Annotated in this window: 39 protein-coding genes (2 of these 39 running past the window's edge); 26 read left to right on the top strand and 13 right to left on the bottom strand. The window is 37.5% G+C overall.

From position 1 onward, the window contains the following. The 3 genes in view from ALPR1_RS10730 to ALPR1_RS10740 are tightly spaced (at most 12 nt apart) and all read left to right on the top strand, a layout consistent with a single transcriptional unit that may run on beyond the window. A protein-coding gene (locus ALPR1_RS10730) for a transglutaminase family protein (protein ID WP_008200621.1) crosses the window boundary here: on the top strand, window positions 1–2882 show its 3' portion. Its footprint begins 475 nt before the window's first position; 2882 of the gene's 3357 nt are visible here — the last part of the coding sequence; its start codon lies beyond the left edge, outside the window; its stop codon occupies window positions 2880–2882. Window positions 2883–2894: 12 nt separating this feature from the next. Next, window positions 2895–5459 (top strand): circularly permuted type 2 ATP-grasp protein, encoded by a 2565-nt coding sequence (locus tag ALPR1_RS10735; protein ID WP_202795636.1) that lies wholly within the window; start codon window positions 2895–2897, stop codon window positions 5457–5459. Beyond that, on the top strand, window positions 5456–6352 hold the full coding sequence (locus ALPR1_RS10740; protein WP_008200623.1) for a transglutaminase family protein: 897 nt from the start codon (window positions 5456–5458) through the stop codon (window positions 6350–6352). The genes ALPR1_RS10735 and ALPR1_RS10740 overlap by 4 nt, the downstream gene beginning before the upstream one ends. On the opposite strand, the gene ALPR1_RS10745 is transcribed toward ALPR1_RS10740, so the two are convergent. Beyond that, window positions 6349–7647, bottom strand: coding sequence for a DUF3472 domain-containing protein (locus tag ALPR1_RS10745; protein ID WP_008200625.1), 1299 nt, complete (start codon window positions 7645–7647; stop codon window positions 6349–6351). The genes ALPR1_RS10740 and ALPR1_RS10745 overlap by 4 nt on opposite strands. A gap of 160 nt (window positions 7648–7807) precedes the next feature. Here ALPR1_RS10745 and ALPR1_RS10750 point away from each other — a divergent pair, with 160 nt between their 5' ends. The 3 genes from ALPR1_RS10750 (at window position 7808) to ALPR1_RS10760 (ending at window position 12954) form a co-directional block, all read left to right on the top strand. After that, window positions 7808–9796: an FG-GAP repeat domain-containing protein gene (locus tag ALPR1_RS10750; protein ID WP_153231798.1), complete on the top strand. Its 1989-nt coding sequence runs from the start codon at window positions 7808–7810 to the stop codon at window positions 9794–9796. A gap of 216 nt (window positions 9797–10012) precedes the next feature. Next, the gene (locus tag ALPR1_RS10755) at window positions 10013–11158 is read left to right on the top strand and encodes a hypothetical protein (RefSeq protein ID WP_153231799.1); all 1146 of its coding nucleotides are present in this window, start codon (window positions 10013–10015) and stop codon (window positions 11156–11158) included. A gap of 5 nt (window positions 11159–11163) precedes the next feature. Beyond that, on the top strand, window positions 11164–12954 hold the full coding sequence (locus ALPR1_RS10760; protein WP_008200631.1) for a Kelch repeat-containing protein: 1791 nt from the start codon (window positions 11164–11166) through the stop codon (window positions 12952–12954). A gap of 30 nt (window positions 12955–12984) precedes the next feature. Here the strand turns inward: ALPR1_RS10760 and ALPR1_RS10765 are convergent, their stop codons facing one another. Next, entirely contained in the window at window positions 12985–13461 is a 477-nt protein-coding gene (locus tag ALPR1_RS10765; protein ID WP_008200633.1) for a hypothetical protein, read from the bottom strand. Window positions 13462–13760: 299 nt separating this feature from the next. Between ALPR1_RS10765 and ALPR1_RS10770 the strand changes: the two genes are divergently transcribed. Further along, complete coding sequence (locus tag ALPR1_RS10770) at window positions 13761–15419, top strand: amidase (protein WP_008200634.1); 1659 nt, start codon at window positions 13761–13763, stop codon at window positions 15417–15419. Window positions 15420–15425: 6 nt separating this feature from the next. On the opposite strand, the gene ALPR1_RS10775 is transcribed toward ALPR1_RS10770, so the two are convergent. Both ALPR1_RS10775 and ALPR1_RS10780 read right to left on the bottom strand, forming a co-directional pair. Beyond that, window positions 15426–15944, bottom strand: a complete 519-nt coding sequence (locus tag ALPR1_RS10775) for a hypothetical protein (protein WP_008200637.1) — start codon at window positions 15942–15944, stop codon at window positions 15426–15428. Window positions 15945–15950: 6 nt separating this feature from the next. Further along, window positions 15951–17213 carry a sulfite oxidase gene (locus ALPR1_RS10780; RefSeq protein ID WP_008200638.1) on the bottom strand — a complete coding sequence of 421 codons (1263 nt, stop codon included), beginning with the start codon at window positions 17211–17213 and terminating at the stop codon, window positions 15951–15953. 310 nt (window positions 17214–17523) lie between these two features. Between ALPR1_RS10780 and ALPR1_RS10785 the strand changes: the two genes are divergently transcribed. Then, the gene (locus tag ALPR1_RS10785) at window positions 17524–19947 is read left to right on the top strand and encodes an ABC transporter permease (protein ID WP_083796153.1); all 2424 of its coding nucleotides are present in this window, start codon (window positions 17524–17526) and stop codon (window positions 19945–19947) included. 103 nt (window positions 19948–20050) lie between these two features. On the opposite strand, the gene ALPR1_RS10790 is transcribed toward ALPR1_RS10785, so the two are convergent. The 4 genes from ALPR1_RS10790 to ALPR1_RS10805 form a co-directional block, all read right to left on the bottom strand. Continuing rightward, window positions 20051–20929, bottom strand: coding sequence for an aldose 1-epimerase family protein (locus ALPR1_RS10790; RefSeq protein WP_008200642.1), 879 nt, complete (start codon window positions 20927–20929; stop codon window positions 20051–20053). Between the two features lie 90 nt (window positions 20930–21019). Next, window positions 21020–21796, bottom strand: a complete 777-nt coding sequence (locus ALPR1_RS10795; RefSeq protein WP_008200643.1) for a hypothetical protein — start codon at window positions 21794–21796, stop codon at window positions 21020–21022. Between the two features lie 62 nt (window positions 21797–21858). Next, on the bottom strand, window positions 21859–22443 hold the full coding sequence (locus ALPR1_RS10800; protein ID WP_008200645.1) for a hypothetical protein: 585 nt from the start codon (window positions 22441–22443) through the stop codon (window positions 21859–21861). Further along, the gene (locus ALPR1_RS10805; protein ID WP_040302762.1) at window positions 22440–23660 is read right to left on the bottom strand and encodes a hypothetical protein; all 1221 of its coding nucleotides are present in this window, start codon (window positions 23658–23660) and stop codon (window positions 22440–22442) included. Before ALPR1_RS10805 ends, ALPR1_RS10800 begins: the two co-directional genes overlap by 4 nt. Before the next feature lie 312 nt (window positions 23661–23972). On the opposite strand from ALPR1_RS10805, the gene ALPR1_RS10810 reads away from it, so the two are divergent. From ALPR1_RS10810 to tnpA, 11 genes are all read left to right on the top strand, one after another. Beyond that, entirely contained in the window at window positions 23973–25061 is a 1089-nt protein-coding gene (locus tag ALPR1_RS10810) for a hypothetical protein (RefSeq protein ID WP_008200650.1), read from the top strand. A gap of 99 nt (window positions 25062–25160) precedes the next feature. After that, window positions 25161–26180, top strand: a complete 1020-nt coding sequence (locus ALPR1_RS10815; protein WP_008200652.1) for an aldo/keto reductase — start codon at window positions 25161–25163, stop codon at window positions 26178–26180. Window positions 26181–26648: 468 nt separating this feature from the next. Next, window positions 26649–28400 (top strand): hypothetical protein, encoded by a 1752-nt coding sequence (locus tag ALPR1_RS10820; protein WP_008200654.1) that lies wholly within the window; start codon window positions 26649–26651, stop codon window positions 28398–28400. A 5-nt stretch (window positions 28401–28405) separates the two neighbouring features. Further along, window positions 28406–31114 (top strand): hypothetical protein, encoded by a 2709-nt coding sequence (locus ALPR1_RS10825; protein WP_008200655.1) that lies wholly within the window; start codon window positions 28406–28408, stop codon window positions 31112–31114. 6 nt (window positions 31115–31120) lie between these two features. Then, window positions 31121–31753, top strand: coding sequence for a hypothetical protein (locus ALPR1_RS10830; protein ID WP_008200658.1), 633 nt, complete (start codon window positions 31121–31123; stop codon window positions 31751–31753). Window positions 31754–32070: 317 nt separating this feature from the next. Beyond that, complete coding sequence (locus tag ALPR1_RS10835) at window positions 32071–32472, top strand: PadR family transcriptional regulator (protein ID WP_008200660.1); 402 nt, start codon at window positions 32071–32073, stop codon at window positions 32470–32472. 1 nt (window position 32473) lies between these two features. Further along, window positions 32474–35098, top strand: a complete 2625-nt coding sequence (locus tag ALPR1_RS10840; protein ID WP_050776390.1) for an ABC transporter permease — start codon at window positions 32474–32476, stop codon at window positions 35096–35098. 1184 nt (window positions 35099–36282) lie between these two features. Next, window positions 36283–37317: an LLM class flavin-dependent oxidoreductase gene (locus ALPR1_RS10845; RefSeq protein ID WP_008200664.1), complete on the top strand. Its 1035-nt coding sequence runs from the start codon at window positions 36283–36285 to the stop codon at window positions 37315–37317. A 213-nt stretch (window positions 37318–37530) separates the two neighbouring features. Next, a complete protein-coding gene (locus ALPR1_RS10850) occupies window positions 37531–37776 on the top strand; it encodes a hypothetical protein (RefSeq protein WP_153231800.1) in 246 nt (81 codons plus the stop codon). Window positions 37777–37784: 8 nt separating this feature from the next. After that, window positions 37785–38687 (top strand): NAD-dependent epimerase/dehydratase family protein, encoded by a 903-nt coding sequence (locus tag ALPR1_RS10855; protein ID WP_008200668.1) that lies wholly within the window; start codon window positions 37785–37787, stop codon window positions 38685–38687. 718 nt (window positions 38688–39405) lie between these two features. Beyond that, entirely contained in the window at window positions 39406–39846 is a 441-nt protein-coding gene (tnpA, locus tag ALPR1_RS10865; RefSeq protein ID WP_008200673.1) for an IS200/IS605 family transposase, read from the top strand. Between the two features lie 651 nt (window positions 39847–40497). Here tnpA and ALPR1_RS10870 read toward each other — a convergent pair. After that, window positions 40498–40773 (bottom strand): DUF4235 domain-containing protein, encoded by a 276-nt coding sequence (locus ALPR1_RS10870; RefSeq protein ID WP_008200674.1) that lies wholly within the window; start codon window positions 40771–40773, stop codon window positions 40498–40500. 537 nt (window positions 40774–41310) lie between these two features. Between ALPR1_RS10870 and ALPR1_RS10875 the strand changes: the two genes are divergently transcribed. After that, window positions 41311–42294 (top strand): fasciclin domain-containing protein, encoded by a 984-nt coding sequence (locus ALPR1_RS10875; RefSeq protein ID WP_008200675.1) that lies wholly within the window; start codon window positions 41311–41313, stop codon window positions 42292–42294. 268 nt (window positions 42295–42562) lie between these two features. On the opposite strand, the gene ALPR1_RS10880 is transcribed toward ALPR1_RS10875, so the two are convergent. Next, the gene (locus ALPR1_RS10880; RefSeq protein WP_008200676.1) at window positions 42563–42868 is read right to left on the bottom strand and encodes a hypothetical protein; all 306 of its coding nucleotides are present in this window, start codon (window positions 42866–42868) and stop codon (window positions 42563–42565) included. Window positions 42869–42960: 92 nt separating this feature from the next. After that, window positions 42961–46113 (bottom strand): DUF3427 domain-containing protein, encoded by a 3153-nt coding sequence (locus ALPR1_RS10885; RefSeq protein WP_008200677.1) that lies wholly within the window; start codon window positions 46111–46113, stop codon window positions 42961–42963. Window positions 46114–46276: 163 nt separating this feature from the next. On the opposite strand from ALPR1_RS10885, the gene ALPR1_RS10890 reads away from it, so the two are divergent. Both ALPR1_RS10890 and ALPR1_RS10895 read left to right on the top strand, forming a co-directional pair. Beyond that, window positions 46277–47227, top strand: coding sequence for an HNH endonuclease (locus ALPR1_RS10890; protein ID WP_008200678.1), 951 nt, complete (start codon window positions 46277–46279; stop codon window positions 47225–47227). 135 nt (window positions 47228–47362) lie between these two features. After that, window positions 47363–48220: a phospholipase D-like domain-containing protein gene (locus tag ALPR1_RS10895; protein ID WP_008200679.1), complete on the top strand. Its 858-nt coding sequence runs from the start codon at window positions 47363–47365 to the stop codon at window positions 48218–48220. An 83-nt stretch (window positions 48221–48303) separates the two neighbouring features. Here the strand turns inward: ALPR1_RS10895 and smc are convergent, their stop codons facing one another. After that, window positions 48304–51843 carry a chromosome segregation protein SMC gene (smc, locus tag ALPR1_RS10900; RefSeq protein ID WP_008200680.1) on the bottom strand — a complete coding sequence of 1180 codons (3540 nt, stop codon included), beginning with the start codon at window positions 51841–51843 and terminating at the stop codon, window positions 48304–48306. 707 nt (window positions 51844–52550) lie between these two features. Here smc and ALPR1_RS10905 point away from each other — a divergent pair. Further along, window positions 52551–53030 carry a hypothetical protein gene (locus tag ALPR1_RS10905; RefSeq protein ID WP_008200681.1) on the top strand — a complete coding sequence of 160 codons (480 nt, stop codon included), beginning with the start codon at window positions 52551–52553 and terminating at the stop codon, window positions 53028–53030. 12 nt (window positions 53031–53042) lie between these two features. Here ALPR1_RS10905 and ALPR1_RS10910 read toward each other — a convergent pair whose 3' ends face one another. Continuing rightward, window positions 53043–54626, bottom strand: coding sequence for a hypothetical protein (locus ALPR1_RS10910; protein ID WP_008200682.1), 1584 nt, complete (start codon window positions 54624–54626; stop codon window positions 53043–53045). 749 nt (window positions 54627–55375) lie between these two features. On the opposite strand from ALPR1_RS10910, the gene ALPR1_RS10915 reads away from it, so the two are divergent. From ALPR1_RS10915 to ALPR1_RS10925, 3 genes are all read left to right on the top strand, one after another. Further along, window positions 55376–55774 carry an endonuclease domain-containing protein gene (locus tag ALPR1_RS10915; RefSeq protein ID WP_008200683.1) on the top strand — a complete coding sequence of 133 codons (399 nt, stop codon included), beginning with the start codon at window positions 55376–55378 and terminating at the stop codon, window positions 55772–55774. Between the two features lie 674 nt (window positions 55775–56448). Beyond that, the gene (locus ALPR1_RS10920; RefSeq protein WP_008200685.1) at window positions 56449–57360 is read left to right on the top strand and encodes a helix-turn-helix transcriptional regulator; all 912 of its coding nucleotides are present in this window, start codon (window positions 56449–56451) and stop codon (window positions 57358–57360) included. Between the two features lie 89 nt (window positions 57361–57449). Continuing rightward, window positions 57450–57671, top strand: the 5' end (the start) of a protein-coding gene (locus ALPR1_RS10925) for a S8 family peptidase (protein WP_008200687.1). The gene runs 1344 nt beyond the window's last position; 222 of the gene's 1566 nt are visible here — the first part of the coding sequence; its start codon is at window positions 57450–57452; its stop codon lies beyond the right edge, outside the window.

The following is a 57671-nucleotide window of genomic DNA, read 5'->3' on the forward strand; positions in this document are numbered from 1 at the left end:
TGAAATACAATGTAAGGATGGAGCCTGGAGTCCAAAGCTGCGAGGAAAGTTTGACGAAAGGTTCTGGTTCATGCAGGGACTTTGCCTGGTTAATGGTGCTAGTTCTTCGACACGTGGGTCTAGCAGCTCGTTTTGCCTCTGGGTATTTGGTTCAACTTAAATCAGACGAAAAATCTTTAGATGGACCTTCCGGACCAGAGGAAGATTTTACGGATCTGCATGCTTGGACTGAAGTGTTTATTCCTGGTGCAGGCTGGATAGGTCTTGACTCAACTTCGGGGCTTTTTGCCGGTGAAGGTCATATTCCATTAGCTTGTACTCCAAGCCCACAAGATGCTGCCCCTATTTCCGGAATGGCGGAGCCCGCTGAAACAACTTTTGAATTCGAAAATGAGGTGACACGAATAGTGGAAAAGCCTCGGGTTACTAAACCATATTCAGATGAGCAATGGCAAAAGATTCTGGATGTAGGAGATAAAGTTGATGCAGACCTAGAAGCCAACGATGTGAAATTGACGATGGGAGGTGAGCCTACATTTGTATCCGTCGATAATCAAGATGCTCCAGAATGGAATTCTGATGCCGATGGAGAACATAAAAGAAGTCTTTCAAATACACTTTTTCATAAACTGAAAGGCGAATTTGGTACAGGTGCATTGATGCAATATGGTCAGGGGAAATGGTATCCTGGAGAACCTTTGCCTAGATGGAAATTAGCTTGCTTCTGGAGAAAAGATGGCATTCCTATGTGGCATAATGATGCTTTAATGGCTGATTTATCAAAAGACTATAAACATTCGGCAAAAGATGCAGAGGCATTTATGACCGAGCTCACCACTCATTTAAATGTAGATCAAAAAAATATTACTCCTCTTTATGAGGATCCTATATATTTCATCTGGCAAGAGAGCAAAATTCCAGTTAATGTAGACCCAAAAGATTTTGATTTAAAATCTCCTCTGGAAAGGCAAAAACTTGCACAGTTATTAACTGAGGGATTGGATAAGCCAATTGGTTTTTCAGTGCCCTTAGAATGGGAATATGTGGAAGACAGATGGCAAAGTTGTTATTGGAAATTCAGAAGGAATGACCTATTTCTAGTTCCTGGAAATTCACCTGCCGGTTTGCGATTACCATTGGATTCTATTGAGCATACACCGACCGAAGAGGAACCTATACTTCCAGAAAGAGATCTTTTTGCTGATGTGGATGCATTGCCAGATTTGAGTCATGAAGAATTTAAGACTAAACCTCCTTTAAATTCTAAGAGGATATTTAAAACTGCCTTGGTGGTTGAAGCCAGGGAAGGAAAGTTATTTGTGTTTTTTCCTCCAGTGTCTACGATGGAGCAATACCTTGATTTAGTTCAGGCAGTCGAGAGAACAGCTGAGAAATTGAAGACACCTATCTTGATAGAAGGTTATGACCCACCATCGGATAAGCGTATAGAAAAAATGATGATTACGCCAGACCCAGGTGTAATCGAAGTAAATATCCAACCAGCAAAAACTTGGAAAGAAATCCTTAATAATTATGGGATACTTTATGAAAAGGCCAGGGAGACCAGGCTCATTAGTGAAAAATTTAATGTGGATGGAAAACACACTGGCACAGGTGGTGGAAACCACATAACACTAGGTGGTGTCACACCAGATCAAAGCCCAATATTACGAAGGCCCGATATCTTAAAAAGTTTTATAACGTATTGGCAACACCACCCATCTTTATCCTATCTGTTTTCTACTCAGTTCATTGGACCAACCAGTCAGGCACCCAGAGTGGATGAAGGAAGAGATGATATATTGTATGAGCTGGAGTTAGCCTTCCAACAAGTGCCTTTGGGAAAAGAGGATGAAATTCCTTATTGGATGGTGGATCGAATCTTTAGAAATTTATTAGTTGACATAACTGGTAATACACATCGTGCGGAATTTTGTATAGATAAGTTATATTCGCCGGATTCTAGCAGCGGAAGGCTGGGGATTTTGGAGTTTAGAGGTTTTGATATGCCACCTCATTTTAGAATGAGCATGGTTCAATTGCTTCTAATTCGAGGACTGATGAGTTGGTTTTGGAAAGAACCTTATGATCATAAGCTAGTGAGATGGGGAACATCTCTTCATGATAAATTCCTACTGCCTCATCACTGTCAGAAAGACTTAGAAGAGGTTGTCAATGATTTGAACAGGGCTGGATATGATTTCGATCTTAGCTGGTTTGACCCATTCTTCAGCTTTAGATTTCCATTTATTGGAGAACTACAAGAAGGAGAAATCAAAGTGGAGTTGAAAATGGCGATTGAGCCCTGGCATGTTTTGGGTGAAGAGATGTCTAGTACCGGTACAGCCAGGTATGTAGATTCCTCTTTGGAGCGATTGCAAATAAAAATCTCTGGATTAACAGATTCCAGATATCATTTACTTTGCAACGGTCATAGAATCCCTTTGAAAAACACGGGAGTTCAAGGAGAGTATGTGACAGGAATACGGTATAGAGCTTGGCAGCCTTATTCTGCATTGCATCCTACCATCGGGATTGATACGCCTCTGGTGATAGATTTATATGATACTTGGACCAAAAAGTCAGTGGCTGCTTGCCAATATCATGTGGTCCATCCTGGAGGTAGAAGTTACGATTCTTTCCCTGTCAATAGTTATGAGGCAGAATCCCGTAGAATTTCAAGATTCTATGACTATGGGCATACGATTAATCCTGTCAAGGAACCCTTGGAAATGCCTATCGCGAGCAATCAAGGAGAAGGAAAACCGGATCGATACATTAGTAAACTAGAATTAAAAACAGCCTACAAAGAGGCACCTGCAATAGTCAACCCAGAATTTCCATACACCATGGACCTTCGGAGATATAAAAAGTTTGATTGATAAATATTCCATGTGGAATTAGTTGAAAAAGGAGATATGATTGAATCTTATCTTACGGAGAAGATGTTCAATAATGAGCCGTTTCTGGATGAAATGGCCACGGATGAAGGCAAAATCCACTCTCATTGGAAACAAATTGCCAAATACTATAATCAGATTGGTTCAGAGAAAATGGGCCAATTTCAGGAAGAAGTAGCCCGTCAACTTCGTGAAAACGGGGTGACCTATAATGTCTATGGTGATCCTGATGGAATGAATAGGCCTTGGATTTTAGACCCGGTTCCAATGGTTTTTGAAAGCCAGGAGTGGGAGGAATTAGATAAAGGACTTGTTCAGCGTACCGAACTCTTAAATTTGATTCTAAAAGATCTTTATGGTGAGCAAAGCCTAATTAAAGAGGGATTTATTCCTTTTGAGCTGATCTATAATCATAGAGGATATCTAAGACAAGCACAGCATATCAAATTGGATGGAGATCAGCAATTGATTCAATATTCCTCCGATCTTGCCAGAGGGCCCAATGGTAAAATGTGGGTGCTTCATGATCGTACGGATGCTCCTTCCGGTGCAGGCTACACCTTTGAAAATAGAGCTGCCATGACACGTGTTTTTCCTGAATTAATTCGGGAAAACCATGTTCGGAAAATAACTTCCTACTATCAAACTTTTAAGAATACTCTAAGTAATCTTACTCTGAATAATAAGGAAAACCCGAGGGTGGTTTTACTTTCTCCCGGTCCAACCAATGAAACCTTTTTTGAGCATGCCTATATCTCCTCATTTATGGGGTTTACGCTCGCTTTTGGAGAGGATTTAACGGTAAGTGGAGGCTATGTATGGCTGAAGACAATTAAGGGTCTGGAGAAAGTTGATGTTATCATTCGTAGGGTGGATGATTTGTTTTGTGATCCGCTGGAATATAGAAATGATTCCCATCTTGGAGTGGTAGGATTAATGGAGGCTGTCCGACAGAAAAAAGTACTTGTGATCAATCCTTTGGGTTGTAGAGTTCTTGAAAACCCCGGATTGATGGCCTTTTTGCCAAAAATCTCAAAGCACCTGCTCGGGCAAGATTTGTCTCTTCCTTCAGTAGCAACCTGGTGGTGTGGTCAACCCAAAGAAATGAAGTATGTTTTCGAACATATGGAGACTTTGGTTATCAGAAATATCTATCGAGGCACCGCTCATAAATCTGTTTTTGGAGGAGAACTTTCCAAAGCAGAATTGGAGAAACTAAAGCAGAGTATCAAGAGGAATCCATACATGTTTGTAGGACAAGAGATGGTAGACTTTTCTACTTCGCCTTCTTGGATTGATAATAAGCTGGAAGCCAGAAACGCTGTCTTTAGAAGTTATGTAGTAGCAGATACCGAAAGTAAAAGCTACAAAGTGATGCCAGGTGGACTATCCAGAAGCTCTCCTAAAAAAGGAGCCTTTTTAGTCTCTAATCAAACAGGGGGTATCAGTAAGGATACTTGGGTTTTAGGCAAGAAAAGAGAATCTACTTCAAGTTATTCGGCAACTATAAAAGCCCAACCATTGATTCGCAATGTGCTACCCAGTAGGACAGGAGAACGATTGTTTTGGCTAGGCAGGTATCTAGAAAGATCAGCCTATACTGTTCGTTTAATTAGAATGACATTATTATCTTATAATGAGGCAGATGAGGATATTCATGTCTATGAAAATCCTGTTTTGGGCACCATGCTGAAAACGCTCACTGCACTGACAGGAACACTGCCGGGATTTCAGGAAAAAGCAACACTGAAAAACCCGGAACCAGAACTACTTTCATTAGTTCATGATATTTCAAAATCTGGAACATTAGCTTATTCAATTCAATCATTCTTGACCAATGCCTATGCGGTGAGAGATCGTTTGAGTTTAGATACTTGGAGGATTTTGGATAGCATATCTGAAGAGTTGACCAGAATGAGAAAGTCTGAAACGACCCTAATGCAAGCCTACCATAATTTAGATAATATGGTGATCAAATTGATGGCTTTTTATGGGTTGAATATTGATAATATGACTCGTGAACCTACTTGGCATTTATTAAATATTGGGAGGTTTATTGAGTCAGCAGCAAATAACTGTACGATACTCAAGAACATGCTTCATCAATCTTTCGATTTGGAAGACAATAAGGAGCTGATGGAGAACACGTTGAGGTGTAATGAAAGTTTGGTGACTTATCGCTATAGATACCGCTCCAATCTTGAAATGCATGGTGTTTTAAGCCTATTGATATTGCATGAGGATAATCCTAGGTCTTTGATATTTCAGTTGCTAGAGATTGATAGCCACTTAAAAACATTACCAAATCAGGAAGAGGCTGAGTTATTTAGTATCGAAAGAAAGAAACTTCTGGAGGCGATTACTAAAATCAGGCTTTGTGATATAGATGTTTTAGCAACAGTGGATCCTGAAACCAAGCAGTATCATGAGTTAAACCACTTCTTAGATCAAATTATAGAACTACTTCACGATACTTCCGACGTGATTTATCAAAATTATTTTAGTCATACCGGAAGCGGATATAGTATGATTCAAACCTCTGTTCTACCTGAGATATGAAATACCAAGTCATCCATATCACAGATTATATCTATGAGTTTCCGGCTACATTATGCCATAACTTAATGTTTCAAATTCCCCAAAGTTCTCCTTTTCAGGAGGTTTTGGAGTATTCCTGTGAAATCAGTCCAAAACCCAGTTCTGAGGCAGAAAGGACTGATTTCTTTGGGAATAAATATCTTTATTTTTCTGTGGAGCGATCTCATAAGAAATTGACAGTGACCTCTCAGAGTGTATTGAAACTTCAAGAACCAGAATGGGTAGGAGTAGACCCTTCTCAAACTAAACCTTGGGAAGAAGTGGTGGACTGGCTTCATACGACAGAAGCCTCAAATGATATTAGACAATATTATTTGGAATCCGATCATGTCAATTTTTGGGAAGAAATAAAGGAATATGCGTTAAAGTCCTTTACTCCGGGAAGACCTTTGATGGAAGCTGCAATAGAATTGAACACTAGAATATTTACCGATTTTCAATTCACCCCGGGCTTTACTGATATCAGTACTCCATTAGAAAAGGTATTTGAACACAAAAAAGGAGTGTGTCAGGATTTTGCTCATTTTGAGTTAGCCTGCTTGAGAAGTCTCGGTCTAGCGGCGAGATATGTGAGTGGATATATAGAGACTTTGCCTCCTCCAGGTAAACCTAAATTAGTGGGATCAGATGCTTCTCATGCATGGATAGCAGTTTATATACCAGATCATGAATGGGTAGAATTGGATGCTACCAATAACTTGCTAGTAAATGACAAACATGTACGTGTAGCAGTAGGTAGAGATTTTGCTGATGTAACCCCTCTCAAAGGAATCGTTTATAGTGGTAGTGAGCAGGAAATGAAAGTTAGCGTGGATGTAACGAATCTAGACTCTCAATTCCTACATGAAAATTAAGGAAGTTTATCCCAATCAATGCTAGGCGCTGTTCCCTGACTTGGCCTATTATGGATACTATTGATTGGAGTGTTAACATTAAAAAATCCCCCGTTTTTCAGGTAAAATTTGCCTAGACCTGAGCCTCCAGCATAATCCATTCTATATCCTCTTCTGGCTATATCATCTCCTGTGAATTTTGCTTCGGTAAGCTCTACCCAGTTTCCAAATTCATCAGCAGCCCATTGATTTTGGTATTCTCCCATTCTTTGGATATTTCCTGATTGCGGAACAAAATTCTCTAAGAAAGAATGCGGACTCTTGTACCAGGTATCAGTTTTCGGTCTTAAAAAGCTTGCAATTAATATCCAATTGCCAACTTCCGGATCATAAAAATATGCTGTGTAAATAGTATTTCCATTTCCATCCGGTTCAACGGAATTTAAAAAGCGGTAAGTTTGACCTGCTTTCCATGGGTATTTGAGAAAGCTTTGACCACCGGAACCTTCATTTCCAAATTCTCCCGTATATACGTCTTCTCCTTTTTTCAATAATTTGATCTTTTCTTCCTCAGGAATTTCGTTAGGATTATCCGTTTTGAAAGGACTCCAAACCGAAAACAATATTCTTCTCTCGGTCTCGGAATTAACCTGAATACCAAAATACCCCTCCCCAAAACCATTTGCCATAAAATAAGAGCCGATGGGATCTTGACCAACAGGAACACTTACTTCGTTGTAAAACCATTTGAAATTTTGGTTTTCTGGTAAAGTATAGGTTAAATGGACAGAAGGTCCTCTGCGACCCCAGTAGAAACGATTGTCAATATTGTCTTTGACATAGTTTAGAGATAATTCACCTTCATAGCTGAATATCAAATTCTTGATTTTGGCATAATCTGCAGCTTCTTTGGAAATAGCTTTCAAGGTAATTTGGTTATACCCAGCCAATAATTTTATCTCTTTAACAGGAACATTTCCACTTTGCCCTTTTTCTAGATTAATGGTACTTGCTCCATCGAAATCAATAAGTATTTCCGCATTTCCTTCTTGCTCTAATAGCTCTAGAGAGAGTAAAACCTGCTTTTCTTCTGCTGATTTGATATATATACTGAACTCACTTTGATGGTCTGACCAAGATTCAATTCCTGAATTACCTATTTTTTCTTTGACACTTCCTGCCGTTTGGTATGCATTTCCTCCAAGTGGGATAGCAATTGTTGCAGAGTATTGATCTCTTGAGATTTCAATGCCTTCCTTGCTTAAAAAAACTGTGTTTAAAGAAAAAAGGAGGATTAATAAAAGGATGTTATTCACGATTGAGATGGTATTTTGTCCAAAGATAGAAAGCTGGATTGAAACTGAGCAGGATAGTATCTAAGAATCTATTTCGTAGACTTATGAATTAAAATGTATTTTGATGGAAATCTAACAGTTTTCCTCTAACTATTGATCTTCTAAACCCAAAGTAATGTCAATGAACTCTTTTTATCTTAAGCCCCATTTCCACTCGTTTTTTAAAATTTCCCTGACCTTCCTACTAACGTTTTCCTTTTTATCATTACAGGTAAAGGGGCAATCAACCCAGAAAGAAAAACATGAATTTGAAATAGTTAAGTACAATAGACCTGAAGGAAATTCATTTTTGGGAGTAGGATTGTGGGCTTGGCCATTGCCAATGGACTATGATGAAGATGGAGACATGGATTTATTAGTTTCTTGCCCTGATAAACCTTTTAATGGGCTTTATTTTTTTGAAAACAAATCAGGAGATAAAATTCCTGTTTTCGAGCCTCCAATCAGAATTGGAGATGCCATCCAGCAGATTCAAGTTTCCCATATCAATGAAGGCGCTAAAGTTACAATTCCTGGAAAGGTATTGAATGATTTCAAATCACAACTTGATAAGAATCCCGAAGAGTTATTTCCAGCTGAGGAATTGCTAAAAGGATTAGAAAAAAAGCCCAGATTCAATCAATGGAAAATGGTGGATTATGAAGGAGATGGCGATTTGGATATTGTGGTGGGTATGGATGACTGGACAGATTACGGTTGGGATAATGCTTATGATGAATCAGGTAATTGGACGAATGGCCCTCTTCATGGCTATTTGATTTTGCTTGAAAATGTGGATGGAAAATATAGTGTAAAAGGCAAGATACAGGCTGCAAATAAGGACATAGACTTGTATGGAGCCCCATCACCTAATTTTGCTGATTTCGATGGAGATGGCGATTTGGATATTATTTGTGGGGAATTTTTAGACAGGTTAACCTATTTCGAAAATGTTGGAACAAGAAGTAAGCCTATCTACAAGGAAGGAAGCTTTCTGACAAATCATGAAGGAACTATTAAAATGGATTTAGAAATGATTCTTCCAGTTTCCATTGACTGGGATGGAGATGGTTTTATTGATTTAGTGGTAGGAGATGAAGATGGTCGGGTGGCTTTAGTTAGAAATACGGGGAAATTGGAAGGTCAAAAGCCAGTATTTGAATCCCCTTTCTATTTCCGGCAAAAAGCAGACAATTTAAAGTTTGGGGCTTTAGTGACCCCAGTTTCTGTGGATTGGGATCGAGATGGAGATGAGGATTTGATAGCGGGTAATTCAGCTGGATATATTGCTTTTATTGAAAATTTAGATGGTAAAGAAAACCCTACTTGGAATGAGCCCAAACTTTTGGAAGTTAATGGTGAACCTTTCAGAAGTCAAGCTGGGGAAAACGGATCTATTCAAGGACCTGCCGAAGCCAAATGGGGATATACTACTTTATCAGTTGCTGATTGGGATAATGATGGAAATAGGGATATCATTTTTAATTCCATTTGGGGCAAAGTAGAATGGATTCGTAATACAGGGACATCGCTGGAGGAGCCAAAGCCTATAAAAATCAATTGGGGAAATGAACCTATGAAATATCCTGCTTGGAATTGGTGGAAGCCTCGACCTGATGAGTTGGTAACTCAATGGAGAACGACTCCTGTTGCTGTGGACTGGAATAAGGATGGTGTGATGGATCTGGTCATGCTAGATCACGAGGGTTATCTTGCCTTTTTTGAGGGGATTTCTGAAGGTGGAGAAAGAGCTGTTTTACCTGGAAAAAGAATATTTTATGGGGAAGGCGCATCCGTATATACTAATCGCAATGTTGCTCAAAACGAAGAATCGGGATTACTAAAATTAAATAACGCTGAGGCAGGGGGTAGTGGAAGAAGAAAAATCAGCTTGGTGGATTGGGATCAAGATGGTGATTTGGATTTGCTGGTGAATAGTTTGAATGTTGCCATTTTTGAAAATATCAGTCAAAGTACAGATCGGGTAGTTTTTAAAAACTTGGGAAACTTGACAGAATTAAGGCTTGCTGGACATACTACCAGTCCAACCTATGTGGACTGGAACAAAGATGGTGTTTGGGAAATTTTAGTAGGTGCCGAAGACGGGCATATCTATCATTTAGATAGGTAATTTTTTACCTATTTTATCAATTGTGTCTTTGGGAAATTTCAATTTTTTCTCTTTTTCTGGCTTTAAAAAATTAGAATATTCGCCTTTTTTATCTACCATTTTTCTACGGCTTTTTGACTTGAATAATTATTTTGAAAACTATTTTTAAGACCACCTTTTTATTTCGTTTTTATTTCCTTTATTCGCGAAAAAATTGGCCTATCCTATCATACTTTCTTGAAAATAACCCACTCAAAACCAGTACATAAAAGAGGGATTCTTTACCTGGTGTTTTTCCTAATTGGCATGTTGGTTTCAATGGAAATTCATGCCCAAAAGTATGATTATATAGTCTTTGCAGATACAATACAGACAGATGGTTATATTAAAAACTATCCGATTGAAAATAATACTGCGATTTTTTTTAAAAAGATAAAACGTGAAGAGTATAAAAAATATACGATCGAGGAGGTTACTGAATTCTATGTCAATCATAGGTATTTTTTCAAAAAAGAAATTTCTTTAAGTGGGGAAATGAAAATTATTTTCCTACAATTAATTCCGCAGCCAAATCCAGCTATTAAGTTGTGGAAGTTTTCTGCCGAAAAAGATTATTATTTTTTGGAGGATAGCATGGGTCTAAATCAGCTAAATGAAGAAAGCTATCAGGAAGTTTTAAGTGAGTTAATTGATAATCCGATTATAGATCCGTTGATTGATATCACTCAACTTGAAGAATATAGCCTCTATTATTTATTTCAAACGGCGACGACGATTATTAAGCCGAGAAGCTATAGCAAGGTTTTTACTATAAGCCCAAATGTGGGGTATAATTTAGTTAAGCAAGAATTTTCACTTCCTAACATTGGACTGGTCAATAGAATTAATGCCGAAACTCCAACCTTCGGGATTAATTTGGAAGTATTTGTAAACCCCATGAGGAATATTTCTGTAAACCTTAATCCAAATTGGTCGAAAGTAAATACAAATCAATTCCAATTCAACTCAGAAGGCAAACTCAATTTTGAAATAGATTATTATTTAGATTACTCTGTTTTTACTTTACCGGTGTCAGGGAAATATTATATAGACATCAAACCCAATGCTTGGAGAGGATTTTTTGAATTGGGTTACTCAGTAGGAATTTTTAACTACGAAAAACTGGTGTTCTATAGAGCAGAGGTTGATGGAAAATCAATCACAACAATAGCTGGGGATTTCGAATTAGAACCTATTTACCAAGGACTAGTATGGGGGATTGGGCTTGAAAAGTATTTTAAGCATTCTAGAGCCATATCAATAGGATTGAAAAATTATCATTTGAGTGCTTCTGTAAATGAGAAGTATCTAAGAACTGGTGGGTATTTAAGTTTTAAATTTTAAATAATATGCTACATCGCAGCTTAATATTAATAGCCTTTTTGGCTTTTTTCTCTGCTTGTCAGCAAGACGAGGCTATCACTCCTAGAGAATACCCATTTATTGAAAGTAAGGAGATAAAAAATATAGATGAAACAGGTGCTATCGTAGATTTTGAGATTCTTAAAGGAGGCAAGTCATCTATAGATAGTTATGGCGTGGAATATTTGGAGTCCAGTGCCTTTGGAAACGTGTATATTCCAACAGAGTATCTAAGTTTCGAAATTGAAGGGGCTCCAGTTGAAAACTTTATTTCCTTTAAAATCAAATATGATTTGCTTAAAGGAATAGAATATTACGTCAAACCATTTGTTAAGTCTAATGGGATGACTATTTATGGAGCTCCTTTACTTTTCGAAAGTAAAGGAGTAAAAAGTCCGGAAATCTCAGAAGTTTCCGTGAAAGAAATATCTGGCCCTACAACTTTTACTATCAAAGGAGATTATTTTAGTGCTGTTAAAGAGCGAAATTTTGTCCACATCCCTTACATAGATGAATATTTTTCTGTTAAGGTTATAGAAGCTACCCCCGAACTTTTGACAGTGGAACTTTCTAGCTATTCCAGTCTGATTCCCGTTAGTGATGCGGCCTACGATCTTGTCGTGACTGTTTTTGATAAGTCTACTACATTGTCAAGCCACTTTACGCTTGGCTATCCAAAAATCCAATCGATAAATAAACTTTCTGCCCATGTTGGGGAGGAGATTATCGTGACATTGGATAAAGAATATCAACATAACCTTCAACTAAGATTAAATAATCTATATAATGAATTTACATCTACCATACCATTTGTTAAAATTACTCCTACCACTTATAAGGCAACTGTACCTGATTATTTATCTGGAAAATATGAGCTTAAACTTATTGGAATAGGGTTCGTTGAAAACTTTCCTGAAAAATTCGAGATAAATAATAGCTGGGATTTAATTACTGATTTCATCCAAATTAATAATTGGAAGGATTACAGAACGGTTTCAGCAGGTAATAGATTGGTTTTTTGGAAGAATGATTTATCCAAAAATTATTTCTTGGACCCTTTAACTCAAGGTGTGACAGAACTGCCTCCTTTTCCTGGAGCTAAAGAAGAAAGAAATGGAGTTTTAGTCTATGGAAATTCTAAATCAGAGCTTTTCGTTGGTCTAGGCTATAAGCAATTACCCAGTGGATTAGAACCTTTTCTTGATTTATGGAAGCTGGACCTTAATACTATGCAATGGTTAAGAATGGAAGATATTCCTCTCTCGCATGGATTTTTATATCGATTTTTTGAATATCAAGATAAAATAATGGCTGTTTCTGGAATCGAAAAAAAATACCTAATACTGGATCCAAATCTAGGTACCTGGCAAAAAACAGAATTTGATGTTCCAGAATTCATGAAGAGCTACACTCGCATGTGGGTTCATCAAGGATATATTTATTATTTACAAGAGTATTCCTCATACTTGGTAATAAAGAGGTTCAAACCAGGACAGTCTCATGAGATTTTTGGAGAATTCCCATCAATTAACGCTTATGGCATAAATGGAATGAAAATTATTGGGAATACATTTTATCTCACTTATTCTAGTAAAAATTTTAGTATCAATATGGTCACCAAAGAAGTTAAATGGTATCAAAGTATTTATTATTATGAAGATGCTTTAACTGCATCAGGATTTTGGGGAGAAATAGAGGGAAAACCTTATACCTTACCAATCTCATTTGAAAATGATTATCATCAATTTAGAATTTATCAACTGAATACAGAGGATTAAAGATATCCTCTGTATTTAGCTTTTTTTCTTTCAGAAACTCCATCCTAAACCGAAATACAAGGATTCGGGAACTCCTATTCCTGCTCGAAGCATAAAATGTTTACCAGGGTTTTGCATTCTATAACCTGTTGAAGCTGCAATAATGGGAGTATCCGAATACTCCTCATTAAAGCCAATATTTGGCCCTGCACTGAATTCAAAATGACTTCCTTTTTTTCCTGTAAAGAATCCATATTGTAAGTAAGTATAGTTTCCTTTTCCGCCCCAAGATCCATAGGCTCCAATTCCAAACCTCAGATAAGTGGCAGTGACCCATTTTCCTGTGGGTTGAGTGAGTAACCTTTCGTAATTAGAGGTAGCAGCTCCATATAGCCCAGCAAATCCTAAGCTACCCTGTAAGGAGTTTTTGAAGAATGGGACTGGAGTGTCAGATCCTTGCCCATAACTTCTATTGGTAGTAGATATAAATATGAAAAATAGTAAAGGGATAATGAAAAATGCTCTCATAAAATGGGGTGAATGATTTAATTAGTTCGTTTTAAGCATGTTAAAGCTCGGTAAGTACACTATTTATTGCATCAATTGAGTTCATTTCACTAATTATTTTTGAGTTAAAAGTAAATGGAAATCTAGAAGAATAACCTTATTCAAATGTTCTGTAATTGACCATTCATCAAATTCAGAACAGAATATTATTCTTTCGGCTTTTGTAATTGTTGCATTGAAAAGGATTACATTATTTTAGATGATTAGATTTCAGTTTTTTAAACCTTAATCACAGCATTTGCCACCTTGACTTGAATTCAATGAGAAAAATTTACCCTATCACCTTACTTTTTTCATGCTTTACTTTGTTTATAGCCTGCAAATCCAACGAACAAGGTTTTACAAAAAAAGATGTAGAAAAAAGTCAGAAGTTAATCGGACTTGAATTTGAAAAGCCTGCCATAGAAACCATGTATGGATATCTGGGGAGAAATAAGTCTGGGTATGACAGTTTGCGTGCATATTCTATTTCCAATGAAACCTTTCCTGCCATTACATTTGATCCCCATCCTGGTGGGTTTCAATTTCCAGAAAAAGGAAAGGATCCAGAATTTTCTATTCCATCAGGTATTGAGGTTCCTGAGGACTTTGAAGAAATTGCTTTCTATACCATCCCACAACTTGCTTCTTTAATCAAAAACAAAAAGGTTACCTCAGCTGAATTGACTCGCTTGTTTATTGATAGAATTAAGAGATTTGATGGTGAGTTAGAATCGGTCATTACTTTGACTGAGGATTTAGCAATGTTTCAAGCCAATAAGGCAGATGAGGAAATAGCTGCAGGAAATTATAAAGGGATTCTCCACGGAATCCCTTATGGTGTAAAAGATTTAATGGCGGTTGAGGGTTATCCCACAACCTGGGGAGCTGAACCTTATAAATCCCAAATGATTGATCATACGGCTACAGTAGTAAATAAGCTAGAGGAACAGGGAGCAGTTTTGATTGCTAAACTGGTGTCAGGTTCTTTGGCAAGAGGGGATGTATGGTTTGGAGGGAAAACCAAAAACCCATGGGATGTGACGCAAGGAGCTAGTGGTTCCTCTGCAGGATCAGGTTCAGCAACTTCCGCTGGCTTAGTTCCCTTTGCTCTCGGAACAGAGACTTTGGGTTCTATAACTTCTCCAGCTACAAGAAATGGGGTGACTGGATTAAGACCTACCTATGGAAGAGTTAGTCGCTATGGAGTCATGAGTTTGAGCTGGTCCATGGATAAAATAGGTCCTCTGGCAAGGAATGCTGAGGATTGTGAAATCGTTTTTCAAGCTATTTATGGGAAAGACGATAAAGACCCCAGCACCAATGAAATTCCTTTCAATCAGTTTAGCAATAGCCCAAAAGAGTTAAAAGTTGCCTACCTCAAGAAGGATTTGGACAAGGATACAACCATTACTGGAGATAACTTAAGAGCCTCTTTATCAGTTTTTAAGGAAATGGGAGTGGAGCCAGATTCCATTGAGCTGCCGGAAGATTTTCCATATGCAGCTTTTGATATCATTTTGCGCTCAGAGGCCGGTGCATTCTTTGATGAATTGGTGCGCTCTGGTGAAGTGGATTTGATGGTAGAGCAACATGGAGGATCTAGGGCAAACTCACTTCGTCAAGCTCGATTTATTCCTGCGGTGGAATATTTGCAGGCAAATAGAGTAAGAAGAGAGCTGATTGAGAAACTATATGAACTTTTTAAAGAATATGATGTGATCATTGCCCCAAGTTATAGAAGTAGACAACTATTAATTACCAATCTAACAGGACATCCGGTCGTTTCTGTTCCCAATGGATTTGATAAAAAGGGGAGGCCAACCAGCTTTACATTGATTGGAAATTTATACGATGAGGGAAGTATTTTGGCTTTGGCAAAAGCATTTCAAAAAGCCACTGACTTTGATGAAAAACATCCTCCCAAGTTTATGGAATAATTATGATTAATCCTCTGAATCTAATTGATACCACTCTACATCTTTCAGAGGAGCGCGACGTCCCACAAAAGCTTCTGGAGCATAATGTTCAGCAAGATAATCCAGAATTAAATCTTCACCCTCACCAAGCGGCCAAAGACCTTGGGTTTCTTGCATCCATTCAATTTTCGCTTTCCAACCTTCTCTAGTAAAACGGTTTTGTATAACTAAGGCGCTGGAATGACAATTGGTACAGTTCCCTTTTACAAGTTCAAATCCTTCTCCAAGAACCAATTGTGTTTCAGGGTCCAATTCTTTTCCCTCCATTTCTGAATTGACTTTAAGGGAGTCAGCTAGAGGAATCGTTTTCTCTCGAATATTGGTTTGCTTTCTTGATTCTGGACTAGATTGAATCCAAAAAATCAGTAAAATCCCAAAACTCAAAACCAATATCAAAGCAATAATAGCCAATACCCTTTTCTTGAAAATGGTATAAGATGAGATCTCTTGATTTTCTTTATTGGGTTTATTTATATCGTTTTGCATGTTGGATTAGCTTACTTTCACGGCGATTCTATGACAGGCATTATTCAGGTAACCTTTTGGATTCCAACCCGGAATAACCATGGGTTGAGCATTTCCTTCACTATCGGTTGCCTTGGCCCATACTTCATAATACCCTTCCTGAGGGAAACTTAATTCCACATTCCATTCCTGCCAAGCCAATCGATTTTTTGGCTTCTTTAAATTGCATTTTATCCAAGTAGCGCCAAAGTCAATGGATACTTCCATAGAAGTTACCTCTAGCTCACCTGCCCAGGCCTTTCCTCTCACTGCTAGCCTGTTTGACTTTTCAAACATCGCTCCTGATTTAGGATAAGTTATCAAGGATTTTACAGGCATGGATTCAATGATTTTCATATCCTCGTCAGGAACTTTTGTCCCAGGAGCAACAGGATATTTTGGTACTCTATAGGCGTCACCCAACATTTTTGGACCATCATGAACCTGATTCCTTACCACAAGCGTATGGATCCATTTTCCAGAAACAGATGCTGGCCAACCTCCGGCTACTAAACGTAAAGGATAGCCATGTGCCAAAGGTATATCTTCCCCATTAAGAGCCCAAGCCAATAAAGTTTCATTCTGCATGGCTTTGGAAATTGGAGCTCCTCTTGAAATGACCACTTCGTCAGGCTTTCCATTGAGATGTTTATCTGCTCCATAATACCCTATGTAAACGGCATCTGATTTAATTCCCACCGAATCCAGTACATCTCTAAGTCGAACTCCCGTCCATTCTGAACAGGCAACTGCACCTTCTTCCCATTGGTTTCCAGAAGCAGGAGGATAATATCCCGCTCTTCCGTTTCCACCACATTCCAAGACTAATTGATACGTATAGGCTTTAAAATTCTCTTTTAATTCTTTCAGAGTAAATGTCTTTTCTTCAACTACTGATTCCCCAGAAATAGTAAGCGTCCAGGTTTCAGCATTTACATTTTCTGGAATGATTCCATTATTTCGGATAAAAATATTTTTGACAGGTGTGATCGCATCATCCAATAAATGCGGTCGGGCTTCCACATTCCAAGGGCGTTCATTTCTGACAATCATTTCTGGGTTTTTTCCATCCATGGGACTGTTTTGTAGGCTTAAGGCTTTTGGAACATACCCTTTTGGCATAGTCGCAGCATGCACAATATCTGCTCCCAAAACTGCTGAAAGTGTACCCAGAAGGCTTTTTCGAATAAATGACCTTCTATCATGACTCGTCGAATTCGAAACAATAGTCTTTAAATCTTTTTTAGACATAAGAATTAATAAAAGTGATTATTTAAAGATATGGAAGTAATTAAAAGTACGAAGTGAAGTATAAAGTCGAAAATCAAAAATGTGTAAGCGGTTTTTTAAAGTTTACTTTAAGATTGAAAATATGTCAAAATATATCTTTGACCGAACGTGAACAATTTTGTTCGGGCTTTTTCATATTAATCCTTAAATACTGCCTTTATAAGCAGGGAAGGACCTTTTCTATGGCACGAAAATGGAATTTAGCATGCCGAGACTTTTATGTTTTCACCCGAAAATCTACCATCTATCAACCTGAATAAATAACAATCAAATGATGTGGCGAAATAATATCAAAATTGCCTGGAGAACCCTGATGAAAGACCGAACATATTCAATCATCAATATTTTTGGATTAACCATTGGGTTGGCTTCATGCATGCTTGTGGGAACAGTCGTTTTAGATGAGGTTTCTTATGATAAGTTCTGGAAAAATAAAAATCAGCTTTTCCGGATATTGACTGTGGAAACAAGCGCTGGAATGGAAGGGAAGACTGAGTCAGCTTACATGAATTTAGGGGCTGGATTAAAAGAAAATTTCCCTGAAGTTGAAGCGGCTGGTAAGATCACTAAAGCCACCTACAATTTTCGCTTAGACGAAAGAAGTAGCGATGCAATCCAAATGAATTTAATCCAGGCAGATACCAATGTTTGGGACATGTTGGATTTTCCGATTTTGGAAGGTAAACCAGAAACTTATGTTGCCGGAGTAGGCAACTTGGTAATATCTCAAGGTTTTAGTAAAGCCAATTTCCCTAATGAGTCTCCTATTGGAAAAGTGATTCATTTAGTGTCTCCATATCTTTCTGAGTCTAGGCCTTTTTTAATTACAGGGGTTATTGAAGATATACCTTCCAATACCTATTTACGAGCGGATGGCATTCAGATATCAGCGCCATCTACTACAGAATTGAATAGTGAAGGCTGGGGTTATTATGAAGAGCAAATGATCTTATTGAAAGCCCAAACTGACTTGCCGGCTTTCAAAGAAAAAGTGAATACATGGTATAGTAATTATACTACAGATGCTTCTGAAGAAGCGAAAAAACGTCTTCCAACTTTTGATTTTCAGCCTATTGAGGATATTTACCTAAAATCTGAATTTGCTAGTCAGGCTGTAAAAGGTAGCCAAAGTAATGTTTACTTATTTTCAGGAATAGCCTTTCTTTTATTGCTTATTGCCTGCATTAACTTTATCAATTTAAGTGCTGCACGCTCCATTAATAGGATCAGGGAAGTAGGTGTAAGAAAAGTTTTAGGAGCAGGGAAGAAACAATTGATTTCACAATTCTTAAATGAAAGTCTTTTGTTTTTCCTGATAGCTGGGCTGCTTGCCAGTTCGGTGTATGCATTGAGCCTAGTTCATTTGGAGAGGTTTCTAGGGCATGATCTAGAAGTAAACTTGTTTGAAAATGGGAGGCTACTCATAATTTTTGTTGCTATAGTGATTTCGCTGAGTGTTTTGGCGGGTCTTTATCCAGCATGGATGGTTTCAGGTTTTGCTGTGAGTAATTCACTGAAGAACAGAATTGGTATCGGAATGAATACATCTGTGCCGGTGATTAGAAAGGGCTTGGTAGCAATACAATTTGTTTTTGCAATCCTTGTTTTGATTGGTACAGTCACTGTTTGGACGCAGATGAATTATATGGAAAAGAAAGATTTGGGCTTTGATGCATCTCATGTGTTAAGTTTACCCTCTTTTGCTACGGATGGTAAAGCTGATGCATTAAAACAAAAGATTGCTCAAATCTCAGGAGTAGAACATGTAAGCTTAAGCAGGTGGGTTCCAACTAAGGGAGCGGCTTCCATGACAAAGCAAATAATAGCTCCAGATGATCCTGACCAATCTATCCAAGTTAACTATATCATTGGAGATCTTGATCTACCAAAGGTGCTTGGGTTTAATTTGATAGAAGGAAGAAGTTTTGGTGAACAAGAATTAAATTTTTCTGATTCTCAAGCGGAAGAAACGGCTGAAAAGGTTCCGTCCAACGTGTTAATGACGGCTAGCACAGCCGATCTATTAAATGTAAAGGAGTTGGGAGCACTTGAATCCAACCTAGAAGCAATACCTATAGGGATTATTGAAGATTTTCATAGTATTTCTTTGAGAGAACCCATAAAGCCTACCTTGATAATGACAGGCAATGAATTCAATTATGCTTCGGTATTAATTAAACTCCAGGAAGGTAAGGAGGGGCAAGTGCTTTCGGGAATTAATACAATTTGGTCTGAAATCTATTCAGAAAAGCCATTGAAATTTGAATGGGTAGATGAACTGGTCAACAAACAATATGAGAAGGAGCAAACACAGGCTCAACTCTTTACTTTTTTCAGTGTCTTAATGTTGATTTTAGCAGCATTGGGGGTTTTTGGATTGGTTGTACATGCGACCGAGCAAAGAGTGAAAGAAATAGGAGTCAGAAAAGTGTTAGGAGCTTCTGCCGGGAATATTGTTCAGTTGTTTTCTATGGATTATATGAAATTGGTTGGGATTGCTTTAATTATTGCATCTCCCATTGCTTGGCAGGGAATGAATACCTGGTTAGATGGATTTGCTTACAAAATTTCTTTGCAATGGTGGATGTTTGCCGGAGCAGGGATGGTTGCAGCTGTATTGGCTCTGATTACAGTTATTGTTCGTGTTCTTTGGACGACCAGAATCAACCCCGTCAATTCTTTAAGATCAGAATAAGATGAATTAAAACTATCCATTATCAGATAAGTTGAAAATCATCCTTATTAAATGAATTTATGCCTCTTTGGTTTTCAATATTCTATTTTGAATCAGCTGATGTTTAGCGTAAAATATTGATAGAGTAAGATTTGGATTCGGAGCTGCCTGATTCTAGCCTCCGAATTCCTTCTTTCTCTTTTAATTTTCCGGAATGCTCTGATGAATCAGCTATTCCCAACCAAGGTTCCAGGCATACAAAAGGGGCTCCAGGTTTTGCCCAAATTCCCAGATAATCAAAATCATCAAAAGTCAGTTCAAGGAGTGCGCCTTTTGTTTTGTGGCTCAAGGTTGCCGTTCTTGATTTCAGGTTTTTTAAAATCAGGGCATCCTGATCAAAAATGTGTTTATGTAGGGAGATTTTATTAGAATTATCCAGCATAGTTTCTCCAGGTCCTCCAATCAAGCCATCGCTAGTAATCAACCAAGTCTGATCATTTTCTATTTCAGGAAATGCAATGGAATAATCTTCTAGTTTCTCTTCTGGGTAAATGGGGCAGTTAAACGCAGGATGTCCGCCGAGAGAATAATACATTTCCCCTTTTCCGGTATTGAACACTTGATGCCTTACGTGCAAAGATTTTCCTTTGACTTGAAATGTGATCTCAAATATGAATTCAAATGGATACATCCTAAGGGTTTCTGAATTGGATTCAATGCGAAACAACAGTAGATCGGATTCCTGTTTAACCATTTTCCCAAGACTAGAATTTCTTACAAACCCATGCTTAGGTAGGGCATATTCCTCTCCTTTAAAATTGGTTTTTCCCTCTTTCAAAGCTCCGATGATGGGAAAAAGTACTGGTGCTTGTCCTTTCCAAAATTGTGGGTCTCCTTGCCATAAATATTCTTGCCCTGTTTCTTTGGATCGTATGGAATTGATTTCCAGTCCAATCAGGTTTATTTTGACAGATAACTCCTCAGATTCAATTGTAAAAAACATAATAAGTCATTGAAAGAAAGCTGAAAGATAGAGATCACAACAGCTATTTATCAAGGGAAAGACTTGAAAAATCTATTGATAAGGAATTATCTAATCAGGATTTAAGATCATTAATGGGTTTTCATCTTTAAAAATTCGAATGGTTCCTACATTAGCCATTTCACTCTGAGGATCATTTCCTTTTGATAAAAGAACCATGCATTTGGTCACATCTTTTAAGGCCATTTCTCTATTTTGAACTTTTAAATCAAAAGTACCTGAGATAATCCATAGGGCTTGATAAGAAATATTGCCATACCTACCATCATCAACTTTGTAAAAAACAGAGAACTTTAACCCCTCTCCAGTGGCAATACCCACTCCTCTTCCTTGATCATATCCATTTGAAAAAGGGTATATATCCTTATCAGTTTCTGAATTGTAGGAAACATATGAAACATAATCTTCTTCGAGTTTTAAAATCATCAATGAGTCAAAATACCCACCAAAAGTAGAGTCCGCATAGGAAGGGTACAATTCATCATAAATGCAATCGTTTTTAATCCTAAATTCTAATGGAGCTTTAAATAGAGGTAGACCATCTTGTGAAGAAATTGTTTTATTTATTTCAGGCGGCCTGATTCCTGTGTTTATCTCCATTCCTCTTGAAATGATTTTATCTAAAAAAGGCTCTAAGCTTCCTGTTATTTCTAATACGGAAGGAGTGAAAAGGTCTTGAACTGAACTAGGTAAGTCATAATCTCCAAGATCATTAGTAGGATCTTCCTCAATTATTGATGGCTCATCATCCAAAACGCATCCAAAAAAGGAAAAGCTTCCAATCAGAAAAAATAGGATAAGCCTAATGAAATTTGATTTAGTTTTCATGATTTTAGATTTAAAAATATTGTGTTAATTCATACTAGAGTTGTCTTTGAAGTGGATTGATTTTAGAACATTAGCTTTTTCGTCGATTTACCATACTTACTCAATAAGATCTCTATTAATAAAGAGATAAGTGCCACAAAGAAGATGACTATCAAGCAATAGCTGGTTAATAGTTTTAGCCAATTGGCATCAATGGATTCCTGTGTCCAAACTTTATCTTTTTCTGCAGGGGAACCGAACCCCTCGCGAATCAGGTCTTCATCAGAATGGATTAATGGATTCTCTTTTAGAAACCTTTGTGCTATAGGCGTGTATTGGCTCCCTTTGATATAATAACTTATATCATTATTGAAGTTTTCAAAAGCGAAAGTTCCAGAAATAAAAAACTTGGTATGCCAGTAAAGAGAGATAATCAAAGCCGCAAAAAGAATCCCGGAAATGGCTTTTAAAGAATACTTTACATGAGTATTCCATTTTCCTTTAAGCATAAATGAAACCATCAAATTCACCACTAACCCAATGATACTGGCCAGAGCAGCGTAATAAAAAACCATTTCATCAATGGCTAAAAGCTTGGATAATGCTCCTCCGAAAAGGCCGAATAATACCGCTATAAAAGCTGCTCGATATTTCAGCAATACGATCATGGCTTGATAAACAATGGTACTTTGATCATCTTGTTTTCATTGAGCTCATGCGGGTCTTCATAGACCGACTTAAAATCAATTTTAGGATTATTGATCGAAACCACATTTCCGTTAATATCCTTTACCTCAATATACATGACTGCTGGGGGTAAGGATGCAATGGCGTAAGTGGCAGGATTTAAGATAGGTTTGTAATAATCACTGAAATCTTTGAGGGCTGGAACCACATAGCTGATGAAATATTTATTTTCTATCTCTGGTCCTTTCGTAATAAGTTCGCCTTCTTCAGAATACTTATAAACTGCAAAGGCAAAATCTTTGGTGTCTGCGATAAATTTCCTTTTTGAAAAAGGATTTTCTAACTGATTATTATGAGGATTGGTGGATGCTATAAATCTTTTTTTATCCAGGGATTTAGGTTGGGAAAGAACTGAATTATCAAGATGCTGGTAACTCAGCAGGGCCGAATCACTTATCAATTCTGCTAGATTGTCAACAATGTTCTGTAAAAGAGAAAGCTGAGCTGTATTCACAGTTTTTTCCTCATTTATTTCAATAATGGTCTGGTTAAATACCGATAAAAGATCATTCATAAACTCCCCAAGCATCGCATAACTGCGGTCATTTGGATTACCTATAGCATTTAACTCTTGTTCCACCTGATTTATCAAAGCCTGAACTTTTTCCATATTGATTATGGATTCGTTGCTGTTATCAGCAAGTTCAAGTTGGGTGAAAGTCTCCTTAGAAGAATTGAATAGCTCAACTTCATTATTGAATTTCAAAGAAGTTTCTGAGGAAGCTAATGCAGGATTTTCTGGTGGGATATTTTCATCCAAAATAGGGAAGTTGGGTAAAGTTAATTTCTTCTTCGATCTGATTTCTGGCATATCTTTCAACTCCGGATTTAACTCATACATCAATTCCAAAGCATCCTGGTTGGGAAGTATATTATTTGCCAGTAAGTAATTGGGTAAATGTTGTGAAACAGGGATTTTAACTCCTTTAGGTTTTACCAAGACATAAGTTGCAGCACCTAAGGCCAGACCACCGACAATAAAAACAATTGGGCTAATCCCATTGTCTTCTTCACTTTGGATAGGAGGTGGTGCAGAACCACCAGTAGGAGGGCGCTGGGCTGCTACTTGAAAACTATAAAATATATAGCTCCAAATAAGCATAAAAACTATCAACGATCTTTGATTAGTAAGAATCATAGGACAAGCGTAATTAGAAAAATAAAAAACCAAGAAATAGTAGGCTAGGGACTATTTCAAAATCACTTAAAAACCCTTGAATGTTATCTATATTAGCTATTAATTAGCTTATATACAAGTAATTAGGATTGTATTTTTGTGTGTTGAATGATTCAACTGGATAGTTGATAATTTAATTTTTTCTTCATTTTGAGCAGTATTTCACATTCTGAAATAAAGTTAAATTTTGTGGAATTAATGGGGTGTTATTTCAAGGGCTTAAAGGAAATAGTTTAATCTTGGTATTTTGTCAATTCAAACCCAAAACACCTCATGCGAACCTGTTTTTTATTCTTTTTTTGGTTCATATTCATTAGCACCAATTCTATTGCCCAAAAGAAGGAGTTTACTTTACGATCTAACGGGGAATACTTTTTAGAAAGGAATTATGAGTATGTTCAAATAGATAATGGACAGGAAGAAGGTATTCAACTGGGAGTCATTTATGATCAAAATGGACAAACTAGAACTGCTGTATTAAAAGGTGGCACCAATGGAGTCTTAAGTCTATTTCAGGAAAAGGTAAAAAATGGAAATACACCTCAGCAAAAGATAAAGATTGAAATAAGCAGGGTGGTGCTCACAGAATCATATAACAGTGCGACAAAACTTTATGAAGGTGATATAGAGTTAAAAATGAAATTTTATCTACTGGGTAAGGCTGATCCCATTGCTCTAACCGATTATTTAGGAAGCTTGAGTTATAGAAGGTCAGCTAATAGAAGTAATCAAGTTCAATTTGTAGTGAATTCCATTTTTCATAAAGCCTTGGAATATTTTGATTCATGGCAGAAGATTCAGAGTGAAGGAAACCCTGTATTAGCTTCTAAAGTAAAACTCAAAATTCTAGATGAGATCAGAGAAAATAAAACTGATACAGTTTTTTATAATCCGGAAAACCCATTGGTTTGGAGTGATTTTAAAGATTCTCCTCCTAGCTTGAGTGACTTCAACGCCAGTATTTTCACAAGCTTTTCTATAGATGAGAGTTCAATTATGGTGGATGGTTACTTATATCATACAGTTGACATCAAAACTTATATGTTACCTAAACAATCCTGGGTTAAAACGCCAAGTGATTATGGGATTGCCCACGAACGATTACATTTTGACTTGGTGAAAATTCAGGTCAATAAATTCAAACAGAAGCTCTTGGAATTAGCTTTGGACCCCCAATTTTATACAGCAGAAATTTATGAAGCCTATTTGGATGCTTTGAGGGAGCTGGCTAAAAAACAGGAACTATATGACCAAGAAACAAAAAATGGTTTAAACCCAGAGCAACAAAAAAAGTGGTCAAACCTGATTGAACATGAACTCAAAACTTCAAATGAAAACTTTAAAGAAAAAATAAGCAAGTGAAGTAGTAAGCATAAAGCATTTTCCTTTGTTTCAGAAACTGTTTTTTCTTTAACCCTGTTGAATATTAGTAGCCATTTTTAACAAAAAACTTAAACATTCATGAAGTACAATTACATTGGAAAAACAGGCCTGATGGTTTCCGAACTATGTTTCGGCACCATGACTTTTGGAGGACAAAATGCTGGGATGTGGGAAAATATTGGGAAGCTCCAACAAAAGGAAGTAAATGAAATGCTCAAAGCCGTCATTGATGCAGGAATAAATTTCATTGATACTGCCAATGTCTATTCTTTTGGTCAATCAGAGCAGTTACTAGGACAAGGCCTAAAAGATTTATCCATTCCTAGAGATGAAGTGGTCATTGCTTCCAAAGTGTTGGCAAGGATGAATGATAAGCCTAATAGCACAGGACTTTCCAGATACCATATTTTTAACTCTGTAGAAGCCAGTCTGAAGAGGTTGCAACTGGAATACTTAGATATTCTATATGTTCATGGAGTCGATCCTGCAACCTCTCTGGAGGAAATAGTTCGCTCTTTAAATGATATTGTAGAATCAGGAAAAGTACGTTACATAGCCATTTGTAACTGGCCTGCTTGGATGGTTGCAAAAGCGCAGACCATCGCCGAGCTTAAAGGCTATCACAAATTCATCGGACTGCAATATTATTATTCCGCAGTAAGCAGGGATATTGAGCATGAATTGGTACCTATGGCTAAGGAACATGATTTATCTATTTTTCCTTGGAGTCCTTTGGCAGGCGGCTTTTTAACAGGAAAATTCACCCGTTCTGGAGCGGATGCAGATTCTAGAAGAGCAAATTTTGATTTTCCTCCTATTGATAAAGAAAAAGCTTATGATCTGGTAGATATCATGGGTGAAATTGCCCAATCATATGATGTAAGTATAGCTCAAATAGCACTGGCCTGGGTTAGGCAGCAACCTGGAGTAAGCAGCACAATTATAGGAGCCAAAACTTTAGATCAATTATCTGATAATATTGCTTCTACCGATTTGGTATTAACAGCTGATGACCTAACTAAAATAGATGAAATTAGTCCTCTCCCAAAGCAATATCCTGGCTGGATGGTAGAGAGACAATCAGCTTATAGGATTTAAAACAGAATTTTAGAAAATGTAAAGTGACCTTAATTGAGGTCACTTTTTTTATGGTGTAGATTCTAAGACTAAAGCGGTTATATGATTAAAAAAAAATATGATTTTTTATTTTAAAAAAAGAATTGAAAAATTTGAGATGAAAGAGATTTTTTCTAAGAGTAATGACACTTTTGTAGAATTGAAATCAATTAAAACTATCTTTTTTTGATTTTATATTTGTTTGAATATCAAAGTATTGAGATGTATCACTCAAATAAAATTTTCCTTTAGAGAAAAAATGAATTATATTGATAGTTCAATCATTTTTAATTTTCTGAATAGGCTTTTTTTATTGATTTCTTTCATCGTTTAGCGCTCAAATCAGGTTTCCATTTTTCTTAAAGGAAATCGCTTTGTTTGTTCTTTTAGCTAGGTCTTGAGAGAGTCGGAAATTTCCAATTGGCTATTTAGAGCTAAACATTTATACGCATGCAGGATAAACAAAACCTAGCTGGTTTTGATATGGTGTTGAGTTTGTCTCAGAGCACCATTAATTATCAGTTTCAACAACTTTTCAAGAGAAAGCACATCCATAATCAATGGAATGTTTTGGTTGGGAATGTTCTTGATCCCAAAGGAGAAAAACCTTTTCATTTGGAGGGAGAAGAGGATGATCTAAAGAAAAAAATCGAGCAATGGATGAGCCTTCAAAACCAAATTTCAGAAGCCCAAAAAGCAGATAATTGGGAAGAAGTAGGGAAGCTTGTTTCCAAATTAAAGTCTGAAGGACTCAATTTTGATTTTGCTTGGCAGGCAAAGCTAAAACCTCCTACAATAGAATTTATTAATAAGGATACTCAAAATGTGACTTTAGAAATTAACTTTTCTTCTGGTACGCTTTATTATCGGCCAGGGGGTGTTACTTCTGCTATCAGTACTTATGAGGTTAATGACTGGGTTTATTCTTTTACTTGTCCTATAGGGAGGTTAAAAATTAAAAAAAGTCAAATGTTGATGGACGCTGATGATGAAATGGAATTAATCCTTCGGAATTCCGGACTATCAGAATCTGATTTTAGAATTGAAAGCCTCTTTTTAAATTTTGAGAATGCCAACATCTCGAATTTCGATAAGAGTAAAAGCAAGTTTTCTATAGAAGATGCTGTTCCTCTTCAAATAGCAATTGAAAGCTATTTTAATCAAGTCCTTCCGGGAACAGATCACCCCTATGTATTAGGATATGGGGTCACAAGACCGAAAATCAATAGTCAAGAAGCGATGTTTCAACCTACTTCCTTGGAATATTCTACTTCTTTTAGTGAGAAAGTAAACAGCAAGAAACCTGTACCAGGTCAATATTCTGGCTTTAACTTCTTAATGATGCTTCATGGGAAAGATCCAGTAAAATCTCAAAATACTGGGATTTTGTCTACCAGCTTAATTGAGTTAGGGAAGGATTCAACTTCAACGACAGACGGGGTGTTTGCCATTCAAAAATCACATTTTAAAGATTATCTCACTAGCCTTGACAGCTATGTGGCCAGTATTTTCTCTGAACAAAAAGACGTGGAAGTAGAAAATGGAGGGTTCCAGCAAATCAATGATTTATTTGTAATGAAAGCCCACTGTAATACCAAGCATATTGATGATGAAATCAATACCACTTACACCTTGGTCAGAATGCCGATCGAAAATGTTGACAGGGGAATCAAAGTGACCTACCAATTTAAAGTAAATATTGACGTGCATATCCATATAGGGAAATGGGACATTTATGATGTAACACTCTCCACAAGTGGAAAATACACCTATGGAAATCAAATCAATAAACCTGGTAAAACAGGTATTATGGAGTTCACTATTATCAATGGGGAACAAGGAAGGTTTGATTTAGAAAATGGTTTGGAAGCTCCAATAATTGCTTTTGATAATAACACAAGTATTATTGGTGACACATTTTTATCAGCGCTGCTAGACATATTGATGTTCATTTTTGCTTGGCCATTAAAAATTGTTCAGGGTATAGTTAACCAGATCGCAGTAGATCTTGGAAAGGAAAACGTGAATATTCAAAATCAAAAGATTGAAGAGCTTCGTCAACTTGATATGTTGAATCAAACTAACAAGGTGATTCTTCCATTAGGTAAAACCTATGCTTATAAAAATTTACGCTTGTTAGAAGATAAGTCATTAGTGGCTTATGATATTTCCTATGCTCCAGTTTTAGAAAAACAATCCTAGAAATCATGCAAGATCAAAAAATACAAACGATCAGTAAAGATGATCAGGTAAGAATGAGCTCCTACAGTGAGTTGATGAATAATTATTTCCCAGAATCCACTATTCAGGCGGGCAAAGAAATCCGGACGCTGATGATTGCGGAAGAACAACCCTTGGTTTTTTACTTGGATAAAGAAGATAAATTAAAAGCTCTCCTTAGAAAAGAAGGTTCTGCTTCTGGTTGGTTAACGTTTTCATTGTCAAATAATAAGGTAAAATCTTTTGAACTAGAATATAATAATGAAGAAGAGCAATTTCAAATTGCTAAAGTTGAAGATAACCAGGTTTGGATCAGCCAAAAACTCCCACTTGGAAATACCAATTTTGAAGACTTGGATCAATTAATATCCTGGGAGGGAATGACAGCTGGCAGTTACAAAGAGCAGATAGATAAGGTTTCTCTGGGAACTGAGCACGTACTATTTGCGACATCCGAACCAGGAAAGGATGCATTGTATTACTTGGCAGATTTAGAATCTTTGAAACCTCAGGAATATACCTTGCCTGAAAACGCTAAGGAAATAGTTTCTTTTGAGTTGGGTAATTTTCTCTTTACCAGTGGGGTGTTTTTTCTTTACAAATTAGGGCAGACTAAAAGCATGTTGTACCAATCATTTTCAGATCCGGTATACAATAAGGTCGAGCAAAGGAGATTCGAGGTGAATGAGTCAATCAATTGCTTTGCATTACTAGAAGGTGAAGATGGAAATGATCTAGTCTATGCTGCAGGAAAGCAAGTTCATGAGTTTGCTATGGCTACAGATGGGGAGGACTTTAATATCCAGACACTTCCTGGCATTTATGGCAATATCCAGAAAATCCGTTCGGCAGGTCTTGGTAAAGAAAAGACAATATGGGCCCTGGATGAGAAAGGGTTACATTATCAAACCAATCGCTTTTTTGACCATGGGAAGCAGAAGTTTAGCACAGATAGGTGGACCGCTCCTTTGCTGATGGTAGAACATGCTGATCAATTTAGTTGCGTTAAAGGAAAAGGAGCTAGAAATCAATTGTATTCACTTAGCACTTCTCAAGGTAGTGAGTTGACAAGGTTATGGCAAGACGAGGTAACCACGATGTGGAATCAGCATAAAATCTACGTGGAAGCTACCGATAGCCTTAAAGAAGTTGAAAGCTATTCTGCTCATATCCGATTTAATACCGATACAAGTACCAAATCGTTTTTGAACCAAAAGATATGGCTTAGTTCAGATTCTAACCTATTTGTTTACATCAATAGCAAAAGTTATCACCTGGGGCCAGATCACAAAGTTTCAGTTCCCTTAGGAATTATTCCAGAGCTAACGATCATTTGTCCCGTCAATGATATTGCCTCAGGGAATATCACTATCACCGCAGATTTCCTTCGTACTCCAGAAAGGATCAACCTTACTGGAAAAGTATTGGATAGACTTGAAAGTAAAATTTCTGATGGTGGATTAGGTAATGCAAAACTTCCCAATGGTAAGAAATTAGTTCCAGTTGGGGTAGATTCTGATACCATAAAAGGAGCTGAGAAAGGGATTTCTCAAATGCTGAATGCTGCCAAAGACATGGAAACGGAACATGCTTCTGCCTTAGTTACAGGTTCTAATCAGGTGGCAGGGGTAGGAGCAGCATCATTTGCCGCTTTACCAACTACTGCTTTTACTACCTCAGGAATTTGGGCAGATGCAGGACATACCCTTGGGGACTTTTTTCATAGTATTTGGAATAAGGCAAAAGAGGCCTTTGAGTTTGTAGTGGAGAGAGTTGCAGATGGAATGCGTTTTATTATCAAGATAGGAGAAAAGGTTTTTGATTGGGTGGTCAAAACGATTCGCGAAATAGGTGGGTTTATTCAAAAAGTATTTGAATCCATAAAGGTATTCTTCAAAGATTTATTTGAGTTTTTAGCCTTTCTGTTTGATTGGAATTCCATTTTGGCAACAAAAAATGCTTTGAAAGGATTTACCAATAATGCGGTTGCTAGTTTGAAAGGAGAGGTTGAGTCTATCCGAAAATTTGTCAATGAAACTTTGGATAAAGAGATAGCCAAATTCAATCCAGATCTGGTGAAAGTTCCTGATGGCCTGGGCAATACGAATGTGGCAGATTCTCCTAAAGAGACGAAAGCTGACCCTAGATCCAATTGGCTTAATTCGAAAAAAGATTTTATTGATGGAGGAAAAGGTAAGTCTATGAAAGATAATATGCCTTCCGAATTTGGATCAGTCTTTGAAAATCTAATTAAAGATCTTGGAAATATTTTCTCTGAAATAGGGGATGATTTTGTAATCACTTTTAAGGGGCTAATTGAAGATTTTAACCAAGTGATTACTGGTAAAATGACCTTTGTTGATTTTCTTAAATCTGCGCTAAATAAACTCGCAGGAATGGGCCTTTCATTAGTCAAAAATCTAATGAATGTGATTTTGGTTTCCTTGGAAGCATTGCTGGATGTGGCCTATGTAGGGCTTAACAAAGCATGGCATATTCCATTAATCTCTGATTTATACAAATCTATTTCAGGAGGGGAGGAACTGTCCTTTCTGGATGTTATGTGCCTTTTTGTGGCTATCCCAACCACCATTCTTTACAAAATCGGTGAAGGAAAAGCACCGTTTGCCTCAGATGAAACCAGAGAGGCATTTGTTAAATCTGGGGAAAGAGTATTTCAACTTAATCTAAACTAATTTATCATGAGCGTAGAAGACGAAATAGAAAGAATAATGGCTTTCACTAGTGTGGGGCTAACAAGTTTAGAGGTACTGCTCTTCCCTGTGGAAGAAGTTGCAGAAATGGGAGAGCAGGATTTAGGTTTTATTTCTACCGCATCCAAAGCCTTGGCAGGTGTTGGGATGATTTCAGTATTGGGCTCGATGGGATTGCTATATCATAGGAAAGTTGAGATTCCTACTGCTGTTAAATGGATTCTGATTCCTATTCTGATTTTGGATGTAGCACTTTTGGCCAGCTTACTTGGACTTACAACTGTAGGAACTGGAGGTCTTGCTAAAGCAGGAAAATTTGCCATGAAATATATCAAACCCGCAGTATATAGTTTAGCTGGGGTAGGAGTTATTGTAGCGATGTGTATATGGCCTAAAACTTTTGTTAATGTTAATTACATAGGAAAGGTGATTTATTATTTACCAGCTGGATTAGGATATCCACCAATTAATAAACATCCATTGTATGCAGTGGTGATTTTAGTTCGGACAGGTGGATTAATCACTTCTCTTGCTGGAGAAGTAATCGAGTTAATGCATGATCCAAAAGAAGAAAAATCTTTAGAAAAAGGAGGAGATCAGGCAAAAATCGAACTTACTTAATTTGGGTAGAATTGAAGAGCGCAATTATCACAGCATGTGTAGGTATTACATGCTGTGGTAGTTTAGTACTTTTTAAATCACACCTTCTTAGAGATAGTTTAAAGATTATATGAAATGTAAATGGTTATTCTAAAGGATAGCCACTGATTCAAAATCGACCGTTGATGTTCTGTTTTGAACATTTTAATATTTAAAAAGGCCTTGTATTCATCATACGAGGCCTTTTTTCTTTTGGCATAATTATTATTCCTACATTTAGATATAATTATTTTCTAAAGTCTATCAGTTCATGATTTTGGAATTCATTGAGTATAAATATGCCTGCAAAATTTCTCCCAACTGGCATTGAGGGAGATTTTATTAAAGTACAACACATGAAAGATTATCAATTAGGAGAGTTTGAAGAAATCGTCATGCTGACTGTTGGGATTCTAAACAACAAAGCCTACAGTGTAGCCATCAAAGACGAGATTGAAGCAAGACTTAAAAGGACAGTAAGTATGGGTGCTTTGCACACAGCCTTAAATAGGATGGAAGATAAAGGTTACTTGAAATCATTCTCCGGAGAATCGACTGAAGAAAGGGCTGGACGACCAAGACGGTATTTTGAGATAACAGCACTTGGGAAAAAGGCGATTCAATATGCGAAGGATACACGAGATGAACTTTGGGCTGCCATTCCTAAAACGATTTGGCAAGCGAATTTAGGTGGCATATAAAATGAAAAGTAAACAACCTTTTCCTCCAAAGTTCTTTCTCAGTTTTTTCCGCTGGTTCTGTCATCCCAGGATGCTGGACTATATAGAAGGCGACCTCTTTGAGGTTTATGAGAGAAACCTAGAAACGCTTGGAAAGCGGAAAGCGGACTGGCGTTTTATCAAAGATGTGCTTTTGCTATTTCGCCCAGGAATCATCCGCCCCAGAAAACCTTATCAAAACTTAACCCCTTATGGCATGTATAAAAGTTATTTTAAAATCGGCTGGAGAACGCTCCTTAGAAATAAGGAATACACGCTCATCAATATTTCTGGATTAGCACTTAGTATTACCTGTTGTATTTTGATTTTTGTGCTGGTAAAGCATCATTCAGGTTTTGATGATTTCCATCAGGACCAAGATAGAATCTACCGGATTGTCACTGAGCAACATCGAGAGTCGGTATCTTTCACCAACAGCGTTCCTTCGCCTTTGGGGATGGTTTTAAGAGAAAATCATACCTACACCGAGAAAGTTGCTCGCATGTTTCAGGAATCTGATGCTGTAATATCTTTTGAGAGAAATGGTGAAAAACAGCTGGTCAAGGAACCTAATGGTTTTGCATTTACCGAGCCTGAGTTTTTTGATATTTTCAATTTCCCTCTATTAAAAGGCAATATGAAAACTGCCTTGGCAGAACCTAACAAAGCCATAATTACCGAAAGGTTGGCCAAGAAATATTTTGGTGATCAGAATCCCATCGGAGAGGTAATTACTTACAATAGCTTTTTACCCTTTACTATTACAGGTGTTTTGGAGGATTTGCCTCCCAATACTGATATCAGTGCTGAGATTTTTGTCTCCTATAGCAGTATGAAAGATTTTAACCCCTGGTTGGCAAGTGATGAAGCTTGGGGAGGGATCACAGGTGGTATGTATTGCTTTACAAAGCTCCTCCCAAATGTTAGCCCTGAAGAAGTGGAGCAGGCTTTAGCCCCTTATGTGAAGCTGCACAGACCTGAAAGTAAAAATGTCCATCATTACAAACTACAGGCCCTTTCTGATGTTCATTTTGATGGTAGATATGGGGGAGCTATGGAGAAATCTGATATCGGGATTCTTATCGCTATCGGTATCTTTTTATTGCTTACTGCCTGTGTGAATTTTGTCAATCTGGCAACCGCTCAGGCTCTGAAAAGATCCAAGGAAGTGGGAGTGAGGAAGGTTCTTGGGAGCTTTAGGAGTCAATTGTTTTGGCAGTTTATTTTCGAAACTGCTATTATCGCCACGGTCAGTATTTTGATCGCTTTGGTAGCTGCATTGGCACTGGTACCTTATGTCAATGACTTCTTTAGTACCCAGATTCCTGTCAATTTCTTCTCAGATGGCACTTTAGTGTTGTTTATTTTAGGTTTGAACATCCTTATCACTCTATTGGCAGGATGCTATCCGGCACTGATTCTGACAGGCTTCAAACCAGTAGCTGCCCTCAAAGGAAAACTTTCTATGCAACAGTTAGGTGGTTTTAATACCCGCCGTTCGCTGATCGTCATGCAGTTTGCCATTTCTCAGGTATTGATTATTGGAGTGATTGTGGTTATGAATCAAATGCGTTTTGCCAAACAGGCAGACCTTGGGTTTGACAAGGAATCTATCGTAATGATCAATACAGGTAGTGACTCTTTAATAGCTAAGCAAACATTGAAAAGCGAGTTGCTTCGCTTACCGGGTATCGAAAAAGTGTCCCTTTGCTTTCAGCCTCCTGCTTCAAGTAGCTCCTGGAATAATTCTATCCGATTTGGCTCGGATACAGAAGAGGTGAATTTTCCCACTAATATGAAACTGGCAGATGCAGATTATATCTCTACGTTTGATCTTGAGTTGCTTGCAGGAAGAGATTTGATTCCTTCAGATACGGTAAGGGAGATGGTTGTCAATGAAGCAATGCTTCAAAGACTAGGGATCACTTCACCTGAAGATGCTTTAGGGGAAATGATCTATGCCAATGGGGGAAATATGGTAGGCCCAATTGTCGGTGTGGTCCGAAATTTTCACGATAGATCCATGCACGCGGGAATTTCTCCTGCACTGATCACCACGGCTGGTAATATGTATTCCAATTTTGCAATCAAGTTAAATGGAGCTTCTGTCAAATCTACCTTGGAGGAAATAGAAGAAATATGGAAAGCTCAAAATCCTGACAAAATGTTTGAGTATTCCTTTGTAGATGAGAGTATTGCACAGTTTTATGAGTCTGAAGAAACCCTACTGAAAGGGGTTCAATTCTTTTCCTTTATTGCCATTTTCATTGGATGTTTGGGACTGTATGGTTTGATCTCATTTATGATTTCCCAGAAGACCAAAGAAGTTGGAATTCGCAAGGTAATGGGAGGGGGAGTTACCCATATCATTTGGCTCTTCGGTCAGGAATTTGTGCGCTTGATTATGATTGCATTTTTGATCGCCGCACCGATTGGTTGGTGGTTTATGAACCAATGGCTTCAGGATTTTGAGTTTAAGATCAGTTTGGATGTATGGACATTTGCCTTGGCAATAGGTAGTTCCATTATTATAGCTGCCTTGACCGTGGGTTATCAAGTCCTAAAAGTGGCATATTTGAATCCAGTGATCAGTTTGAAAACCGAATAAGGAATAATTATAATGCCATTTTCAAAAAGCAGTTAGCAATGTTAATTTGTTTTGGGGCGAATAATTATTCGCCCTTATTTTTTTTAATGTAGGACTCGTTCTTTTCTTAAATTTTGCCTCAGTTAATGTCTATAATCTTCGCCGCCTTTAGTATCCATAATTTTAGCTCCATTTGTATCAATAATCTTCTCCGCCGTTCCTGTTTTCACGAATGGCTTAACCTGGGTTGTTTAAATGGTTCTTAAACAACTTGCTTTCCAATCCTCGGCAATACTTTCGCATTTAAATAGGCGATTCTGGGCCGAGGAAAATGGTGTTTCTCACTTTATTTACCTAGGGTTTCGTCGTGCCTCCTCACCCTAGGCTAAAGAAATGGTCGCCCCTTCAGGGCTTGATTCTATTTTAAGGAGTGTTTGCTGTCGTTCATGTCAATAATCTTCGCCGCCATTCGTGTCTTCACGAATGGCTTAACATGGGTTATTTAAACGGTTCCTAAACAACTTGCTTTCCAATCCTCGGCAATACTTTCACATTTCAATAGACGATTCTGGGCCGAGGAAAATGGTATTCCTCATTTTTTACCAAGGGTTTCGTCGTGCCTCCTCACCCTAGGCTAAAGAAATTGTCGCCCTTCAGGGCTTGATTCTATTTTAAGGAGTGTTTGCAGCCGTTCAATTCAATAATCTTCTACGCCCTTCGTGTCTTCACGAATGGCTAAACATGGGTTATTTAAATGGTTCTTAAACAACTGGCTTTCCAATCCTCGGCAATACATTTCACATTTCAAGAGATGATTCTGGGCCGAGGAAAAGGGTGTGCCTCATTTTTTACCTAGGGTTTCGTCGTTCCTCCTTACCCTAGGCTAAAGAAATTGTCGCCCCTTCAGGGCTTGATTCTATTTTAAGGAGTGTTTGCTGCCGTTCAATTCAATAATCTTCGCCGTCGTTCCTGTCTTCACGAATGGCTTAACATGGGTTATTTAAACGGTTCCTAAACAACTTACATTCTATTGGAACAATTATCTAATTCCTCATAAGAAATACCTAAGAATTAAAACCGAATGGATGCTTTGAACCCGTGGCCCACCAAGATCTTCATATCAGAGAATGAAAATTAATTCTTCTAATACCCAAACTTTTTTCCCCTTTACCAATGTTCTTCATTCAAATTTTAGCCAAAAAAAGATGGAATTAGGAATCAGTACTTTTGCCGAACTAACCCCAGATCCTAAGACTGGAGAGAAACTTTCACCTGCTCAGCGCATGAAAAACCTGATGGAGGAAATCCAACTCTCTGATCAAGTAGGTTTGGATGTATATGCGATTGGAGAACACCATAGGCCAGATTTTGTGGTTTCTTCACCTGCCACAGTTTTAGCAGCCGCAGCTGTAATTACCAAAAATATCAAACTTTCATCAGCAGTTACAGTTTTGGGTTCCGAAGACCCTGTTCGCGTTTTCCAGCAGTTTGCCCATGTGGATTTGTTGTCAGAAGGACGTGCAGAGATTATGGCAGGAAGAGGATCATTTATAGAATCTTTTCCGCTTTTCGGTCAGGACCTGAATGATTACGATGCAATTTTCGCTGAAAAACTTGATTTACTTTTACAATTAAACAAATCTGAGCAGATTTCTTGGAGAGGAAAATTTCGTCCTGCAATCCCCAATAGAGGGGTATACCCTAGGCCTTTCCAAGAGGAGATTCCTATTTGGTTGGCAGTGGGAGGAACGCCACAATCTGTCGTGAGAGCTGCTGAAAAAGGTTTGCCTCTAGCTTTGGCTATTATAGGAGGAAGCCCAGATCGATTTACCTATTTCACGGATTTATATAAACAGACTTGGACAAAGGCTGGGAGAAAACCTGAGGATATACAGATTGCCGTGCACTCTCATGGATTTATTGGTGAAGACTCCGAACAGGCAGCGGAAGATTTTTATGGTCCATACTCTTATGTGATGACCCAATTGGGAAAAGAGAGGGGATGGCCACCTATGAACAGAGGTCAATTTGATGCCATGCGTTCTCAAGAAGGGTCTCTAGTTTTGGGAGATCCCCAAGAAGTGATCGATAAGATATTGATGCAACAGGAAATGATGGGCTTGACACGCTACTTACTTCACTTAAGTGTTGGCACTATGCCGCATGATAAATTGATGAAAGCTATAGAATTGTATGGAAATATAGTGGCGCCGGCAGTTAGGAAAGCCCTTAGCAAATAAGGAATTTTCTTCCCGAATAGGGTAATCTTTTTTATAAATAAACGATTCAATGATCTTTTAATGTATTAACTGTCAGTTTTTTACATTGGTATTTGTTTTGGGGCTTTATGTAGAGGCATAATTATGTCCCATTTGTTTGGATGGAATTTATTACGGTTTTCCTAGCTGTCGAAGATTCAAACAAAGTCAAGGTGAAGAATTAAATAAATGATGATGAACAAGTTCCTTAGAGTAAACAAAAAGATTAGCGCTTTCTTATTATCAATGATATTCTTGATTCCGGGGATTTCTTTTGCTCAATATCAAGAGGGAATTCCTAAACCAAGTGGCCCCATTGACTTCTCTGAAACCAGTAATCAGATCATTTTTATTGCCATCCCCTTGGTAATTCTGATCCTATATTTGATTTTTAGACGTAGAATCAAAAAGATCAGAGAAGAGAGAAGAAAGAATAAGTAAATTCAACTATGGATAAGCAAAGAGTATTTTTTACTGGAGGTTCAGGAAAAGCAGGAAAGCATGTTATTCCTTACCTATTGGATCAGGGACATCAAGTGATGAATGTGGATTTAAAGCCCTTAAATTACCCAGGAGTGGATAATCTAATCGCAGATATTACAGATTCAGGACAGATGTTTAATGCCATGAGCTCTTATGCAAACCTAGGTGAATTGGAGCCAGGAAATGGCGTGCCCAAGTTTGATGCGGTGGTGCATTTTGCTGCAGTCCCCAGAATCCTGATCAATCCTGACAATGAAACTTTCCGGGTCAATACGATTGGAACCTATAATGTGATTGAGGCGGCTGTGAAACTGGGAATTAAAAAGGTGATTGTTGCCTCCTCGGAAACTACCTACGGATTCTGCTTTTCTGATGGTAAAACCGATCCTGATTTTCTTCCCCTGGAAGAGGATTATGACGTAAATCCAATGGATAGCTATGGAATGTCTAAAGTTGTCAATGAGCAGACTGCACGCAGCTTTCAGAGAAGATCTGGTATTGATATTTATGCGCTTCGAATTGGCAATGTGATTGAACCACATGAATATTCTGAATTATTTCCTCACTATTTTAAAAACCCTGAAGTTCGTAGAAGGAATGCCTTCAACTATATTGATGCAAGGGATTTGGGGCAAATTGTGGATTTATGTTTGAAAAAAGAAGGGTTGGGTTATCAAGTATTTAATGCGGCCAACGATCAAAATGGTGCTGTAATTCCCAGCAAGGAGTTGGCAAAGAGATTCTTTCCAGGTGTTCCGATTACTCGTGAACTTGGAGAACATGAAGCTCTATATTCCAACCGTAAAATCCGCGAAGTCCTAGGGTTCAAAGAGCAGCATCCGTGGCAAAAGTACTTGGATTGGGAGTAGAGAAAGAAGTAAGTTGTTTCGGCTAAAGCCGGACAATAATTCCCGATTGTTTTTTTATAACACCATCTAAAGCTGGTGTTAATTAATAGGTTCCGATTTTCATAATGTAGGATCCTTGGCTTGTGATTCTCAATGGTTTGTGAATCCAATTTTCCGATTGCCTTGACAGTAGAAAAATCACTATTAATTGATCTATTTATTTGGTTTTAATCGAGTAGAGTGTGGCTTTTGATCATTCGTTTTTTAATCAATAGGAATGTGGCTTTAGCTTATTCCAGTAAGAGTTTCATGACCTTTTTACCAAAAGAAAAATTCGGCTAAAGCCGGATAAGATTCCTGTTTATAGTTAATAACACCATCTAAAGCTGGTGTTAATTGAAAGTTTCCAATCCCATTAAAGCATCTGAAGATGGTGTTAATTAAGTTTTTCAGATCCCCATAGATCACCATCTGTTGCTGGTGTAGCTCAATAGTTTTCGATTGCAATTTTTGGCTTGCTTTGACAGTAAAAAATTACAAATAATTGATCTATTTGTCTGGCTTTAATTGATTGGAGCTTGGCGCCTTTTGATCATTCGTTTTTTAATCAATAGGAATGTGGCTTTAGCCCATTCCACTAGTAAATTTTCATCAAAACCGGCTTCAGCCAAAAAATTCAGTTGTGAAAGAATTTTAATTCATTAAATTTAATGTAGTTATTTTATTAATTTTTTAAAAGATGCCTTTCGTCAAAGTTTATATCCATTTTGTATGGACTACAAAAAATCGATATCCTTATTTTAATAGCAAAGAATTGCGATTAAAAGTATGGGAACATATTCGAGAAAACTCAAAATCTAAAGGAATTTTCGTAGACTTTGTGAGTGGACACGATGATCACTGTCATTGCCTAGTTTCTTTGGGAATAAATCAAACCATCCAAAAAATTATGCAACTCATCAAAGGTGAGTCTTCCTATTGGATTAATAAAAGTCAATTGACAGCAGAGAAATTTGAATGGCAAGATGAATATTACGCAGTTTCAGTTTCTGAGTCGGTGCTAGATCGGGTTAGGAAATATATCAAGAATCAAGAGGATCATCATAGGAAAAAGTCTTTTCAAGAAGAATATGAGGAATTCATTGAAAAATTTGGATTCCAAAAATTTCAAGATTTATGAATTCGGCTAAAGCCGGCAACAATTGCTTATTGTTGTTAATAACACCACCTAAAGCTGGTGTTAATTTATAGGTTCCGATTCCCAAAACACAATCTAAAGCTGGTGTTAATCGATTGATAGTTTCCTATTCCCATAACACAATATGAAGCTGGTGTTAATCAATAGTTTTCGATTGCAGTTTTTGGCTTGCCTTGACAGTAAAAAAATTACAAATAATTGATCTATTTGTCTGGCTTTAATTTATTGGAGCTAGGTGGCTTTAGGTCATTCGCTATTTAATCAATAGGTATGTGGCTTTAGCCCATTCCAATGAGAGTATGAAGACCTTTTTACCAACAGAAAAATTCGGCTAAAGCCGGATAAGATTCCTGTTTATAGTTAATAACATCATCTAAAGCTGGTGTTAATTAATAGTTTCAGATTGCTATAAATCGCCATCTGTTGCTGGTTTAGCTAAATAGTTTTCGATTGCAATTTTTGGCTTGCTTTGACAGTAAAAAAATCACAAATAATTGATCTATTTGTCTGGCTATAATTGATTGGAACGTGGCTTTAGGTCATTCGCTATTTAATCAATAGGAATGTGGCTTTAGCCCTTTCCGCTCGTTATTTGTTCATTAAAATCGGCTTCAGCCAAAATTTTTCCAAAAACTACTTCAAGTGTTTCGGAACTTCCCCATCCAGTTTTTTCCACTTTTTGGTAAAAAATTTCCTCACTAATAACTTTACAGTCATGCCAACAGCAGCAGTAATAGCAGTATATAGAATTACATCCCCAAGGGATGCATCATCTGTTTCTGGGTTTTTTGGAGCCGATTTTCCGGTAATTTTCTCATAACGGTTGTCTACAGCCGTTTTTGCAAGTGCTGCTACTCCTACAGTAAGCAGAGTAGATAGTAAAGTGAATTTGTTTTTAGAGAGGTTCATATCATTTTTCCCAAAATAAATACAAACACTGTGCGCAAAGCCAGTTCTACAGCTAAAACCAAAAACTGATGAGACCCATAAAAACCATTTTCAAAAATTTAGAAGAAATCATCTTGTGACTCCAAGGAAGTAATTTTATTAGAATCCAGCTTGGTTCAAAAGCTCCAAAAATAGCATGCTGTAAACAATTACATTGGTTTTTCTTAAAACAGATCTATACAACAATCGGTACTTGATAGAAATAGCAATCTAGAACAAAATGTAGGTTGGGGAGGTACATTTGACCCTGCCTTAGAGTAAACTATTTTAGTGGTAAATAATGAATGGAAAGGCTAATTGAATGTTCAATTAGCCTTTTTTTATGGATTTTGGGAAAATTATGAAGCCTTTTGACAGAGGCCTTTTAGCAATATAAAGGTTGGGTTATATGAAGTTTATGAGATTTTTAGTTGACTGGGAAGTTGCATTCTGTTTTAAACATTTTGAAAATCATCAGGTTATAAATCTGAAATTTTCAATAACCCAAATCAACAAGCTATGCTAACAAAAATGAATTATACCTGGAAGGGTTTATTAGTCATCCTAATATCCTTTGCTTTTGCTTCCTGTACTGATACGGAAGAGTCAAGCAGCCCAATGCTGGAAAGTAATCTAAAGTCAATTCCTGAGGTCTTAAAAACAATGGAAAAGAATTCGGATTCCGGGGATTTGAATGCTAGAAAAAATGGAGGAAATACCTATGCCACCTTTAATGCAGCATTAGGTAAATCAGGATTAGCCTCTGTTTTTGCTAAAAATGAATTGACAGTTTTTGCACCAAATGATGCTGCCTTTGCAGAACTAGGGTTAAACCCTGGTAATATCGGTGATTTGGAAGGCTTAACAGATATTTTGCTTTACCATGTGGTGGCTGGGTCTGTTTATTCCAGTGAATTAGTAGAGGGTTTTGTTCCTACTATCAATGGTATTGCCGTGAAGATCAGCTTGGCAGATGGACCTATGGTCAACGATTCCAATATTATTTTAACCGATAAAATGGCTAGAAACGGAGTGATTCATGGAATCGATGCAGTACTTTTTCCTCCCATGGAGAATGTCATGGAGCTTTTGGATAATACTGTAAGCACTACAGGAGATTTCACTACTTTACAAGCGGCGATTGATGCAGTTCCGGACCTTAGAGAAACCTTAATTGGTTTGGATGGTATTACGATCTTCGCCCCAAATGATGAGGCATTTAATAAAGTTGGTCTAAATGCCGGAACTGTTGGTTTTTTTGACACAGATAGGCTTGCAAATATTTTACAATACCATGTTTTTGGTGGGGGAGTTGTTTTCTCTTCAGATTTAATGGATGGGGATATCACTATGTTACAAGGCGGTACTCTAACTGTCGATACTTCAGGGCCTTCATTAATTGATGAGAATAACCGCGATTCAGATATAATTTTAACTGATTTACAAGCATCTAATGGAATAATACATGGAATCAGTGATGTTATTTTACCTTTGAATTATTGATTTTAACTATTAAAAAGAGAGGCTATAGAAAAATTTCTATAGCCTTTTTTTAATCTTTTTAATCAATCTATAATTTGGGCTTTAGCCATTTCTTTTTAGCCTCCAGCTTCCCCGTTAGGAATCGGGGCAAGAGACCATTGATTGGATTTCGATGCAAAACCATGTGGAATAAATGAATCTGGATTTTTAGAATAGACAATTTCCACGATTTGGTTTTTTGACCTTATCAATAGGAATGGCACTTTAGGCCATTCCGATAAAGAGTTCTCTACTGCTGCCTGGCTTTAGCCAAAAACTCTCCAATATCCCTCTCATCAGTAACCTCCTCCTCCGTCTCCTCAAACCCCTCAAACTCATGCCACTCATGATCCACTTCTGGATTATACGGAGAGGCATGTAATCGAGGCAATCCCCAATCACCTGGAACAAAAAACTCCTCAGAGATCAACTTAGGAATAAGGATGGAAATGGCTTCTTCCACTGCCATTCCTCTAGGATTAGAAAATACCACAGAGCCAAATTCCTTGTAATTATGGGCATCCCGATAGCGGTAGTTGAGGCGGATGTTTTTCATACTTTAGCTGAAACTACCAGCAAAGCTATAATCCAAAGATTCTCTAGTACCAGCTTTCCCAATGGATTCAGTCAATCTGTGTCTAGGTTCAATCAGCCTATTGACAACTTCGCAGATGCCTGATATAAAAATGGCGGTATGGGTTCGTTGAGTTCCCATGTAATATTCATTGGTTTAAACCCTTCATAAGATTGAAAGTTCGCCTCTCCTATAAATACAAAGCCTAATTTGTTACCATATTCATTCTCATTCTCCTCGCGAACGAAGAGGAGTATTTTTTTACCTTTTTGTTTGTGTTGGATATAGCTTAATCCCCTTCCTCTGTCTGCTCTAGAAGAGTTTTGAGTCTGCCAATGAAATAGTCTCTCATTGATTGCATAGTCAATGTACATGGTGGTTGGTGAATAATGTTCATTCGACTTATTCAAATTGATGAAAAGAATTTCTGTATTCAAATCACTATTCTCAGCCACACCCTCTCGATTAGATGACTTGGATTCAAAAGTACTAAAGCCAAAAGCAGCAAGAATCTGATCTCTAGTATATCTACTATGAACCTTCAATGGCTGTTCATAAGGAAGATTTATTTCCAACTCCATAAAGCCTATCTGATCCATTCTAATCTCCAAAACCTCAACCATTTCTTTAACCATGCTTTGATTCCTTCCAATTGCCTTAATACTTTCTTCCAAAGACTTAAAGCCACCTGCATTCTGCCAAAAATCATAATGAAGCATCAAGCACATAGTCTTTTCTACTTCATTTAACTCATCAAATTTAACTTGAAAGTCTTTCCGAGCTAGCCCGAGGATAAACTTAAAATAGGAATAAGATTCAGTAGAAAGCCATTTTTTACCTACACAACTCTGCCATTGCTTTTCATTAATTAAATCAGGCTCAGTTACCATCCCAGCTTCATACATAAGTCTCTGCCACATGCCTCTTTTATAGATCGTTTCTAGAGGAAATTGATGGAGTTGAATAAAGTTTTTGAGGGTTAGTGGCAGGGTACATTGATGTTGAAAGTTCCGAATTTTCTGGATCAATTGATTTCGATTCGGACTGATCGAAGCCCTAATGTTTTTTAAAATGGTTTCTCTAGCTTGCTTTTCTAAAATAATCGAGCAACCTAATGGAACATGCTGAAAATTACGCTCCAATTCACTTTTGATAGAGGTATTTGTCTTGCCGATCATTGCTCGGAATTTACCTTCAAAGTCATATTCTGATCTTGCATTTCCCACGAAATCCAATACAGTCAAACAATCCTTTTCATCTGACAATCGTAGTCCTCGGCCTAACTGTTGTAAAAAAACAGTTAGACTTTCTGTAGGCCTTAAAAATAAGACCGTATCTATCTCTGGAATATCTACTCCTTCATTGAAGATATCTACTAAAAATAAGTAGTTGATTTCCTTCTTCTGGAGTCTATTTCGAATATGTTTGCGGTTATCATTTCTATTACTGACCAAGTAATCAGCTTTTAATCCAGCTAGGGTGAATTTCTCCGCCATAAACTGGGCATGCTCTTGTGTGACACAAAACCCTAAAGCTCTTACTTCTTGAATATCGGTCACATACTTATCTAATGAGTCAATGATATTTCCAACCCGCTGATCATTGCTGGTGTAGAGGCTACTAAGCTCTGATGGCATATATCGACCCCTAGACCAGGAAACATTAGATAGGTCCACTGTATCAGAAATCCCGAAGTAATTAAAAGGGCTAAGTAGTTTTTGATTTAGAGCTTCCGGAAGCCTAATCTCCGCCGCGATATGATTACAGAAATCTTCCAAGATATCGGCCCCATCCATTCGTTCAGGTGTAGCAGTTAGTCCAAGTAAAATCTGAGGAGTAAACTTATGGAGAATAGGGCGGTAGCTATTGGCAGCTATGTGATGAACCTCATCAACAATTATGAAATCAAAGTAGCCTGCAGATAATTCTAAACCTTCCAATCTATTGTTAAGCGTTTGGACCGATGCAAAAACCTGTCTGTATTGTGTTGGTTCTTCTCCATCTACCCAAAGTTCGCCAAAATTGTTATCCTTTAGTACTCCTCTAAAAGCTCCCATGGCCTGCTGAAGTATTTCCTTTCTGTGAGCAACAAATAGTAATTTAGCTGTTGGGTTTTTCTGATAGAATCGTTTGAAATCAAAAGCTGAAATAATAGTTTTTCCAGTTCCAGTGGCAGCTACTAACAGATTTCTATATCTACCATGTACAGTTCGCTCAACTTCCAATTTCTCCAATATTTCTTCTTGGAAGGTATAAGGTTTAAGATCAAAATAACCAAGATTAACTTCCAAAGCGACTCCACCAGCAAAACGACCTTCTTTAAGTGCTACTTTCAGTTTTTCAGAGTGTCGAGTATGATCGTAAGTTTCGAAATCTTTGCTATTCCAGTAGGTGTCAAATGTATGCTGAGCCGATTCTATGACTTGAGGTATTTCCTTATTGCTCAGTTTTACATTCCATTCCAGACCTTTGGTCAAAGCGGATTTCGATAGGTTAGATGAACCTATATATGCAGTATGGAAACCCGTGTTTCTATAAAAAAGATAGGCTTTGACATGTACACGTTCATTCTTGGTATTGTAAGATACCTTCACCTCTGTATTGGGTAGATTAGCTAGGAATTCAACGCTTTTAGCATCTGTAGCTCCCACATAGGTGGTGGTAATCAATCGAAGTTTACCTCCTCGATTAGTGAATTCTTCTAGCTGTGGCATTAAAAGTCTCAGTCCTTCCCATTTGATAAAAGATACTAAGAAATCAATGCGATTTGAAGAACTAATTTCTTTCTGTAATTCCCCATCCATCTGAAGTTTCTTGGGGCCACCACCTCCGGTGATCAGGGAACTGAAGATCAATCTCGATTCAGGAGTGATGCTTTTGAGAAACAATTGAAAGTCTGAAACCCCAAGATCTAGTCTAGAATAAATTGCAGTCAGTAAACTAGTATTCAGCGCCAGCAGATCTTGATCAAATTCCTCTTCATCCAGTTCCTGTTTGATCAAAAGGATGATTTTATTGACTAGTTCGATTTGTCTTAGCACAGCATCATCACCAGAGAGATAGGAGAGAGCTCTTTTGAGTACTACCGAAAAATATTGGGAAAGCACATCCTTTGCTTCTGCTTTATCAATGGGTTTTTGATCTACAAAAAACACCTCTTGATCCAGTTCATCAAGCTTTGACTGCACCAGCTTGGATATCAGTGATTCATAAATTCCTTCTTGCATTTTGAAAAAGTTACCTTGATGAAGTCATTTTTCTACTTTGAAATAGACTAATTCTTTCGATTTATACAAAGGGTGGTAGTCTTTTATCACTATTTATTTAAGCAATGCTAGAATTGATAAATCCTAAATTCTAGTTAGTTTGGTATTCGAAGAATTTTAATAGATGAATCTAGAAAGATTTTTAATTGGCTTAACCAAACTCAAAAGAGGCTCAACTCCCTATGGACTTGCTCCCCATAAGCCCATATTACTTTTGACACTTCTAGATTTACTAGATATGGGATATGGTGCTGATAACAAGTTTTATATTGATAATATTTTAGTTTGCACCTTCCATGAAAATTGGGATATATTAGCCTCAGATGGCTTTATAGAAGATTTTACCCTTCCATTCTATCACCTACAGAATGATAAAATAGAAGGTGCTTCTTTTTGGTTTTTAAAAACCATTCCGGGACATCAGATAACTAAACATATTCAAAGTATTCAGACTCTTTCAGAAATGGTAGAATACGCATGCTTATCTGAACCATTTTTCCAGATGTTGATTCTTAAGGAAAATAGAGATTCTATGAGAAATATGTTGGTGAAATTCTATTTCCCTTCATCAAGTGAGCACTATTTTAGAGCGAATAGGGAACAAGGAAAATACTTAAAAGAAGTACAGCAGTATGTGCTCAATGAAGTTCCTAAAGTAATGCGCCTGCAGGTCGCAGAGGAAGAAGTGGTGTATGTGCGAAATTGGACTTTTAAAAAGTTGGTACCTAAAGTGTATCAAAGCACCTGCGCCATTTCAGGAATGAAAGTGGGTTCAATTAATGGAAGATCTCTGATAGATGCTTGTCATATTGTCCCTTTTAGCCAAGACCAAGATGACCGAATTTCTAATGGAATTGCCCTATGCCCTAATCTCCATCGAGCATTCGATAGCGGGCTAGTCTCTATAGATCAAGATTATAGAGTCTTGGTTTCAGATCAGGTAATTGAGGATCGATCTCATCCTTATGGATTAGCTGACCTAAAAGGGAGGAAAGTTATACTTCCTAAAGAAAAAAAAATTTGGCCAAGTCAAAGGAACTTGGAAAGGCATAGAAGTATGAGTTTTTTGAATTAAAAGTTTAAAATTATTTAAAAATACCCTGTATAGGGTATAAAATTTATTCTAGTTTTTAGGTTCTTTAGTTCTGAATTTGAAGGAGAAAAAGCAAGCTTTCTTCAAATCATTATAAATTAACTAATTAAATAAATTATGAGTAAATTTTTAACTGGAGACGATTTAATTGAAGCAATAGATGACATTATTTGGGACGCTCAGTCTATCCTTATGATTGTATCTCCTTACATTAAATTGGACGAATATTTTAAACGCCTTTTTGATAACCATATCAGAAAACCTGAATTGCACATCATTTTAATTTTTGGAAAAAATGAACAAGAGGTAAAGCGGAGTATGAGCAAAGATGACTTCGATTACTTTAAAAAATTTCCTAACATCAGTATTATTTATGTTTCAAGCCTTCATGCAAAATATTATGGGAATGAAAGTAGAGGTGTAATCACATCAATAAACCTATATGACTTCTCCTTCAAGAACAATATAGAATTTGGTGTTTTTTCTGAACAAAGTGTTTTAGATAGATTTAAGCAGACTGCAGATAACTCTGCTTGGAATGAATGCTTCGAAATTGCAGAATCGCACGCTGCAATTTTTATAAGAAGACCTGTTTTTGAACATAAGCGATCCTTAATATCTAAAAGCAAAAATTATTTAGGGTCAGAAACACTACTTGACGAGACCGATCGCTTTTATGGTTATTTCAAAAAGAGGAAATCTTCAGAGAAAAAGTTTATAGAATATCCAACAGAGCTTGCTTCGGACACAATAATTGAATCAAAACCAACTAGGGAAAAGGAAGATCTTCCTGTCCATGGATTTTGTATCCGAACAGGTGTACAGATAAAGTTTAATCCAAATCAGCCTATGAGCAAGTCTGCTTGGAAAAAGTGGAGTGAGTTTGGAAATGAGGAGTATCCGGAAAAGTTTTGCCATAGGTCCGGAAAGCCTTCAAATGGCAAAACATCGATGAAAAACCCTGTTTTAGGTTAATTCAAATTAAATTGAAAGTAGCAAGTGTTTAAAAAAATCTTGAAGAAGTTATATTAAATTCATTTAATATAACTTCTTCCTTCCTAAGCCAACTCCCTTAAATCCACAGGCACCACTCTGGAAACTCCCGCTTCGATCATGGTAATGCCATAGATAATATCCGTGCTAGCCATTGTGCGCTTGTTATGGGTGACGATAATAAACTGGGACTCGCCGCTAAACTGCTGGATAATCTGGTTGAACTTATCAATATTAGCATCATCCAGTGGGGCATCCACCTCATCAAAAATACAGAAAGGCGCAGGCTTTAATAGATAAATAGAAAAGAGTAGGGAAGTAGCTGTCAGCGTCTTCTCACCACCAGAAAGCTGGTTGATCGTCAACGGTCTCTTACCTTTTGGCTTGGCCATAATCTCAATGGCAGATTCCAATGGATTGTCTGGATCCACTAACTTCAGATCGCAATCATCCTGCTCGGTAAAGAGAGAACGGAATACTTTGACAAAGTTCTCCTTGATCTTATCAAAGGCATCCAAGAAGGTTTCTTTGGCCACCTGATCGATTTCCTTGATGGTATTTAAAAGAGACTCCTTGGCATTTAGCAAGTCCTCTTTTTGTGTGGTGATAAAGTCATGGCGAACCTTGATCTCATCATAAGCCTCCATCGCCATTGGGTTGATTGGGCCGATTTTCTCCAGCTTCTCCTTTTGCTTACTGACCAAAGCTCTTAAATCCTCTTCTTTAAACTCCAGGAAGGCTTCATCCAATTCCGGATTTTCTTCCATCAATTCGTCTAAATCCAACTCAAACTCCACAGAAAGCCTTTCTTTCAGGCCCGTCATCTTCAGCTTGGTCTCATTGATATTATTTTGAAGTTCATGAAGTAACTCATCATGGGCTTCTTTGCCTTTCTGTAAGGATCGGATTTGCTGATCAGTTTCATCAATCTGTCCGCGGCTAGCATAGTAATCCTTTTCTGCCTCCTGCACTCCGTGCTCTATACCTTCTTTCTCGGAATACAGCTCGATCAGTTCATCATCCTTCACCTCATTGTTTTCCAATAAGGATTTGATTTCCGTATCCAGATTGCTGAGTTCAGCCTGAGATTTCTCAATTCGTTCTTTCGAACTCTCGTAGGCATTTTGTTTAAACTCGATTTCTTGATCCAAGCTATTTACTCGGTTGAGCTGCTGATGATATTGGATATTTTCTTGGTTGAAAGCCTGAGATTTTTCTGTCAGCTTCGCAGTCTCCTCTTCCAGAGTTTCATTCAGTACTTCCAAGTCCTCCTGATCAGATTCATAGGCTGTTTTCTGTTCGGAAAGCTGAGGTTGAATTTCTTCCAAACTCTCCTCCAAGCTGGCTATCCGATCCAAAATATCCTCACGCTTATTGGCATTGCTACTCAGAAGTTCCGCCAACTGCTCCTTTTTGGTGCGAACAGAAACATAATTCTGATTAATCTCATTGATCTTTTGCTGGCTTTCTTCCAAGACTTTTTTGTAGCTGACTTCTTTCAGCTTCATCAGGTCAGAAAGCTTTTGATCCAAGTTGTTTCTTGTGGCAGAGACCTTCTTGTTCAGTTCTTTGATCTCTTTATCCAGCTTTTCTAAGTTCTTGGCTCTACCAATTCTTTTTCCTTCGAAAAGCCCTACAGAGCCCCCAGAAAGAGAGAATTTACGTTTGGTGAATTTGCCGCTTTCGGAAATAAATACCACATCCTTGTCTTCCGGAAACTCCTTTAAATCTCCCTGAACGATGTAGACATTATCCAGAATGAAATTGATTAGACGACTGTATTTGACATCAAACTCAATGATCTCTGTGGCAGGAATAGCATTAGAAAAAAGCTTCGTCTGACTGGGTTTGAATCGTTCGAAATGCTCCAAAACAAAGAAATTGGCCTTTCCTCTGGCCGAATCGCTTAACAAATGAATGGCAGCAATCGCTTGTGTCTCTGTTTCCACCACATAATAATTCATATAACCTTCGAGGAAATTCTCGATGGTGACACGATACTTTTCATCCGTGGTCAACAAATCGGAGAGGAGGGGAACGTCTTTGCCCCAGGAATTATTCTTTTTTAGGAATTTGATAGCCTCAGGAAATCCTTCCAGATTCTCCACCAAGGATTTGGTCAGGTTGAATTCGTTTTGTTTGGAGTCCAACTTTCTAGAAGAAGTGGTCAACTCCTCCCGGATCATTTCGATCACGCGGTTGGTATCTTCAATCTTGCTGTCAAGATCTTCTTGCTTTGTTTTTACTGCTTCATATTCTTGGGTTGCAGCATCCAAATCACCCTTGAGTTGGATTAACTTCTCCTCAAAATCCACCAAATTGGCCTCTTGAGAGGAATCATCTGAGGAAGTTCGCTCCAGTTCTTGTTTGAGGGTAGAAAGCTGAATCTGCTTGATTTCTTGCTCCTTTCCCAATTGGTACACTTTCTCTTTCAGTTGCTCAAAAGAGGCATTGAGAGTTTTTTGTTTTTGCTGATGCTCCGTATGAATGGCCTTCTGGCTTTCATAGGCCTCCCGAAGTTCTGTTACTATCAGCTCTTTTTCTGCCAGCATTTTGGCTGCAGATTCCTGCTCATGCTTCAGAGAACGAATGGAGAATCCTGCACGATCATTGGATTTACGATCTGAGTCGATTTGTTCTCTTAATTTTTGGGAACGGTCTTCCAAGAAGCGTAAACGCTCATTTTTGATTTTCTTTTCAGATTCAAAAGAGCGGATTTTATTCACATGATCATTGAGAGTTTTCTGACGGGAAGCCAAAAGTTTTTCCTTGCTGATCAAGTCAGATTTTAGCTGATTGAGCATAGCTTCCTGATCGGCAACTTTGGTTTGAAGCTGCAATTTCCGATCATTTTCCTCTTGGATTTTTTTATTGGTCTCAGCGAGTGAGCTTGTGTATTTCTCAATACTTTTCTTGGCCAAGTTGATGCTGGCAAGCTTGTATTCCTTTTTGATATCGAAATATTTTGCTGCTTGCTTGGCCTGCTTTTCAAGGCTTTTGAGGTTTTTCTCAATCTCATAAAGCAAATCTTCCACCCGATCCAAATCCCCATCGGTATCTCCCAGTTTTCTTAGGGTTTCTTTCTTGCGGGTTTTGAATTTGGATATTCCTGCTGCTTCCTCAAAAAGGTCTCTTCGGGAATTGTTTTTATCATTCAGCAGCTCATCGATCATTTTCAATTCTATAATGGCATAGGAATTCGAATTGATTCCTGTATCCATAAAGAGGTTGGTAATGTCTTTGAGTCGGCAGGTGACTCCGTTTATTTGGTATTCACTATCACCTGATCGATAGTATCGACGGGTAATGGTAACGTGGGTATATTCAGTTGGAAGAAGGTTTTTAGTGTTTTCAAAGGTCAAAGATACCTCGGCAAGGTTGGATGGTTTTCGGGTTTTAGTACCGTTGAAGATGACATTTTCCATCTTATCAGAGCGGAGCATACGGGTTTTTTGTTCTCCCAAAACCCAGCGTATTGCATCTACGACATTGGATTTCCCGCAGCCATTAGGGCCGACTACGCCAGTGATTCCTTTATCAAAATGAATCACCATTTTATCACCAAAACTCTTAAATCCCTTGATCTCCAGCTTACTAAGCAGCATCCTTCTATATTAATCTGAAATAAAGAAACAAAATAAGATCATTTGGCAGATTGTCCAAGGATTTAGTAAATCTAAGGGGGATTTTATAAGTTGGTTTTCATTATTGTTCTCTTAGGGTATTGAATATTTCAGAGACATTTTTTTATTCTTGTTCTTTTGCCTTGATGCAAAAGAACTAAAAAATCAAGACACAGCTAAGCTTCCACCGCACGTCCCAACAGCACTCCCCGCGGCTGTGTCCTCCTAACGCGCTTTCAACAATAAACCTTAAATAAATCAAATCGATCAAAAACATTGAAATTCCTAAAAATAATACCGACTTGAAAGAGAGTTTAGGGAAAGGGATTTTGCCTGCCTGACGAGAGACAGGGGTACTTTTGGCCTCAAAAGTACCATAGAGCTTTATTCAACTGTGGGTTAATCATGAATAACAAAAAGGATGGATAAGCATTTTTTCATTCTTTATTCCTTTAAATAAAAGTACTAAACTCGAACATATTGATAGGAAAAGCTTAGGCAAAGACTTCACCGCATAGCTTAATAGTTTTAATTCCCAGCTGCGTCCTCTAAACCCGATTTAGATATAAATAAAAAAATGGGTAAGGAAGATGAAATTAACTTTATAACACTTGGAGATTAAACTTAAAGCAAGAACCAAAAATCAAAATATTAGTTTCCTTGTCAAGAAATTCAATTAAATTCAAGCTATGGACTTTGGAAACATCATTTACCTCATAGCAGTAATCGGCTACTTCATTTACCAGATAAGCAAGAATAGAAAATCTGGGCAAAGTCCTGAGGGTACAGAGCAGGAGGGAGAGACTCCTAGTAGACCTACAACCTTTGAGGACTTGATGCGAGAGATTCGCGAAGCACAAAATCCAGAAGCTGCCAGACCTAAGCCTCAGGCACCAAAACCTGAGCCTGTTTATCAGGACAGAAGGTACCAAAGAGAGGAAAAAGCAGATGATGAAATAAGCTATTATGATGGGGCTTATGAGAAAGCTAAGTCAGCGGCTCAGAAAGCCGTTCCGATTTCTCAAATAGATTTTTCTGATGTAGGGCCTGATTCCATCGAACCGGTAAAAAAGAAAAAAGTCAATCGCTATGCTGAATTGATGAAAGATCCACAGTCCGTAAAAGATGCGGTGGTACTCTCTGAAATCATCAATAGAAAGCATTTTTAATCCGAAGGCTTTTCAATTCTTCCTTTTAAACTTTCGAATCCAAAGCTTCCCTTTTTCCTCCTCTTCCAGCAATTGATAATTCATGGCTTTAAGCCAACTTTCCAATGCATCCACATCTTCCTGTTCCTTGGGATAGGCATGTTGATAATAATGATAAATCAGCACCTGTAATTCCTCAGGTGGATCTTGACTCAAACTTTCAACTTCTTCCAAAGAATATAACTTTTCTTGTGCTTCTAAATTCTCTGGAATTAGGACTTCTTTACTAAAGTGAATAAAATTATTAGTAATAATAATATCCTCTTTTTCAGACGATTGAGTGATATTAGTTAATTCATCAATTAATGAAGGATATTGCTTGAGTTGGTTTTGATAATAGATGGAATAAATAGCTGGAGTAAGTAAAAGAAAGCTTAAAAGCAGCCATTGAATCTTACGTTTTTTAATGAGGAGTAAAGGGAAGAAGCAGGAAATAAAAGCAGCTTGTTTTAAGTCAAATTGCAAGGCTGCGAGGATTACTCCAAATCCCAAAGCGATCAGGATAAATCTTCTCCATTTTACGGATCCTTGCCAAGCATCCCAACCTATTGCTATAAGAAATGCAAGGATTGGAACGAGGATAATTAAATGTCTTGGATTTAAGTAAATAGGGTTGTAAAAAGCAAGAGTAGAGCTCATAAACCAAAAGCCAATCATCAGGCACAGAAAAGCAATCGAAGACTCGAAATATATCGGCTTTTTATGTTTCAGCCCCTGATATACTGCTGGAATTGCAAATACTATCCAGGGCCAATAAGCTCTTTCCACAAAAGTTTGAAAAGGCAAGATCGTTAACCTTTCCATAATCGACCAGAAACCTTTGTCTGCATAGGTGTATTCGGAAATGTAATGGCCGGCATTGATTGAGGTCACTCGGTAAAAAGGATCTCCGAATTTGGCCCAGAAGTACCCTAAATAGAGAAATGCTGCTAATACTGAAAAAATTAAAAAGGTTAAATAAAAGCCCTTTCTAACCGTGTTTGACTTATGATCAATCCAATAAAGAATTAGGGGTAGAGGAAAAAGGAAAATGATAGTTTCCTTAGTAATAAACCCTAAAGTAAAGGCGATCATCAGTAATTTTCCGCCGGTTACGGAATTTGTTTTACGAATGCTTGCACCAAAAATAGCCAATGCCACACAAAAGACTAAGAGACCGTCAGGATATACTTTGGTTAAGAAATGAAGGAGGTAAACTTGGGTCAAAAACCAAAGTGAAAACAGAATTTTTTCTTGGTTTGTGGATAGGAGACTATAGAGCAAAAGGTAAGCTCCAAGGTAAGCAAGGAGTGAAATCAAAGAAAAAGTATGGGCATCAAAGCCAATCAGTAAGCCTGCCAATCCTGCAGGAATATAGGCTCCCCAACGACTGGAAAAATGATAGGAATTCACCTCCATGGTTCCATTCCAGAAATCTCTACCAGCTAACATGTAATACACGTCATCGCTAAAGGTGATACCATCAAATCCAAAAATCCAATAAAAGATCAAGAACAAACTTCCCAGCAGAAGCGGCAGATTTTTAGGGGAGTTAGAAAGTTGGTTGGTTTTTATCATGAAGGAGGTAAAAATAGGGAATTTTGTATACCTAAGTTCCTATTCCATGAGGGAATAGATTTCAATTTTATAGGATTGGTGAAATATGATTTTAAATATTTAAAAGTTATAGCAATTTCATTTTTGGAGAAGGAATGAATCCCCCTAACCCCCTTTATAAAAGGGGGAGTTGGCGAAGGTCGCTTAATTCGATCTTGGGAAAATGATGGGGCTTTTATTGATGTTTATATGTTTTTGTACTAGTTTTTAATTAAAACCTAACTTCATTTTTGGGAAGGTATCAACTCCCTTTTGTAAAGGGGGAGTTGGTGAAGGTCGCTCAATTCGATCTTGGGGAAATGATGAGGCTTTTATTGATTTCTATATGTTTTTATACTGGTTATTAATTGAAACCTAACTTCATTTTTGGTGAAGGTTGAACTCCCTTTTGTAAAGGGGGAGTTGGTGAAGGTCGCTTAATTCGATCTTGTTGAAATGACGAGACGTTTATGGATTTCTATATGTTTGGAATATTGGTTGTTAATTAAAACCTAACTTTATTTTTTGGAAACGGATCAACTCCCTTTTGTAAAGGTGGAGTTGATGAAGGTCGCTTAATTCGATCTTGGGAAAATGATGGGGCTTTTATTGATTTCTAAATGTTTTTTTACTGGTTGTTAATTGAAACCTAAGTTCATATTTGGAGAAGGATCAACTCCCCCTTGGCAAGGGGGCTAGGGGGATTGTTTAAAATTCCTTATTTTAACTAAATGTATTTTTTACCTTATAACCGCTCCCTGAAAGAGTTTTCAAGAGAGCTAAGGAATCACTCCACATTGTCTGAGATATTGCTTTGGAATAAATTAAAGGCTAAAAACTTCCGAGGTTATTCTTTCAACCGGCAAAAGCCTTTAGGAAATTATATTGTTGATTTTTATTGTAAAAAATTGGGTTTAGTTATTGAAGTAGATGGTGATTCTCATGTACACCCGGAAGCAGTTCTGAAAGATAATGTAAGACAGAAAGTGCTTGAAGACTTAGGACTAGAATTTTTTAGGATTCCTGATGCTGAGATCAAAAGACAAATGCTGGAGGTACTTGATTCTCTAAATAGGTTGATAGATAAACTGGAGGAGGAAAAAGGTCTTGATAAGACTAATTTTGTTTGATTTTTGAAATCCCCCTTACCCCCTTTATAAAAGGGGGAGTTGGTGAAGGTTACCTAGTTTAAGACTTGAAAGTATTATGGTGGCTTTTATTGATTTCTATATGTTTTTATACTGGTTGTTAATTGAATCCTAATTTCATATTTGGAAACGTATCAACTCCCTTTTGTAAAGGGGGAGTTGGTGAAGTTCGCTCAATTTGATCTTGTTGAAATGACGAGACGTTTATGGATTTCAATATGTTTAGAATACTTGTTGTTAATTGAAACCTAAGTTCATATTTGGAAACGGATCAACTCCCTTTTGTAAAGGTGGAGTTGGTGAAGGTCGCTTAATTCGATCTTGGGGAAATGATGAGGCTTTTATTGATTTCTATATGTTTAGAATATTGGTTGTTAATTAAAACCTAACTTCATTTTTGGAAAAGGATCAACTCCCTTTTGTAAAGGGGAAGTTGGTGAAGGTCGTTTAATTCGATCTTGGGGAAATGATGAGGCTTTTATTGATTTCTATATGTTTAGAATATTGGTTTTTAATTGAAACCTAAGTTCATATTTGGAAACGGATCAACTCCCCCTTGGCAAGGGGGCTAGGGGGATTATTTCTTTCGACAATTTGCGTCAAAAACTTTCTAACTCAGATTCCATTCCCTAGATTTAAATTCTAATTTTAACGATATGGCTCAAGCAGGAAAAATCGAACAACAAAAAATCCTTAGGGTTTTTAAACTCATTAACCTTCTACAGGGAAACATTGGGAAACCTGTACATAGACTTGCCGAACTACTGGAAACGGATGAACGAACCATTTATCGTTATTTCAAACTGCTGGAGGCTTTGGGTTTTGAAGTCATTAAAGAGTTTAGCAAATATAAAATTCAACAAAGACCAGGCATTGATCAAACACTGAACTATGGTACGTTCTCTCAAGAAGAAAGCCAGTGGTTAAAAGCTTTGATAGAACGACAAGGAAAAGGAAACCTCCTGCATGATTCCATCCTGCAAAAGCTACAAGTTAGGTCTGAGGTAAAACAAGGAACGGAACAGCTTTTTAAAGCGAACCTAAGCCGATTGGTGGATGAAATTGGAAAAGGTATTCAGGATAAGAAACAGGTCTGGCTCAAGGATTATTACTCCTTAAGTAGTGATACTACCAGTGATCGATTGGTAGAGCCTGTGGCATTCTCCAGCACTTATGAAAGTATTCATGCTTTCGAACCAGAGAGCAATAGAATGAAAGTATTTAAGATCGAAAGAATTGGTGAAGTAGTGATTGCTACTCAAGGTTGGAAGTTTGAAAAAAAGCACCAACTACCGGGGACTCAACTTTTTGGATTTACAGGTAAAAATCGTTTTAAAGTGAAGTTGAAACTGTCTAAAAAGGCTTACCAACTGATGATGGAAGAACATCCCAATGCAAGACCCTTTATGGAAGTTAAAAATAGGAATCAATTCTTTTTCCAAGGGGAGATTCCTCATTTACCAGGATTAGCACGTTTTATTTTAGGTTTGCCGGGTGAGGTAATGGTAGAAGAAGGAGAGGAGCTAAAAGCCTATTTAGCAGAGCAGCTCGAAAGAACTTTTAGCTAAGGATTTCTTTATTTTTTCGATTTCATTAGAAGGATTTACATTGATTATTTTTAACTTATTGATAATCAGTAAACAAAAATATTTTTCTAATGATCAAACTACACAAATTATCCTTAGGGCTGTTTTTTTTAGCCCTTATTACTTTTTCCTGTAAGCAGGAAGAAACGCCAATGGATCCTCAGTCAAAATTGGAGGAAGAGCAACAAAAACTAATTCCAAGTTCGGAAATTGATCAAATCATCTTAAAATCCCTTCAGGAAACGGGTGATTTTCTTTGGATGGACCAATCCGATCAATTGATTTGGAGTGCT

It is taken from the genome of Algoriphagus machipongonensis (assembly GCF_000166275.1).
Lineage (GTDB): Bacteria > Bacteroidota > Bacteroidia > Cytophagales > Cyclobacteriaceae > Algoriphagus > Algoriphagus machipongonensis.

Coding starts and splice junctions, on each gene's coding strand:
- ALPR1_RS10740 (WP_008200623.1), top strand. CDS start 5,456: ATGAAATACCAAGTCATCCATATCACAGATTATATCTATGAGTTTCCG.
- ALPR1_RS10750 (WP_153231798.1), top strand. CDS start 7,808: ATGAACTCTTTTTATCTTAAGCCCCATTTCCACTCGTTTTTTAAAATT.
- ALPR1_RS10760 (WP_008200631.1), top strand. CDS start 11,164: ATGCTACATCGCAGCTTAATATTAATAGCCTTTTTGGCTTTTTTCTCT.
- ALPR1_RS10765 (WP_008200633.1), bottom strand. CDS start 13,461: ATGAGAGCATTTTTCATTATCCCTTTACTATTTTTCATATTTATATCT.
- ALPR1_RS10770 (WP_008200634.1), top strand. CDS start 13,761: ATGAGAAAAATTTACCCTATCACCTTACTTTTTTCATGCTTTACTTTG.
- ALPR1_RS10775 (WP_008200637.1), bottom strand. CDS start 15,944: ATGCAAAACGATATAAATAAACCCAATAAAGAAAATCAAGAGATCTCA.
- ALPR1_RS10780 (WP_008200638.1), bottom strand. CDS start 17,213: ATGTCTAAAAAAGATTTAAAGACTATTGTTTCGAATTCGACGAGTCAT.
- ALPR1_RS10785 (WP_083796153.1), top strand. CDS start 17,524: ATGATGTGGCGAAATAATATCAAAATTGCCTGGAGAACCCTGATGAAA.
- ALPR1_RS10790 (WP_008200642.1), bottom strand. CDS start 20,929: ATGTTTTTTACAATTGAATCTGAGGAGTTATCTGTCAAAATAAACCTG.
- ALPR1_RS10795 (WP_008200643.1), bottom strand. CDS start 21,796: ATGAAAACTAAATCAAATTTCATTAGGCTTATCCTATTTTTTCTGATT.
- ALPR1_RS10800 (WP_008200645.1), bottom strand. CDS start 22,443: ATGATCGTATTGCTGAAATATCGAGCAGCTTTTATAGCGGTATTATTC.
- ALPR1_RS10805 (WP_040302762.1), bottom strand. CDS start 23,660: ATGATTCTTACTAATCAAAGATCGTTGATAGTTTTTATGCTTATTTGG.
- ALPR1_RS10810 (WP_008200650.1), top strand. CDS start 23,973: ATGCGAACCTGTTTTTTATTCTTTTTTTGGTTCATATTCATTAGCACC.
- ALPR1_RS10815 (WP_008200652.1), top strand. CDS start 25,161: ATGAAGTACAATTACATTGGAAAAACAGGCCTGATGGTTTCCGAACTA.
- ALPR1_RS10820 (WP_008200654.1), top strand. CDS start 26,649: ATGCAGGATAAACAAAACCTAGCTGGTTTTGATATGGTGTTGAGTTTG.
- ALPR1_RS10825 (WP_008200655.1), top strand. CDS start 28,406: ATGCAAGATCAAAAAATACAAACGATCAGTAAAGATGATCAGGTAAGA.
- ALPR1_RS10830 (WP_008200658.1), top strand. CDS start 31,121: ATGAGCGTAGAAGACGAAATAGAAAGAATAATGGCTTTCACTAGTGTG.
- ALPR1_RS10835 (WP_008200660.1), top strand. CDS start 32,071: ATGCCTGCAAAATTTCTCCCAACTGGCATTGAGGGAGATTTTATTAAA.
- ALPR1_RS10840 (WP_050776390.1), top strand. CDS start 32,474: ATGAAAAGTAAACAACCTTTTCCTCCAAAGTTCTTTCTCAGTTTTTTC.
- ALPR1_RS10845 (WP_008200664.1), top strand. CDS start 36,283: ATGGAATTAGGAATCAGTACTTTTGCCGAACTAACCCCAGATCCTAAG.
- ALPR1_RS10850 (WP_153231800.1), top strand. CDS start 37,531: ATGAACAAGTTCCTTAGAGTAAACAAAAAGATTAGCGCTTTCTTATTA.
- ALPR1_RS10855 (WP_008200668.1), top strand. CDS start 37,785: ATGGATAAGCAAAGAGTATTTTTTACTGGAGGTTCAGGAAAAGCAGGA.
- tnpA (WP_008200673.1), top strand. CDS start 39,406: ATGCCTTTCGTCAAAGTTTATATCCATTTTGTATGGACTACAAAAAAT.
- ALPR1_RS10870 (WP_008200674.1), bottom strand. CDS start 40,773: ATGAACCTCTCTAAAAACAAATTCACTTTACTATCTACTCTGCTTACT.
- ALPR1_RS10875 (WP_008200675.1), top strand. CDS start 41,311: ATGCTAACAAAAATGAATTATACCTGGAAGGGTTTATTAGTCATCCTA.
- ALPR1_RS10880 (WP_008200676.1), bottom strand. CDS start 42,868: ATGAAAAACATCCGCCTCAACTACCGCTATCGGGATGCCCATAATTAC.
- ALPR1_RS10885 (WP_008200677.1), bottom strand. CDS start 46,113: ATGCAAGAAGGAATTTATGAATCACTGATATCCAAGCTGGTGCAGTCA.
- ALPR1_RS10890 (WP_008200678.1), top strand. CDS start 46,277: ATGAATCTAGAAAGATTTTTAATTGGCTTAACCAAACTCAAAAGAGGC.
- ALPR1_RS10895 (WP_008200679.1), top strand. CDS start 47,363: ATGAGTAAATTTTTAACTGGAGACGATTTAATTGAAGCAATAGATGAC.
- smc (WP_008200680.1), bottom strand. CDS start 51,843: ATGCTGCTTAGTAAGCTGGAGATCAAGGGATTTAAGAGTTTTGGTGAT.
- ALPR1_RS10905 (WP_008200681.1), top strand. CDS start 52,551: ATGGACTTTGGAAACATCATTTACCTCATAGCAGTAATCGGCTACTTC.
- ALPR1_RS10910 (WP_008200682.1), bottom strand. CDS start 54,626: ATGATAAAAACCAACCAACTTTCTAACTCCCCTAAAAATCTGCCGCTT.
- ALPR1_RS10915 (WP_008200683.1), top strand. CDS start 55,376: ATGTATTTTTTACCTTATAACCGCTCCCTGAAAGAGTTTTCAAGAGAG.
- ALPR1_RS10920 (WP_008200685.1), top strand. CDS start 56,449: ATGGCTCAAGCAGGAAAAATCGAACAACAAAAAATCCTTAGGGTTTTT.